The organism is Arthrobacter sp. SAFR-179, assembly GCF_059414945.1.
On sequence record NZ_JBPFDM010000014.1, the window covers coordinates 55,787 to 113,457 of the forward strand.

The 57,671-nt window shown below is 66.7% G+C and carries 48 protein-coding genes (2 of these 48 running past the window's edge); 17 read left to right on the top strand and 31 right to left on the bottom strand.

From position 1 onward, the window contains the following. From ACR65K_RS18645 to ACR65K_RS18655, 3 genes are all read right to left on the bottom strand, one after another. Nucleotides 1–77: the start of an ABC transporter permease gene (locus ACR65K_RS18645; protein ID WP_440154474.1), read on the bottom strand. 898 nt of this gene lie to the left of the window's left edge; the window shows 77 of its 975 coding nt (coding positions 1–77); the start codon lies at nt 75–77; its stop codon lies off the left edge, out of view. Continuing rightward, nucleotides 78–1,607, bottom strand: coding sequence for an extracellular solute-binding protein (locus tag ACR65K_RS18650; protein ID WP_056328712.1), 1,530 nt, complete (start codon nt 1,605–1,607; stop codon nt 78–80). It abuts the gene before it with no gap. A 147-nt stretch (nt 1,608–1,754) separates the two neighbouring features. Beyond that, the gene (locus ACR65K_RS18655) at nt 1,755–2,420 is read right to left on the bottom strand and encodes a YesL family protein (protein WP_056328709.1); all 666 of its coding nucleotides are present in this window, start codon (nt 2,418–2,420) and stop codon (nt 1,755–1,757) included. 252 nt (nt 2,421–2,672) lie between these two features. On the opposite strand from ACR65K_RS18655, the gene ACR65K_RS18660 reads away from it, so the two are divergent. Both ACR65K_RS18660 and ACR65K_RS18665 read left to right on the top strand, forming a co-directional pair. Further along, complete coding sequence (locus ACR65K_RS18660) at nt 2,673–3,884, top strand: Gfo/Idh/MocA family protein (RefSeq protein ID WP_440154475.1); 1,212 nt, start codon at nt 2,673–2,675, stop codon at nt 3,882–3,884. Beyond that, nucleotides 3,884–7,159 carry a family 78 glycoside hydrolase catalytic domain gene (locus ACR65K_RS18665; protein ID WP_440154476.1) on the top strand — a complete coding sequence of 1,092 codons (3,276 nt, stop codon included), beginning with the start codon at nt 3,884–3,886 and terminating at the stop codon, nt 7,157–7,159. Before ACR65K_RS18660 ends, ACR65K_RS18665 begins: the two co-directional genes overlap by 1 nt. Here ACR65K_RS18665 and ACR65K_RS18670 read toward each other — a convergent pair. Genes ACR65K_RS18670 through ACR65K_RS18690 form a run of 5 tightly spaced genes read right to left on the bottom strand, consistent with a single transcriptional unit; the run spans nt 7,156 to nt 12,293 of the window. After that, nucleotides 7,156–8,433: an MFS transporter gene (locus ACR65K_RS18670; RefSeq protein WP_440154477.1), complete on the bottom strand. Its 1,278-nt coding sequence runs from the start codon at nt 8,431–8,433 to the stop codon at nt 7,156–7,158. The two genes, ACR65K_RS18665 and ACR65K_RS18670, sit on opposite strands and share 4 nt — an antisense overlap. 2 nt (nt 8,434–8,435) lie before the next feature. Then, the gene (locus tag ACR65K_RS18675) at nt 8,436–9,068 is read right to left on the bottom strand and encodes a Poxvirus protein I5 (RefSeq protein ID WP_440154478.1); all 633 of its coding nucleotides are present in this window, start codon (nt 9,066–9,068) and stop codon (nt 8,436–8,438) included. 17 nt (nt 9,069–9,085) lie between these two features. Continuing rightward, nucleotides 9,086–10,003 carry a carbohydrate ABC transporter permease gene (locus tag ACR65K_RS18680; protein WP_440154479.1) on the bottom strand — a complete coding sequence of 306 codons (918 nt, stop codon included), beginning with the start codon at nt 10,001–10,003 and terminating at the stop codon, nt 9,086–9,088. Next, the gene (locus tag ACR65K_RS18685) at nt 10,000–10,953 is read right to left on the bottom strand and encodes a carbohydrate ABC transporter permease (protein ID WP_440154480.1); all 954 of its coding nucleotides are present in this window, start codon (nt 10,951–10,953) and stop codon (nt 10,000–10,002) included. The genes ACR65K_RS18680 and ACR65K_RS18685 overlap by 4 nt, the downstream gene beginning before the upstream one ends. Nucleotides 10,954–11,003: 50 nt before the next feature. Beyond that, nucleotides 11,004–12,293 (bottom strand): ABC transporter substrate-binding protein, encoded by a 1,290-nt coding sequence (locus ACR65K_RS18690; protein WP_440154481.1) that lies wholly within the window; start codon nt 12,291–12,293, stop codon nt 11,004–11,006. A gap of 175 nt (nt 12,294–12,468) precedes the next feature. On the opposite strand from ACR65K_RS18690, the gene ACR65K_RS18695 reads away from it, so the two are divergent. Next, the gene (locus ACR65K_RS18695; protein ID WP_440154482.1) at nt 12,469–14,487 is read left to right on the top strand and encodes a beta-galactosidase; all 2,019 of its coding nucleotides are present in this window, start codon (nt 12,469–12,471) and stop codon (nt 14,485–14,487) included. 271 nt (nt 14,488–14,758) lie between these two features. Here the strand turns inward: ACR65K_RS18695 and ACR65K_RS18700 are convergent, their stop codons facing one another. The 3 genes from ACR65K_RS18700 to ACR65K_RS18710 all read right to left on the bottom strand — a co-directional run bounded on the left by ACR65K_RS18700 (nt 14,759) and on the right by ACR65K_RS18710 (nt 18,256). Continuing rightward, nucleotides 14,759–16,129, bottom strand: a complete 1,371-nt coding sequence (locus ACR65K_RS18700; protein ID WP_440154483.1) for an ABC transporter substrate-binding protein — start codon at nt 16,127–16,129, stop codon at nt 14,759–14,761. Between the two features lie 248 nt (nt 16,130–16,377). Further along, nucleotides 16,378–17,322 carry a carbohydrate ABC transporter permease gene (locus tag ACR65K_RS18705; protein ID WP_056328683.1) on the bottom strand — a complete coding sequence of 315 codons (945 nt, stop codon included), beginning with the start codon at nt 17,320–17,322 and terminating at the stop codon, nt 16,378–16,380. Then, entirely contained in the window at nt 17,312–18,256 is a 945-nt protein-coding gene (locus ACR65K_RS18710) for a carbohydrate ABC transporter permease (protein WP_056328680.1), read from the bottom strand. The genes ACR65K_RS18705 and ACR65K_RS18710 overlap by 11 nt, the downstream gene beginning before the upstream one ends. A gap of 344 nt (nt 18,257–18,600) precedes the next feature. Between ACR65K_RS18710 and ACR65K_RS18715 the strand changes: the two genes are divergently transcribed. The 4 genes from ACR65K_RS18715 to ACR65K_RS18730 are packed head-to-tail and all read left to right on the top strand — an operon-like array spanning nt 18,601 to nt 24,309. After that, nucleotides 18,601–19,896, top strand: coding sequence for an ABC transporter substrate-binding protein (locus ACR65K_RS18715; protein ID WP_440154484.1), 1,296 nt, complete (start codon nt 18,601–18,603; stop codon nt 19,894–19,896). 54 nt (nt 19,897–19,950) lie between these two features. Then, entirely contained in the window at nt 19,951–21,102 is a 1,152-nt protein-coding gene (locus ACR65K_RS18720; protein ID WP_440154485.1) for an acetylxylan esterase, read from the top strand. A gap of 49 nt (nt 21,103–21,151) precedes the next feature. Then, complete coding sequence (locus ACR65K_RS18725) at nt 21,152–23,197, top strand: DUF6807 family protein (protein ID WP_440154486.1); 2,046 nt, start codon at nt 21,152–21,154, stop codon at nt 23,195–23,197. Continuing rightward, nucleotides 23,194–24,309: a M24 family metallopeptidase gene (locus ACR65K_RS18730; RefSeq protein ID WP_440154487.1), complete on the top strand. Its 1,116-nt coding sequence runs from the start codon at nt 23,194–23,196 to the stop codon at nt 24,307–24,309. Before ACR65K_RS18725 ends, ACR65K_RS18730 begins: the two co-directional genes overlap by 4 nt. A 118-nt stretch (nt 24,310–24,427) precedes the next feature. On the opposite strand, the gene ACR65K_RS18735 is transcribed toward ACR65K_RS18730, so the two are convergent. From ACR65K_RS18735 to ACR65K_RS18755, 5 genes are read right to left on the bottom strand one after another with little or no spacing between them, the layout of a single operon-like run. Next, a complete protein-coding gene (locus ACR65K_RS18735; protein ID WP_440154488.1) occupies nt 24,428–25,879 on the bottom strand; it encodes an aldehyde dehydrogenase (NADP(+)) in 1,452 nt (483 codons plus the stop codon). Nucleotides 25,880–25,907: 28 nt separating this feature from the next. Beyond that, the gene (locus ACR65K_RS18740; RefSeq protein WP_440154489.1) at nt 25,908–27,017 is read right to left on the bottom strand and encodes a mandelate racemase/muconate lactonizing enzyme family protein; all 1,110 of its coding nucleotides are present in this window, start codon (nt 27,015–27,017) and stop codon (nt 25,908–25,910) included. Further along, the gene (locus tag ACR65K_RS18745; RefSeq protein ID WP_440154490.1) at nt 27,017–27,922 is read right to left on the bottom strand and encodes a 5-dehydro-4-deoxyglucarate dehydratase; all 906 of its coding nucleotides are present in this window, start codon (nt 27,920–27,922) and stop codon (nt 27,017–27,019) included. The genes ACR65K_RS18740 and ACR65K_RS18745 overlap by 1 nt, the downstream gene beginning before the upstream one ends. Further along, a complete protein-coding gene (locus ACR65K_RS18750) occupies nt 27,919–28,881 on the bottom strand; it encodes an NAD-dependent epimerase/dehydratase family protein (RefSeq protein ID WP_440154491.1) in 963 nt (320 codons plus the stop codon). Before ACR65K_RS18750 ends, ACR65K_RS18745 begins: the two co-directional genes overlap by 4 nt. Nucleotides 28,882–28,891: 10 nt before the next feature. Beyond that, nucleotides 28,892–30,304 carry a Gfo/Idh/MocA family protein gene (locus tag ACR65K_RS18755; RefSeq protein WP_440154492.1) on the bottom strand — a complete coding sequence of 471 codons (1,413 nt, stop codon included), beginning with the start codon at nt 30,302–30,304 and terminating at the stop codon, nt 28,892–28,894. A 356-nt stretch (nt 30,305–30,660) separates the two neighbouring features. Between ACR65K_RS18755 and ACR65K_RS18760 the strand changes: the two genes are divergently transcribed. After that, a complete protein-coding gene (locus ACR65K_RS18760) occupies nt 30,661–31,695 on the top strand; it encodes a LacI family DNA-binding transcriptional regulator (RefSeq protein ID WP_440154493.1) in 1,035 nt (344 codons plus the stop codon). 6 nt (nt 31,696–31,701) lie between these two features. Here the strand turns inward: ACR65K_RS18760 and ACR65K_RS18765 are convergent, their stop codons facing one another. Then, entirely contained in the window at nt 31,702–32,292 is a 591-nt protein-coding gene (locus ACR65K_RS18765; protein ID WP_440154494.1) for a TetR/AcrR family transcriptional regulator, read from the bottom strand. Nucleotides 32,293–32,402: 110 nt separating this feature from the next. On the opposite strand from ACR65K_RS18765, the gene ACR65K_RS18770 reads away from it, so the two are divergent. Both ACR65K_RS18770 and ACR65K_RS18775 read left to right on the top strand, forming a co-directional pair. Beyond that, complete coding sequence (locus tag ACR65K_RS18770; RefSeq protein ID WP_440154495.1) at nt 32,403–33,710, top strand: MFS transporter; 1,308 nt, start codon at nt 32,403–32,405, stop codon at nt 33,708–33,710. Next, nucleotides 33,711–36,209, top strand: coding sequence for a beta-glucosidase (locus tag ACR65K_RS18775; RefSeq protein WP_440154496.1), 2,499 nt, complete (start codon nt 33,711–33,713; stop codon nt 36,207–36,209). A gap of 26 nt (nt 36,210–36,235) precedes the next feature. On the opposite strand, the gene ACR65K_RS18780 is transcribed toward ACR65K_RS18775, so the two are convergent. Beyond that, complete coding sequence (locus ACR65K_RS18780) at nt 36,236–36,949, bottom strand: FadR/GntR family transcriptional regulator (protein WP_440154497.1); 714 nt, start codon at nt 36,947–36,949, stop codon at nt 36,236–36,238. A gap of 67 nt (nt 36,950–37,016) precedes the next feature. Here ACR65K_RS18780 and ACR65K_RS18785 point away from each other — a divergent pair, with 67 nt between their 5' ends. Then, on the top strand, nt 37,017–38,354 hold the full coding sequence (locus ACR65K_RS18785) for an alpha-hydroxy acid oxidase (RefSeq protein WP_440154498.1): 1,338 nt from the start codon (nt 37,017–37,019) through the stop codon (nt 38,352–38,354). Between the two features lie 3 nt (nt 38,355–38,357). Here the strand turns inward: ACR65K_RS18785 and ACR65K_RS18790 are convergent, their stop codons facing one another. Next, entirely contained in the window at nt 38,358–38,999 is a 642-nt protein-coding gene (locus ACR65K_RS18790; RefSeq protein WP_440154499.1) for an ArsR/SmtB family transcription factor, read from the bottom strand. A gap of 60 nt (nt 39,000–39,059) precedes the next feature. Next, the gene (locus tag ACR65K_RS18795; RefSeq protein WP_056328638.1) at nt 39,060–40,271 is read right to left on the bottom strand and encodes an acetoin utilization protein AcuC; all 1,212 of its coding nucleotides are present in this window, start codon (nt 40,269–40,271) and stop codon (nt 39,060–39,062) included. 103 nt (nt 40,272–40,374) lie between these two features. On the opposite strand from ACR65K_RS18795, the gene ACR65K_RS18800 reads away from it, so the two are divergent. Both ACR65K_RS18800 and ACR65K_RS18805 read left to right on the top strand, forming a co-directional pair. Beyond that, the gene (locus ACR65K_RS18800) at nt 40,375–41,808 is read left to right on the top strand and encodes a TrkH family potassium uptake protein (protein WP_056328634.1); all 1,434 of its coding nucleotides are present in this window, start codon (nt 40,375–40,377) and stop codon (nt 41,806–41,808) included. Beyond that, nucleotides 41,801–42,487, top strand: coding sequence for a potassium channel family protein (locus tag ACR65K_RS18805; RefSeq protein ID WP_056328631.1), 687 nt, complete (start codon nt 41,801–41,803; stop codon nt 42,485–42,487). Before ACR65K_RS18800 ends, ACR65K_RS18805 begins: the two co-directional genes overlap by 8 nt. On the opposite strand, the gene proC is transcribed toward ACR65K_RS18805, so the two are convergent. From proC to ACR65K_RS18830, 5 genes are all read right to left on the bottom strand, one after another. Further along, complete coding sequence (gene proC / locus ACR65K_RS18810; protein ID WP_056328629.1) at nt 42,484–43,317, bottom strand: pyrroline-5-carboxylate reductase; 834 nt, start codon at nt 43,315–43,317, stop codon at nt 42,484–42,486. The genes ACR65K_RS18805 and proC overlap by 4 nt on opposite strands. Nucleotides 43,318–43,546: 229 nt before the next feature. Continuing rightward, complete coding sequence (locus ACR65K_RS18815) at nt 43,547–44,536, bottom strand: Ppx/GppA phosphatase family protein (protein WP_440154500.1); 990 nt, start codon at nt 44,534–44,536, stop codon at nt 43,547–43,549. A gap of 7 nt (nt 44,537–44,543) precedes the next feature. Beyond that, nucleotides 44,544–44,960: an SseB family protein gene (locus tag ACR65K_RS18820; RefSeq protein WP_440154501.1), complete on the bottom strand. Its 417-nt coding sequence runs from the start codon at nt 44,958–44,960 to the stop codon at nt 44,544–44,546. Between the two features lie 135 nt (nt 44,961–45,095). Continuing rightward, the gene (gene topA, locus ACR65K_RS18825) at nt 45,096–47,822 is read right to left on the bottom strand and encodes a type I DNA topoisomerase (protein ID WP_440154502.1); all 2,727 of its coding nucleotides are present in this window, start codon (nt 47,820–47,822) and stop codon (nt 45,096–45,098) included. 147 nt (nt 47,823–47,969) lie between these two features. Then, a complete protein-coding gene (locus ACR65K_RS18830) occupies nt 47,970–49,607 on the bottom strand; it encodes a DUF7059 domain-containing protein (protein ID WP_440154503.1) in 1,638 nt (545 codons plus the stop codon). A 43-nt stretch (nt 49,608–49,650) separates the two neighbouring features. On the opposite strand from ACR65K_RS18830, the gene ACR65K_RS18835 reads away from it, so the two are divergent. Next, a complete protein-coding gene (locus tag ACR65K_RS18835) occupies nt 49,651–50,142 on the top strand; it encodes a DUF6023 family protein (RefSeq protein ID WP_440154504.1) in 492 nt (163 codons plus the stop codon). A gap of 101 nt (nt 50,143–50,243) precedes the next feature. Then, entirely contained in the window at nt 50,244–50,759 is a 516-nt protein-coding gene (locus ACR65K_RS18840; RefSeq protein WP_440154505.1) for a DUF6023 family protein, read from the top strand. Nucleotides 50,760–50,797: 38 nt separating this feature from the next. Here ACR65K_RS18840 and trhO read toward each other — a convergent pair whose 3' ends face one another. After that, entirely contained in the window at nt 50,798–51,694 is an 897-nt protein-coding gene (trhO, locus tag ACR65K_RS18845) for an oxygen-dependent tRNA uridine(34) hydroxylase TrhO (RefSeq protein ID WP_440154506.1), read from the bottom strand. A gap of 133 nt (nt 51,695–51,827) precedes the next feature. Between trhO and ACR65K_RS18850 the strand changes: the two genes are divergently transcribed. Next, complete coding sequence (locus ACR65K_RS18850) at nt 51,828–52,520, top strand: GNAT family N-acetyltransferase (protein ID WP_440154507.1); 693 nt, start codon at nt 51,828–51,830, stop codon at nt 52,518–52,520. An 85-nt stretch (nt 52,521–52,605) separates the two neighbouring features. Further along, a complete protein-coding gene (locus ACR65K_RS18855; RefSeq protein ID WP_440154508.1) occupies nt 52,606–54,981 on the top strand; it encodes a DEAD/DEAH box helicase in 2,376 nt (791 codons plus the stop codon). A 21-nt stretch (nt 54,982–55,002) separates the two neighbouring features. On the opposite strand, the gene ACR65K_RS18860 is transcribed toward ACR65K_RS18855, so the two are convergent. The 5 genes from ACR65K_RS18860 to ACR65K_RS18880 all read right to left on the bottom strand — a co-directional run. Next, nucleotides 55,003–55,485, bottom strand: coding sequence for an Rv3654c family TadE-like protein (locus ACR65K_RS18860; RefSeq protein WP_440154509.1), 483 nt, complete (start codon nt 55,483–55,485; stop codon nt 55,003–55,005). Continuing rightward, the gene (locus tag ACR65K_RS18865; protein ID WP_440154510.1) at nt 55,482–55,865 is read right to left on the bottom strand and encodes a TadE family type IV pilus minor pilin; all 384 of its coding nucleotides are present in this window, start codon (nt 55,863–55,865) and stop codon (nt 55,482–55,484) included. The genes ACR65K_RS18860 and ACR65K_RS18865 overlap by 4 nt, the downstream gene beginning before the upstream one ends. Nucleotides 55,866–56,056: 191 nt before the next feature. Then, the gene (locus ACR65K_RS18870; protein WP_440154511.1) at nt 56,057–56,437 is read right to left on the bottom strand and encodes a DUF4244 domain-containing protein; all 381 of its coding nucleotides are present in this window, start codon (nt 56,435–56,437) and stop codon (nt 56,057–56,059) included. Nucleotides 56,438–56,601: 164 nt separating this feature from the next. Further along, a complete protein-coding gene (locus ACR65K_RS18875; protein ID WP_440154512.1) occupies nt 56,602–57,207 on the bottom strand; it encodes a type II secretion system F family protein in 606 nt (201 codons plus the stop codon). Next, nucleotides 57,204–57,671, bottom strand: partial view of a type II secretion system F family protein gene (locus tag ACR65K_RS18880; RefSeq protein WP_440154513.1) — the 3' portion only. The gene runs 327 nt beyond the window's last position; the window shows 468 of its 795 coding nt (coding positions 328–795); its start codon lies beyond the right edge, outside the window — the gene reads right to left on this strand; its stop codon occupies nt 57,204–57,206. The genes ACR65K_RS18875 and ACR65K_RS18880 overlap by 4 nt, the downstream gene beginning before the upstream one ends.

A 57,671-nucleotide genomic window follows, 5' to 3' on the forward strand; every position in this document is an offset into this window, starting at 1 on the left:
CTGCCCCCGGTCCGGGGAGCGGGCGGCTTTTTGCCTACCCGCTCCCCGGCGAGGGTGTCAATGACAGGGGCTGCCATTTACTTGTTGTCCTGCCAGAGCTTGTTGATCTCTTCCTTGACCTTGTTGCCGCCGCTGGTGTCCCAGAGCTTGATGGCGTCCTTGAGGCCCTGCTCGTCGATCTGGCCGGCCAGGTACTTGATCCGGGCGTCCGCCACGATGTTGTCCAGCTGGGCACCCTTGGCCACGTAGGTCTGGGAAACGAAGGGCGCAGCCGGGTTGTAGACGGCGCTCTTGAGGTCCGCGGCCATCACTTCGGTACGCTTGTCGAAGACCTGCTGCTCGTAGTCGGAGGGCTGCTTCACCGGGTAGAACTCGTTGCCCGCAACATTCATGCCCAGCTGCGCGTAGCTCTTGATATCGGTGGTGACGGCCTTGCCTTCCGGGGTCTCCGGCTTGATGGTGGCCGCTTTGCCGTCCTCCACCTTGAAGTTCACGCCCTCGATGCCGTTGTTCAGGAGGATGGCCACATCCTTGCCGTTCATGGTGTTCAGGAACTGCAGGACCTTGTCCAGTTCAGCGTCGGTCTTGACGCTGGCCTTGGGGATGGCCAGGAATCCGGAGTAGCCGTCGGTGGGGTGGGCGTGCAGCTTGCCGTCGGGTCCTTCCAGGTTGCCCACGAAGCCCACCTTGTTCTGGAAGTTGTTGGGGTCCGCCTGCTTGAACAGGTTGATGAGGACGCTCACCCGGGAGTCGACGTCGACGATGATGCCGCCCTTGCCGTTGAAGAACGGTTCGTTCCACTTGGTGCTGTCAAAGGTGGCGAAGTCCGGGTTGATGAGTTTTTCGTCCACCATCTTCTTGATGAACCGGTCGGCTTCGAGGAATTCGTCGGTTTCGAAGCTGGGGATCAGCTTCCCGTCCTTCTCCGTCCAGCGGTTGCCGGCGCCGTACCACTCCTCGATCAGGTCGTAGGGGCTGTTGGTGCCCAGCGCACCCCACTTGGGGATGGTGATGCCCCAGGTGTCGTTCTGGCCGTTGCCGTCCGGGTCCTGTTCGGTGAAGGCCTTGGCCACCTTGTACAGGTCTTCGGTGGTCTTGGGCGGCTGCAGCCCCAGCTTGTCCAGCCAGTCCTGCCGGAACATCACGGCCGCACGCATGGGGGCGCGGCCACGGTACACGCCATAGACCTTGCCGTTGACGCTGGCGTTCTTCTGGATGTCCGGGAAGGTTGTCTTGAGGTTGGGGTATTTGTCCAGCTTGTCGGTCAGGTCCCAGAAGGCACCGGCCTGGGCATTTTTCACGAACCCGGGCGTCTTCCCCTGGATGACCATGACCTGCGGAATGTCCGAACCCGCCAGGGTGATGTTGGTCTTGTCCTCGTAGGACGCGTTGGGGGCCCAGTTGATCTTGACCTGCTTGCCGGTGAGCTCTTCCAGCTTCTTCTGGACGGCGCCGTCCGCTGCGGGCGGCTGTGCCTCGAGGAACGGGGCCATGATGGACACGGAGGTGAGGTCCGCGGCCGGGGTGTCACCCCCGCTGCAGGCGGTGAGGGTCAGGGCCGTGGCGGTGACGACGGCGGCGGCCAGGGACAGTTTTCTGCGGATCATATTTTTCCACTCCACTTCGTTGGGGTACTTAAAGGGCTGGCTGGCCCTTGGATTGATACGTTTCATTTCTTGCCCGGCGATTCGGGCGCCTGCCCAAGGCCCGCAGTGCGTCTAGAGGGCAGGAGCAGGCGCGGGGTGCGGGAGCAGTCAGGCGGTGGAAGCTCCCTGGAGAGCGGGATGGACGCCAGGTTCCGCCGCCGCCACGGATTCGTCATTGGCGGCGAAGAAGCGGTCGCACAACCAGCCCGTGAGGTACAGCCAGGCTCCAACACTGAAGAACGGGATCACTCCCGGCAGGCTGCTGCTGGCATACACCACAGCGGCGGTGACAAAGAGCAGGATGACCGTTCCGGCCAGGTGCCGCACCGCGAAACGGGAGGACATCAGCAGGTATTGCGGTGCGGGCAGCTCATACCGCGCGTACATGGGGAACACGTAGCAGGCGGCGCCGGCCAGGAAAATTGCCGCAACAAAGATCGCGGCGGCCATCAGCTGCGGAAAGAGCCCCGGGCCCCGGGAGAAGTAGTTCCAGTTCAGGACAAGGGCCGCGGCGACGCCCATCAGCGGCAGCGAAAGTAGGTTCGCCCTGAAGAAGTTGCGGAAGTACGCGGCGGCGAAGCTTCGCAGCAGCGGAGCGCCGTCACCCGCCGCCCGTTTGCGCACCGCGATATGGGCGGCGGCAGTGGCCGGCCCTGCACCGAAGACCCCAAGACCCAGGAGGGTAAAAGCGATCCACAGCAGGTTCAGTCCCGCTATCCAGACGAGGGTGTCAAAAAACGAGTAGGCACGCGCACTGAAGGTCCCGGACAGCATGGCGGGACTCCCTTCTGTTCTCCATCGTTGCAGAGGCGAAGCGGAAAGTGTCCCGCATCACGCTGGTAATCGGTTTCTCGAAAATCTAGACCCACCGCCACGCGTTGGTCAAGCGAAATTTTGAATCGTTACATAGCTGGACTGCGGAGGGCTGCATGCCGCACACTTGTTGGTGGAAAGCGCTTGCTGAAATCTCGCTGGCGCGAAGATTGGGCACCCGAAAAGCTGGTGCCCGGGCGGAATGGAGAACCATTGGGAACGGCAACGGAAGCCCCCGGCAGTGAGGCCGGAACAGCGGCCACCCCGGCATCCGCGGCACGGGTTGCGCTGGTGGGAGTGCACGGCTTTGGCACCCACCACCTCCGGAACCTGGAGCGCCTCCAGGCCGGAGGCAGCGTTGAACTCGTTGCCGTGGCGGACCCGCAGCCGCCGGCACCCGGGGCGGTCCCGCCGCCGGCCGCTTCCTACCCGGGACTGGACCGCCTCCTGGAGGACACCCCGGACCTGGACCTGATCATTGTGGCCACGCCCATCCAGACCCATGCCCCGCTGGCCCTGGCCGCCCTCGCCACGGATGCGGAACTGTACCTGGAGAAGCCGCCCGTCGCCTCCCTGGCCGACTTCAACCGCCTCTGCGCAGCGGCTTCGGCATCCGGCCGCGGGGTACAAATCGGATTCCAGAGCCTCGGCTCGCACGCCCTGAAGGCCATCGAAGAACTGCTTGCCGCCGGCACCATCGGGACCCTGGAAGGCATCTCCGCCACCGGGCGCTGGGTCCGCGACAGGTCCTACTACAAACGCTCCCGCTGGGCCGGAAAACGGAGCATCAACGGCGTGGACGTGGTGGACGGTGTGGCCACCAACCCGCTGGCGCACGCCGTGGCGACTGCCCTGCGCATTGCCGGGGCGCGCACTACGGCGGACGTCGCTTCCGTGGAGACCGAACTGTACCGCGCCAACGACATCGAATCCGATGACACTTCCGTGATCCGGATCCGCACCGCGGCCGGCCTGCCCATTACGTGCGCCCTGACCATCTGCGCGTCGGAGTCCGTGGAGCCCTATCTGACCCTGCAGGGCTCGGCCGGCACGGCGGTGTTCCACTACACAGAGGACCGGCTCACCATCGAGACGGAGTCCGGGCGCACGGAGAAAACGTACGGCCGCGACGACCTGACGGAAAACCTGCTGGCCCACCGGGCGCACGGCGTTCCGCTCACCAGCAGCCTGGTGGACAGCGGAGCCTTCATGCTGGTGCTGGAGGCTGTCAGGACAGCGCCCCTTCCTGCCCCCATCGATCCCGCACATGTCCACTGGGAAGGCGAAGGCGACGCAGCGCACGCCGTGGTGGTGGGCATTGAGGACGCCCTGGAGCGCGCGGGCCGGCAGCATGCCACGTTCAGCGAACTGGGCCTCCCCTGGGCTGCAGCCGCCCCGGTTGCCTTCGAGCTGCCCGCCTCCTGATGGCAGCGCAGGAACCGGAAGCCGGCCAGCTCCACGCGGCCAACCTCCTGACGGACGGGCTTGCGTCCTGCCTGACCGCAGCCCCCTCCCCTGCATTCAGCTGGCAGCTGGGCATGGATGACGACGGCGATCCAGCCCTTGCGCGGCAAACGGGCTATGAGCTTGAGGTACAGGACGCCCAGGGCACGGTTTTGTGGATGTCGGGACCGGTGGCATCATCCTGCCAGCGCGGCATTCCGTTTGGCGGTTCCCGGCTGGACGACGATGCTGACTACGCCTGGCGCGTGCGCATCCGGGACGGAGCCGGAGTGACCGGTTCCTGGTCTGCCCTGCAGCCCTTCAGCACAGGCCTGACTGACAGTTCCTGGCAGGCCGGCTGGATGGGCCGGGCGCCGGGTGGACGTGCTCCGCTGGAAATACTTAACGGCGCGCTCCGGGTGGCCGGGTCCCCCTTCCTGCCAGTCCCCTGCCCCGGGCTCCGCAGCTTTCAGCTGGAGGCCCGGCTCCGCCCCGTGATGGGCCGCGCTGGCGTGCTCCTGCGCAGCAGCGGCCCCGGAACCGGCCTGCTGCTGGAGCTGGGCGCCGACGGACAGGTATCGCTCCGTCACGCTCCGGCCTGGGAGATCCCGGGCCCCGCCGCTCCGGAAACCCCGGTATTGGCCAGCGCCCAAGCCACCTGCGCCGCGTCCGGTGCCTGGCGGCACCTTGCGGTCAGCGACGACGGCAGGACCATTCGGGTGGCCGTCGACGGCTTGGAACTGCTGGCGGTTGATGAGCCGCTTGGACAGTCCGTTGACCAGTCCCTTGGCCGAGCCGCCGCGGGCAGTATCGCCCTGCATCAGGGCCCGCGAAGCCAGGCCGAGTACGCCTCACTCCGCATCGCCGGAACCGCGCAAGAGGCGCCCGGCGAACAGGCCGTCCTGCTGGACCACCGGTTTGACGCTGGCAGTGAGCTGGCCCTGGCCTCCCTGGCGCACTGGTCACGGACCACGGCACACCGCCAGCCCGATGAGTGGACCCTGTTCCGGAGCACCCTGAAGCTCACGGGGACAGTGCGGCGGGCCCGGCTCTACGCCGCAGCCCACCACCACGCCCAGCTCTCCGTCGCCGGGACACCCTGTCTTAGCACCACCTCATTTGGCTACCCCGGCGAAGGCTATTACGACGCCGCCGATCTCACGGAGGTCCTCGCCCAACACCCCGCGGACACGCCCGTGCCGGTGACAGCCCTGCTCCACTGGTACGGCCCGGGCCAGGGCCGTGCCGCCGGCATTCCGGGCCTCCTGGTCCGGCTCACCGTGGACTACGACGACGGGCGCCGCGAGGTCCTCACGTCCGGCCCGGACTGGACCGCCGGCGAAGCCCCGTACCGCCAGTCGGGCTACCGCAACGATGAGGGCGATCCGGTGGAGCACCTGGACGGGGAGGCTGCGGCGTCCCTTAACGCCGCCACGGACCTGCCGGCCGCCATCATCTCAGGCCGCCATCCGTCGTCGGACTTTCCCCGGCTGCACCCCCGCAGGACATTCCTTTCAGGCCGGTTCGTGGCGCCGCAGCAGTTCCTGACCGCCGGCGACGGCACAATGGTGGCGGACTTCGGACAGGTCATCCCCGCGAGGCCCGAAATTGATTTCCTGGACGGCGCGCCGGGACGCACCGTCATGCTCCGCGCCGGCTACGCGCTGGGCCCCGACGGCCGGGTGGACGCCGGGAAGACCGCCAGCCAGAACACCGACATGTCCTTCCCCTACACCCAGACCTCCGGGCCGCAGCACTACCGGGCGTCGGTGCACCTGGGCTTCCGGTACCTGGAGGTCCCGGGGGTGGACGCCGCGGAGGTCTCACGCGTTGGCGCCGCCACCGTCCACGCCGGCCACCCTGCCGAGGGCAGCTTCAGCAGCTCGGACCCGGTTCTGGACTCCGTCTTCGGGCTGCTCCGCGATTCTGCGCTGTACGGCGTGCAGGAACAGTTCGTCGATACCCCCACCCGCGAAAAGGGACAGTTCCTGGCCGACGCCGCCAACATTTCCTATGCCACCATGGCGCTGTTCGGCGAACACGCCTTTACGGCGCAGGCGCTGCGGGAGTTCGCCTGGTCCGCCTGCCGCTACTGGAGCGCCGGGGAGGAGAAGGGACGCTACAACGCCGTCTATCCCAACGGCGACGGCAAACGCGACATCCCCGATTTCTCCCTGATGCTGCCGGAGTGGGCGGAGGAGTACCACCTGCGCACCGGCGATCTTGCCCTGGCCCGGGAACTGCTGCCGCACCTGCGTGACACGGCGGACTACGCCCTGCGCCACATCCCCGCGAAGGGCCCGACGGCGGGACTGGTCACCAACCTGGGCGGCGGCTCCGGCCCCTACCTGCACGGCATCGTGGACTGGCCGGCTCCCGGCCGGTTCGGCTACGACATGGAATGCGCGGCCAAAACCACTGTCAATGCCCAGGCCTACTCCGCGCTGGTGTCCACGGCCCGGCTCTGCGGCGCGGCAGGTGATGAGGAAGCGGCATCCCGCTACGCCGCCGCTGCCCGCGCACTGGCAGCCGGCGTCCGCACGCGCCTGCGGGTGAACGGAGTCATGGTGGACGGGCTGCACGCTGACGGGACGCCCAGCTCCCACGCCTCCCAGCACGCCACCTCCTTCCCCCTGTCGCTGGGGATCATCGAGCCAACGTGCGCCGCTGCGGACGCCGCCCGGATTGCCGGAATGGGCATGCGGCAGGGCCCCATGACCGTGCATCGGCTGGTCCGTGCGCTGTTGGGTCAAGGGATGACGGATGCCGTGCTGAACCTGCTGACGAACAAGGATCAGCCCGGCTGGGCGCGGCTCCTGGACCGCGGCGCCACCTTCACCTGGGAGGCGTGGGACCTGGCGGACGGCAGCGACTACAGCCAGTCGCACGCCTGGTCCGCCTCGGTGCTCAAGGAAATCCTGGAGCACCTGCTCGGAGTCCGCTTCAGTATGCCGGGCGGTAGCGAGGTGCTGATCGAGCCGCCGCTGTGCCGGTTGGAGCACGCCTGCGGCAGCGTCCCGGTAGGCAACGGATATGTGCACGCCGGGTGGCAGCGCCGCGGCGGACAGGTGGAGCTGGAGTGCACCATTCCACCCGGGGTTACGGCCACCGTCCGGCTGCCCGCCGGCACTTACGGGGCCAAGGGGCCTGCTGCGAATGCCGCCGTCGTGCGTTCCGCTTCAGGTGACCATCAAGGGGCAGGGGCCACGCGCGACTTCCGGGTGCACACCGGAACGTGGACGTTCACGCCCGCCTAAGCCTCCGCTGGCGCAGAATCCCCCTGCCGTCGCCCGTGCCACCACAGCAGCAGGCCCACCACGGCCGCGGAGAGCATCCCCAGGCCGCCGGTGACCACCAGGCCGGCGCGGACGCCGAACTGTTCGGTCAGCCAGCCCGCCAGGAGTCCCCCGCAGGCATGGCCGCCAAGCAGGAGCGGAAGATACAGCGCCATGACCCGGCCGCGGATGGCGGGCCCCGCCTCGAGCTGGACGGCGGTGGCGGCGCTGGTCAGGAACAAAAGCGTCATGATGCCCACCACCACCAGCATGGCCACGAACAGCACCAGGTTGGGCATCAGGGCGGCCACCAGCTGGGACAGCCCGAAGAGGCCTGCCGCAGCCACTATGCCGCGGCGGCCCATGTTGCCCAGCCGGGCCGCAAGGAGCGCGCCTGCCAGCGCCCCAAGGGCACTGACGGTGTTGAACAGACCAAAACCTTCCACACCGTTGTGCCACACGCGTTCGGCGAAGGCGGCGAGGACCACGGGCCCGTTCATGCCGAAGGCACCCAGCAACCCTGCCAGCAGGATGAGGAGGAGCAGCCGCGGCCGTTCCCGGACGTAGCGGAAACCGGCCAGCACCTGCCCGCGCCCCCGCTCTGCCGGCGTACCCGGATGCAGTTCCTGCACACGGATGGCGGCGATCATGCCCAGCACCAGCACACCGATCAGCGCGTTTGAGGCGAAGGCTGCCGCAGGTCCCGCCTGTGCGATCAGGATCCCGCCCAGTGCCGGCCCAACCATGGCACCCAGTTGGGACAGCGCGTTGTTGAGTCCGATCGCGGGCCGCAGTCCGGCGTCGCCCACCACTTCGTTGACAAAGACCTGCCGGGTGGGCTGGTCCACCGCTGCCGTGATGCCCAGGGCAATGCAGCTGGCGTAGACCACCCACACGGTAATGGTGCCGCTCGCAGCCCATGCGGCCAGCCCCACACCGAGCAGGACAATGATTGACTGGCACACCATCATGATGCGGCGCTTGGGGAAGATGTCCACCACCAGTCCCGCGAGCGGCCCCACCACCAGCATGGGCAGGAATTGGAGGGCGACGGCGGCACCCACCGCGGCGGGGCTTCCGGTCAGCTGCAGCACCAGCCAGTCCTGGGCCAGGCGCTGCATCCAGACACCAAGGCTGCCGGCCAGCTGCATGGCCAGGAACAGCCGGTAATTGTGCTGTTTTAGGGGGTGGTACCAGCGCGGCTGGCTGGTCCCGGGACGGGCGTCCGGAGCGGAACGGGTGCGGCGGGAAGGCACAGTCAGTTGCGGTGGCGGCCGGAGCGCAGCTTCACTGCGGCCGCAGCCAGGATCAGGGTGCCGGGAACCACCACGAAAAGTGCGGCGAGCATCCAGACGAACACCACGGCGCCGAACAGCGCGGCGGCGATCAGCAGCGAACCGGTCCAGTCGCGCAGCGAGATTGCCTGGCCGGCCTGGAGTGCCTGGCGCCACGTGTCATTGCCGGTGCTTCCGGTGCCGGAGAAATCGGACCATGCGGATGCCGTGCGGAGCAGCAGGATGGCTGCGCCGGCGGCAAGCAGCAGCGTGGCGGGAAGGACCAGCCCGCGGCCCGGCAGCTGCCCCACCCATGCGAGCAGAAGGTTCAGGACAGTTACGACGGCGGCTGCCGCAGTGGTGAGCCCCAGTTTCCAGCTGCCCGGCAGGGCAGCCTTGAACAGGCTCCAGAGGCCGCGGACGGAATCGTCCCGGCCGTTCAGGTGCCGCTCAAGGTGGGCGGTGCCGGCCGCGTAGGCGGCGGGGATGGTGACCAGCGGGATGGACAGCACCAGCACCAGCACCCCCGCCAGGAGGGTTTCGGAGAACAGGGCGAACCGGTTCACCGGGATGGGCTCGTGGCTGGATGCGGGCGTGGTGCTGTCCATGACGCTCATTTTCTGTCTCGTTTCCGCTAGCCCTTGAGGCCCTGGGTGGAGACGCCTTCAACAATGTACCGCTGGAAGATCAGGAAGAAGATCAGCACGGGCAGCAGGGCCAGGACGGACATGGCGATCATGGCGCCGTAGTCCGAGGACTGGGTCTGGTCCACGAAGAGCCGCAGGGCCAGCGGCAGCGGGTACTTGTCAGGGGTGTTCAGGTACAGCAGCGGGCCCAGGAAGTCGTTCCAGCTCCAGATGAAGGAGAAGATCGAGGTGGAGATCAGGGCCGGCTTCATCAGCGGCAGCATGATGGAACCAAAAATCCGTGCGTGTCCGGCGCCATCGATCCTCGCCGCCTCATCCAGCTCCGCGGGCAGTCCGCGCATGAACTGGACCATGAGGAAGACGAAGAACGCGTCCGCCGCCAGGAACTTGCCGATCAGCAGCGGCACATAGGTGTCCACCAGGCCCAGCTGCTGGAACACGATGTACTGCGGGATGATCACCACGTGGAAGGGCAGCAGCAGGGTGGCGATCATCATGCCGAAGAAGACGCTGCGGCCGGGGAAGTTGATCCGGGCGAACGCGTATGCCGACACGCTCGCCGACAGGACGGTCCCCACCACCGCGCCGATGGCCAGGATCAATGAGTTGGTGAAGAACTGCAGGGTAGACACCCCGCCGATCCCGTCCATCGCGGTGACGAAGTTGTCGAAGCTGAAGTTGTTGGACCACAGCGACGTGTTCTGGCCGCCGATTTCTGAGTTGGGCTTGAAGGACGACGCGATCATCCACAGGGCGGGGTAGAGCACGATGGCGGTCAGGGCCAGAGCCACGATGTGGAAGATGACGCTCTTGGCCCGCTTGGTCCCGGCCGATTCGGACTTCGGGTTGTAGTGCGCCAGTTCTGCGTCCGGGAGGGACTGGGTGGGGGTTGCCGTGCTTGTCATTTTGCATCACCGCTGTAGTGGACCCAGGACTTGGACGTGCGGAAGAAGATCAGGGTGATGATGCCGACCACGATCACCAGCAGCCAGGCCATGGCCGAAGCGTAGCCCATCCGGAAATCGCTGAAGCCCCGCAGGTACAGGTAGAGGGTGTAGAAGAGGGTGGAGCCGGCCGGGCCGCCTTCACCGTTGGAAATGATGTAGGCCGACGCGAAGATCTGGAATGCGTGGATGGTTTCCATCAGCAGGTTGAAGAAGATCACCGGGGAGAGCATGGGCCAGGTGATGTTGAAGAACTTCCGCACCGGGCCGGCGCCGTCCATCGACGCTGCCTCGTACAGTTCGCCGGGGATCTGCTTGAGGCCGGCCAGGAAGATCACCATCGGGGCGCCGAACTGCCACACCGTCAGCAGGATGAACATGGGCATGGTCATGGCCGGATTGCCCACCCAGCCGCCAAGGTTGATCCCGAAGAAGGACAGGCCCTGGTCCACCGGGCCGGAATCGCCGAACATGGCCTTCCAGACAATGGCGATGGAGACGGAGGCACCGATCAGGGAGGGTGCGTAGAAGGCGGAGCGGTAGAAGCCCTGGCCGCGGCGCTTGCTGTTGAGCAGCATGGCCACCGCGAGCGCGGCTGCGAGCTTCAGTGGCGTACCGAAGACCACGTAGCCCACGGTCACGCCGACCGACTGCAGGAAGCGTTCGTCCTGGAACAGGGTGGTGTAGTTGTCCAGGCCGATCCACTTGGGCGGCTCGAACAGGTTGTAGTTGGTGAAGGACAGGTAGAGCGAGGAGATCATCGGCCCAACCGTGAGGGCAATGAATCCCAGCAGCCAGGGCAGCAGGAAGGTGTAGCCGGCACGGGCGTCCGTGCCCCGCTGCCGCGACTTGCGCGGCAGCGGGGGCGTGGACGACGCCGAACGCCTGCTCAGAGTTGGGCTTTGAGTCACGAGTTCATTCCGTCAGTCGTGGAACCTGGATGGGAGGGCATGGCGCCGGATCAGGCGTTCTGCTTGATGAGGTCTTCGGCTTCCTTGAACCAGGCGTCTGCTGCACCGTCGATGGTGAGCTTGCCGTAGTTCAGGTCCGAGGCAACGCGCTTGAAGGAGGCTTCGAGCGTGCCGAAACCGACGATGGGCGGCTCGGGGGCGTCCTTGAGGTACTTCTCAATGGACTTCTCGTAATCCACCACGAGCTTGTCGGTGCCCTCGAAGGTGGTGCCGTCGCGCTGGGTCTTGGAGGCGGGGACTCCGCGGGAGGTCTTGAAGATCTGGCCAACCTCGGGGTCGTTGACCATGAAGTCGATGAACCGTGCCGCCGCGTCCTTGTACTTGGTCTTGGCGCTGGCCACCATCAGCATGGACGGCTTCAGGAACAGGCCCAGGTTGTCCGGGTCATCCGAGGGCGGCGGCACCAGCTTGAGTTCCTTCGCGCCGCTGTCCGCGAGGTAGCCGGCCATGAAGTTGTCCCAGGTGAACTCTGTAGCCGCGGCATTGGAGCCGAACGGCGATTTGGGGGCGAGCTGCGTAACGCGCTCTTCGGGAATGATCGCCGGGGTACCTCGGAGGGCCGCCGTCGTATTCCACCACTTCTTCAGGTCATCCTTGCTGAAGCCGAGCTTGCCCTCGGAGGTGAAGGCCTGAATGTTGTTCTGGCGCAGCCAGATGTTGAACATCCACCAGATGCCGGTGTAGTCGCCGCCGCCGTAGAGCGCGCCGTTGCTCTTGGTCCCCACTTGGGTCATGAAGTCGTTGAATTCCTTGTACGTCCACTTGCCTTTGGGCTCTGCAATGCCCAGGGGCGCCAGCTTTGCGGGGTCGTAGTACACCGCGAAGGCGTTGGTGCTCGTCGGGATGCCATACTGCTTTCCCTTGATCTGCCCCGACGGCATGAGTGACTTCTCGAACGCATCCGTATTGATCTTCACGGTGCCCAGGTCAAGGAGCTGGTTGCGCTGGCCGTAGTCGCGCAGGTAGGACAGGTCCCACTGCATGACGTCCGGCAGGCCGCCGCCGGCAGCCTCGGTGGCACGCTTCTGCCAGTAGCCGGCGAAGTCGGTGAAGTTGCCGTTGACCTTGATGTCCGGGTTCTTCGATTCGAAGAGGGCGATGGCCTTGCGGGTGCGCTCGGCGCGGTCGTCGTTGCCCCACCAGGTGTAGTTGATGGTGACGGGCTTATCAGCGGATCCGGTCTGGCCGGAAGAGCTGGATCCGTTGCCGCAGGCCGACAGGGCTGCGGCAGATGCGGTGCCGATGGCCACGGTAGTGAGGAAATGCCTTCTGTTGATCACGGGAGCCTCCTTGCTCGATGGGTGCTTTGCCTTTTCTCTGCCTACAACATGAGTAGTGAGCTGGCTTACACGGCTTCTGAAACGATACAATATCCGCATTCCCAGATTTGGGCAAGCGTTTTCCAAAGGTCTGATGTCAGATCGAGTTTCTGCCCCAAACAGACAAAGGAGTCCCATGACAGAGCAGGAAACCACCACGCCAGCCAGCGTTTGGACCAAGGTCCAGGGCATCGGTTTCGGTGGCGACTACAACCCTGAGCAGTGGCCAACCAGTGTCCGCTTGGAGGACCTGGAGCTCATGCGGGAAGCGGGGGTGAACTTCCTCAGCGTGGGGATCTTCTCCTGGGCGCTGCTGGAACCCTCCGAGGGGCACTACGACTTCGGCTGGCTGGACGAGGTGATGGACAACCTGGCCGGCATAGGGGTGAAGGTGGCCCTGGCCACCGCCACCGCCGCTCCCCCCGCGTGGCTGGTCCGCAAGCATCCGGAGATCCTGCCGGTCACGGCCGACGGAACCGTGCTGGGGCAGGGCTCGCGGCGGCACTACACGCCGTCGTCGGCCGTTTACCGCCGCTACGCCGCGGGGATCACGCGCGCCCTCGCGGAACGGTACAAGGACCATCCGGCCCTGGCACTGTGGCACGTGGACAACGAACTGGGATGCCACGTCTCCGAGTTCTACGGGGACGAGGACGCCGCCGCCTTCCGCGCCTGGCTGGAGCGCCGCTACGGGAGCATTGATGCGCTCAACGCCTCCTGGGGCACGGCATTCTGGTCCCAGAACTACGGCTCCTTTGACGAAATCCTGCCGCCCTCCGTTGCGCCGTCCACCCTCAATCCGGGGCAGCAGCTGGACTTCCAGCGGTTCAACTCCTGGGCGCTGATGGACTACTACCGGGAACTTGTTGCCGTTCTGCGCGAGGTGACCCCGGACATCCCCTGCACCACCAACCTGATGGCGTCCAGTGCCACCAAGTCCATGGACTACTTCGACTGGGCCAAGGACCTGGACGTCATCGCCAACGACCACTACCTGGTGGCCGCCGATCCCGAACGGCAGATCGAACTCGCGTTCAGCGCCGACCTCACCCGGGGCATTGCGGGCGGCGACCCGTGGATCCTGATGGAACATTCGACGTCGGCCGTTAATTGGCAGCCGCGCAACCAGCCCAAGATGCCCGGCGAGATGCTGCGCAATTCACTGGCACACGTGGCCCGCGGGGCGGACGCCGTGATGTTCTTCCAGTGGCGGCAGAGTTTTGCCGGGTCCGAAAAGTTCCATTCGGCCATGGTGCCGCACGGCGGACGCGACACGCGCATCTGGCGTGAGGTGGTGGAGCTCGGGGCTGCGCTGAAAAAGCTTGAGCCCGTGCGCGGTTCGCGGGTCCAGTCCCGCGCCGCGATTGTCTTTGACTACGAGGCATGGTGGGCCGCCGAAATCGACTCCAAGCCGAGCATCGACGTGAAGTACCTGGACCTCCTGCGCGCCTTCCACCGAGCATTGTTCCTCCGCGGGATTTCCGTGGACCTGGTCCATCCATCCGCTTCACTGGAGGGGTATGACCTGGTCCTCGTGTGCACGCTGTACTCCGTGACTGATGATGCCGCAGCCAACATTGCCGCAGCCGCCTCGGCCGGCGCCTCGGTGCTGGTCAGCTACTTCAGCGGCATTGTGGACGAAAAGGACCATGTGCGGCTGGGCGGCTATCCCGGCGCCTTCCGGGATCTTTTGGGGGTGCGGGTTGAGGAGTTCCACCCCCTCCTTGCCGGTTCCCGGTTGAAGCTGAGCGACGGCACGGTGTCTTCGATCTGGAGCGAGCACGTCCACCTGGCCGGCACGGAGGCGGTGCAGTTCTTTACCGAGTACCCGCTGGAGGGCGCCCCCTCCCTCACCCGGCACGCTGTGGGCAACGGCGCCGCCTGGTATCTGGCCACCTTCCCCGATCCGGACGGGATTGAAGCTGTCTTGGACAAGTTACTGGCCGAGTCCGGCGTCTCCCCTGTTGCCGCCGCCGATCCCGGGGTGGAGCTGGTGCGCCGGTTTTCCTCAGACGGGCAGAGCTATCTGTTCGCGATCAACCACACCCGTTCGGACGCTTCAGTGTCTGCCGCCGGCACCGACCTGCTGACCGGCGGGACATTCGCCGGGACCGTTCCGGCGGGCGGTGTTGCGGTTATTGCGGAGACGAGCTAGGCACACATTTGAAACGTCCGACGGCGGCACCGCCCTTGGTGCCGCCTTCCCCATCCGTCCCGGGGCACTTTGGGCACGCCTTCTGCACAAATCACGACGGCGGGCGGCGAGTCCGTGTCAAAGTGCCCCGTTTCGGAGGGCCCCCCTTAAACAGCTCTGCCCCGGAAGGAACCAGTGGTTCCTTCCGGGGCAGAGCTGCCACCCGCCGTCGGACGTCTGTGATGAGGAGGCACCATACAGACCGCCCGGAGCCGTGTTGGCGGGGTGAAGACTATTTGCTGATGGCGGACTTCATCTCATCGGTCGCTTTCTTGCCTGCGTCCTCTGGAGACAGCCGTTCGAACAGGACTTCCGAGGTGTACCGCTTGATGATTTCCTGGATGGCTCCTGCACCCTTCGGCGGCGGCGCCGGCGCCTCGCCGAGCTCATCCTTGATCTGGTCAATGAAGGTGACCACCTTGACGTCGGCCGGGGTCAGCTTCGGCTGGATCGCGGCCCGCACCTCGGAGTTGGGGTACACACCGCGGTCGGCGAGGAGGGCCTCTCCTGCTTTGACGTTGTTGGTCAGGAAATTGATGAACTTGGCCGTTTCCTGCGGGTGCTTGGTGCGCGAGGAGGCGGACCAGAACTGTGAGGCCTTGTACCAAAGGCCTGCATCATCGGCAGAGCCGGTCTTGGTGGGGAACCGCAGGATCTTCAGGTCCCCGCTTGCCTTTTCGAGTGCCGGAGCCTGGTTGGACCACCAGAAGGCCATGCCGTTCTTGCCGGTGGCCAAGCCGCTCTGGTCAAGCGGTGCAGCCTCGGCTTCCACTACCTCGGACGCGGACGGAACCGCCTTCTTCTGGCTCAGCTGCTTCAGGAAGGCCCACCACTCGGCGATATCGCCCGGCTCGAAGCCCAGCTTGCCATCGGAGGTGTACAGCGATTTGCCGTTCTGCCGGAGCCAAACCCCCAGGGAAGCCTCATCGGTTCCGTAGGCTGCCGCGCCATAGGTTCCCTTGGGCGACTTGGCGGTGATCTCTGCGGCGATCCGGCCAAAGTCGTCCCATGTCCACTTGGAGTCGTCCGGGAGCGGCACTCCGGCAGCCTGGAAAACGGCGGGGTTGGCCAGGATGGTGGCGGCGTTGATGCCTGCGGCGATCCCGGTCAGCCCCTTCTCGCCCTTGCCGGCGTTCAGCGCCGCTTCGTCCAGCTTGGAGGTGTCGATCTCGTACTTGGACAGGTCCAGAAGGGCACCGCGGCTGGAGTACTCCGTGATGTACTTCTCGTCCATCTGGATGATGTCCGGGGCATCATTGGCCGCCACCTGGGTGGCCAGCTTGTCCCAGTAACCGCTCCAGTCGCCGAACTCGGGCTTGACCTTGATCTTGGGGTTTTCGGCTTCGAACTGCTTGATGGCCTCCTGGGTCAGCTGGGCGCGCTTGTCGCCGCCCCACCAGGAGAAACGAAGCTCCACAGTCCCGTCGGCGTTCTGCGGGGCTGCTCCCCCGCCACAGGCGCTAAGCGCCATGACGGCGGCGACTGCGGCGGCAACAGCGCCGGCTTTACGGGTTCGGCCAATGCGGGGCGGGCGGCTGGTGCCTGATGCGGGTGCCCCTGCAGACTGCTTGGCAGCAGACGCAGGACGGGGAAAAAGCGGCACTGTGTACTCCGATCTTCGTTGATCCAGGTGCGGGTTGTTGTGGGGAGGGCGGCTGACGCCAGCAGAAGTCTGGCCGAAAGCTGTGAAAGCGCTTTCTGATACTAAGACTACAAGTGACTTACTTGTATTACAAGATGGTGCTGCCATGAAAATTGAGCGGTTGTTTGGGGCCACCACGACGAACGGCCCGCCACGGGGACGGGCCGTTCATCATTGGGGGTTTGCGCCCGGTTAGGGCATGCCGCCGCTTATTTGATGCCGGTGGTGGCGATGCCCTTGATGAGGAACCGCTGGCCGAAGAGGAACACCAGGAACACCGGCAGCAGGGACACGATGGACATGGCGAACAGCGAACCCCAGCTGGTAGCCGACTGTGAGTCCACGAAGGCCCGCAGTGCCACCGGAACGGTGAACATGTCCGGATCCGTGAGGTAGATCAGGGCGCCGAAGAAGTCGTTCCAGGTCCAGATGAACGTGAAGATGGTGGTGGTGGCCAGGGCCGGCACCATCAGCGGCAGGATGACCCGCAGGAAGATCCGCGGATGGCCGGCGCCGTCGATGCGCGCCGCTTCATCAAGTTCGCGCGGAATGCCGCGGATGAACTGCACCATGAGGAACACGAAGAACGCGTCCGTGGCCAGCAGTTTGGGCACCAGCAGCGGCCAGAAGGTATTCACCCAGCCGATCTGCGAGAACAGGATGTACTGCGGAACGATGACCACATGGAACGGCAGCATGATGGTCAGCAGCATGATGCCGAAGAACAGCTTCTTGCCGGTGAACTGCAGCCGGGCGAAGGCGTAGGCCGCCATGGAGCAGGAAACCAGGTTCCCCAGGATGGAACCGATCACCACGATGGCCGAGTTCAGCATGTAGTGGCCAAAGGGGTGCGTCAGCGCTGACCAGCCGGAGGTGTAATTGCTCATTTCCAGGCTGTTGAGCCAGAGGCCCGGCTCACGGAAGATCAGCTCGTTGGGACGCAGGGAGGACACCACCATCCACAGGAGCGGGTAGATCATCAACCCGCCGGCCAGGATCAGGATGCCATGCTTCATGAGCGATTTACCGCGCTGGGCCCGGCTGAAGGCCAGCGTTCCACGGGACTCGCGGACCCTGCGCTTGCGGTCGGTAGGCTTGCCGGCGCCCTCGGACTTCTTCTCCGGGGTGGGCAGCGTCTCAAGCTTAGTCGTCATAGAAAACCCAATACTTAGAAGCGATGAAGTTGATGGCGGTGAACACGCCGATGATGAGCAGCAGCACCCACGCCATGGCTGATGCGTAGCCCATGTCGAACTGGCCGAAGCCCTTTTGGTAGAGGTACAGCGTGAAGAACATCGTGGAGTCTGAAGGCCCGCCGTTGCCGCCCGAGACGATGAACGCCTGGGTGAACGACTGGAAGGAACCGATGATCTGCAGCACCAGGTTGAAGAAGATGATCGGGCTCAGCATCGGCATGGTGATCCGCCAGAACTGCTGAAGGGTGGTGGCGCCGTCCACTTTTGCAGCCTCGTAGTACATGGTGGGGATTTGCCGCAGGCCTGCCAGGAAGATGATCATCGGGGCGCCGAAGGTCCAGACGTGCAGCAGGATGATCGATCCCAATGCGGTGCCGGGGTCTGAGATCCACCCCGGCCCCTGGATGCCGAACATGGCCAGGACCTGATTCACCAGGCCGGTGGTGCCGAAGATCTGCTTCCAGAGGATGGCAACGGCAACCGAGCCGCCCAGGAGGGACGGCAGGTAGAACACCGAGCGGTAGAACGGCAGGCCGCGAAGGCCCTTGTCCAGGACGAGCGCAATGAGCAGCGCCACGGCGAGCTGCAGCGGCACACCGACAAAGACATAGGTGAACGTGACCCGCAGCGAGTTGTGCAGCCGGGCGTCACTGAGCATCCGGGTGAAGTTGTCCAGCCCGGTCCATTCCGGGGGCTGGAGCAGGTTGTAGTCCGTGAAGGAAAGGTAAAGGGACATCAGCATTGGTCCGATGGTGATGGCCACCAGGCCCACCAGCCACGGCAGCAGGAAGATGTAGGCAGCCTTGTTGTCCCGCCTGTTCGCTTTCTTCTCCTCCGGGGTGGCCTTGCCCTTCTTCCGGGTAATGGAGCTGAGTTCGCTGATGGCGCTCACAGGAGCTGCTCCGTCCGGGGGGCCAGGGGCACTGCGGCCGGCGCCGGGGCCGGACGCAGCGTCCTGGAGAGGTGTTTTGCGGCCATGTGGTCTCCTTTGGTCATCGTGGCCTCCACGTTGCGGTCATCGCCAGGCGATGGGGGATCGGGCGCTTCCCGCACAAGTTCTGCTGCCGCCTTGCGGGGGTGCAGGATCCGGGGCCGGAAGTGCCGTTTGAAATTGCGGCTCCGTACCAAAGTAAACGCTTTCTTGACTCCTGTATAGCCCTTTGTTAGTTTTTGAGAAAACGCTTTCTGTTACCGGCATCACGCCACCCCCAACCAACAAGCCGAGGGGCACAACCAATGAAGTTTGGTCTCAAGAAATCCGTCATGGGCGTTACCGGCGTTGTTGCCGCACTCACCTTGGCACTGACCGGTTGCGGCAGCAGCCAGCAGGCCGCAAAGGTGGGAACGGCTGAAGACCCTGTCACCATCCGCTTCGCCTGGTGGGGCAATGATTCAAGGGCGAAAACCACCATGGAGGTTATCAAAGCCTTCGAAGCCGCCAACCCCACCATCAGGGTCCAGGGCGAAAACACCGAATACAGCTCCTACTGGGACAAGATGGCCACCCAGATTGCCGGCGGAACCACGCCGGACGTCATAGCCATGAGCGGCGCCTACCCCAGCGAGTACGCCAGCCGCGGAGTACTGCTGGACCTGGACAAGGTCAAAGACCAGATCGACACCTCGAAGTTCGCGGAGGGAACCGTGGACCTGGGCAAGATCAACGGCAAGCAGTACACCATCACGGCAGGCGTCAACTCCATGTCCATGGTCCTGGACCCCAAGGTGTTCCAGGCTGCGGGTGTGGCGATGCCGGATGACGAGACCTGGACCTGGGACGACTACGCCAGGATCGCGGCCGAGATCACCCAAAAATCCCCGGCCGGAACCTTCGGCACCACGCCCATGTCCAACGACTCCTTCCTTGCCGTATGGGCACGCCAGAACGGCGAGGCCCTCTACACGGATGACGGAAAGAAGATGGGCATCAGCGAGGACACACTGGCACGGTGGTTCGAGCTGAACAAGAAGCTGATGGATACCGGCGGCGCCCCTTCCGCATCACAGACCGTGGAGGACGGCTCCGCGCAGCCGGAAATGACCCTGATGGGACAGGGAAAGCAGGGCATGAAGATCTCCTGGAGCAACCAGATGACGTCCTACTCCGGCGCACCCCTGGTCATGGCCAAGCTGCCCGGCGAAAGCAAGCAGGCCGGCGCCTGGCTGCGCTCCTCCATGGAGTACGCCATCTCGTCCAAGTCCTCCCAGCCCAAGGAAGCGGCCCTGTTCATCAATTACCTGGTCAACAACATGGACGCGGCCGCCAAGATCAAGAGTGACCGGGGCATGCCCGCCAACACCGAACTGAAGGCGGGGATCACTCCCCTGCTGAAGGAAACCCAGCAGAAGGAAGCGGCATACCTGGACCGCATCGCTGCCCTGAAGGTCCAGGCCCCCAAGCCGTTCCCGGCAGGATCTTCGGCCACCATGGAAGTATTGAACCGTTACAACACGGATGTACTCTTCGGAAAGATTTCCCCGCAGGACGCAGCCAAGGGCCTGATCTCCGAGGTCAACCAAAACCTCGGCTGACCAGACCATCCGCACTGTTTGCTCCAGCATCACCAACGGAAGGAGGCAGGCACAGTGACCCCCGCAGCAAGGACCAGAGCAGCAAATGTCCTGGCGGTTCGGCCCAGCGCCATCGCCGGCTATGAGGACTGGCCTGCCTACGTCCGTGAGCATCCACGCCACGAGGCGTCCACGCAGCCGGCGCAGGAGTTCTCGGACGCCTTGGGTGTCCCGGGCGCAGGGGCACTCCCCGCAGTGACGGTGCATTGGGAGGAGACGTACGACGGCGCCACCACCTCCCAGCTCAGCTGGCAGTTGGGGTTCGGGCCGCGGACAACGGGCTGGCTGGTCCGCCCGGCCGGAAGACCAGGGCCCCTCCCTGGGATCCTGGCCCTGCACTGCCATGGCGGAAACAAATTCGGCGGGGCCGACCGGCTGGTGGAATTACCGGACACCCACCCGTCGGCATCGGCCGCCCGCGCCGGCCACTACGATGGCCGCGCCCTGGCCACCGACATCGCACGGCGCGGCTTCGCGGTCCTGGCCCATGACACGTTCGGCTGGGGAAGCCGCAAATTCGACCTTTCAACTCCCCCATGGCGGACAGCCTCGGCGACAGCGGCGAGGCAGGCGCAGTGGCGGGAGGACGGCGTCGTACCCTCCGATGCCGACCAGTACAACGCCGCAGCGGGCTTCCACGAGGACACTGTTGCCAAAGCCGCCGGCCTCCTGGGCACCAGCCTTGCCGGCATGGTGGCGTATGACGACCTTGCAGCGCTCGATGTCCTGGCCGCAATGCCGGACGTGGACCAGGACAGGCTGGGCTGCATCGGCTTCTCCGGCGGCGGCGGCCGCTCACTCGCCCTCTCGGTCCTCAGTCCGCGTATCCGGGCAGCGGTGGTGACCTGCATGATGACCACGTTCGATTCCCTTTTCCCTGCCTACCTGGACGCCCATTCGTGGCTGCTGCAGACCCCCGGGCTGTGGAAACTGGGCGACTGGCCGGAACTCACAGCCCGCTCAGCAGACGCCCGGTTCCTGGTGCAGTACGCCCTGGCCGACGAACTCTTTCCGGAGGACGGGATGCGCCAGGCGCACCGGATCCTGGAATCCCTGCAAGGCGGCAGCGGCCGGTACACGGGCAGCTTCCGGCCCGGCGGGCACGTCTTCACGGCGGCCATGCAGGACGAAGCCCTTGATTTCCTGGCCAAGACGCTGGCATTCTGACCCGTTCTACCCCTGCTCCCAAGTCTTACAACTGCTCCCAAGGACCCACGTGACCACACAGCATTCGGCGGAATCCACGCACCAGCAGACAGCACCGACGGCCGTCCCGCGGGTGGCCCTGGTGGGCGTGCACGGCTTCGGCGAGCGGCATCTTGCCAACCTGGCCCGGCTTGAACAGGCGGGCGCCCTGGAACTGGTGGCCGTCGCCGATCCCAACCCGCCGCAGCCCGGCAGCCTGGTCGCCTCGGTGGCCGTCTTCCCCGACCTGGACGGACTGCTGGCCGCACAGCCGGGCGTCGACGTCGTCATCATTGCCACCCCTATCCAGACGCATGCCCCGCTGGCCATCGCCGCCCTGTCCGCCGGGATGGACGTCTACGTGGAAAAGCCGCCCGTGGCGTCCCTGGCCCAGTTCGAGCAGGTGCTCGCCGCGGCCCGGGACAAAGGCCGCCTGGTCCAGGTGGGCTTCCAGAGCCTTGGGTCCCATGCCCTGCCCGCCATCAGGGACACGGTGGCCGCCGGGGAGATCGGCACCGTCCTGGGCATCAGCGCCACCGGCCAGTGGCTCAGGACCCAGGCATACTTCAAGCGCTCACGCTGGGCAGGAAAGCGCAGCCTGGACGGCGTGGATGTGGTGGATGGCGTTGCCACCAACGCCCTGGCCCACGCCGTTGCCACGGGCCTCTCCCTGGCCGGCGCACGGACCCTCGCCGACGTCGCCTCCGTGGAAACGGACCTGTACCGGGCCAACCAGACCGAAAGCGATGACACCTCGGTGCTCCGGGTCCGCACCGCCCAGGGAACCACGCTGCTGTGCGCCCTCACGCTCTGCGCCCCCGAACAGCTGGACCCCACCGTCACCGTGCACGGGACCCTGGGCGACCTCACGCTCTCCTACACGCGGGACGAGGTGGTGATCACCACCCCGTCCGGCGAGCGCCGGGAGACCTACGCGCGCACGGACCTGCTGGAGAACCTGCTCGAGGCCCGGGTCACCGGGGCTCCCCTGCTCTGCGCACTCGAGGACACCGGCGCGTTCACCGCCGTGCTGGAAGCGATCCGGACCTCCCCCGCGCCGGCCCCGATCGACGGACAATACATCTCGTGGGAGGGCGGAGGCGACGACGCGCATCCCGTGGTCCAGGGAATCACCGACCTGATGGCCCGCGCCGTCAAGGCGCAGGCAACCTTCGCCGAGCTCGGAGCCCCCTGGGCCCGCACCCTGCCGCCAACCCACACGCTGACCCTGGACGGCCACCCGGTGGCTAATTACCGGGACGGCAGCCAGATCCGCGCGGTCTCCTCCCCCCGCCCTTACCTGCACCCGGTCCGGACCCTGGCTGGAACCGTGGTGACGGACCACCAGCCGTTGGACCACGTGTGGCACTTGGGCGTCGGGGTGGCGCTGCAGGACGTGGATGGAGTGAATTTCTGGGGCGGGCGCACGTATACCCGCGAGGCCGGTCAGTACGTCTGGCGCCCGGACCACGGCAGCATCGACAGCACCGGCACCACGGCCGAACAGAATGACGCCGTGGACGGCCGGGAGGGCCGGCTCCAGGAGACCCTCAGCTGGAACGGGCCGGACGGCGCCCCCATCCTTGTGGAGGAACGCACCTGGGCGTGGACCGGCGCCGCGCCCTCCATCTGGCGGCTGTCCCTCGAGTTCGCGCTGTCCCCTTCGGGTGACAGGCCCGTCAGCCTGGGCAGCCCGGGATCGAACGGCCGCTTCGAGGGCGGCTACGGCGGCTTCTTCTGGCGCCTGCCGCAGTGCGCGGACGCGGCAGTCTGGACGCCCGCCGGCACCGGCGAGTCACAGATCCATGGCAGCACCACGCGCTGGCTCGCCTGGTCAGGACAGTTCGACGGCGGGCCCGCCACCTTGGTGTTCGTTGCCCCGGAAGACTCTGCTGACCCCTGGTTTGTCCGCGTGGACGGCTACCCTGGCGTGGGCCAGTCGCTGGCGTGGGACAGCCCCGTCATTGCGGGGCCGGGCAGCCCGGTGCGGCGGCGCATCACCGTTTTTGTGGCCGACGGAATCCTGTCCACACCCGACATCGAAGATCTGATCAACCAGCAGGGGGACCCGTCATGACCCAAACAACAACCTCAGCCGTTTCCCGTCGGGAAGCGCGCCTGGCGCCGGGATCAAGGACGGACCGGGCCATCAAGCGCCGGCGTGTCCTGGACATCCTGGACGGGGCCGGGCAGGACTCCCTGCTGCTCACCACGAACACCGCCCTGACCTGGTACCTGGACGGCAGCCGGGTCCACATCAGCCTGGCGGGCGATCCCATCGCCGCCCTGCTGGTGGACCGCGACGGCGACCACCTGGTCACGTTCAACAATGAGGCCGGCAGGATCGCCGCCGAGGAACTGCCGGCCGGAGTCAACCTGCACACCGTGCCCTGGTACGGGAACCTGCATCAGGCCGCTGCCGCCGTCGGCAACGGCACCCGGCCGCCGCTGGCGGAAGCGGACGTCACGGCGCAGCTGCGCGCCGCCCGCCAGCAGCTCCTCCCGGCCGAAAGTGCCCGCTATTCCATGCTTAGCGCGGAACTGGCCGGGATCATGACCGGTGTCCTGTCAGCCGCCCGCCCGGACACCACGGAGTTCGAGCTGGTTTCGGCGCTGGCCGCCCGGGTGGTGGCCGCCGGTGCCGAACCGCTGGTGCTCCTGTGCAACGGCAGTTCCCGCAGCACTTTCCGGCACCCCCTGGCCACGCATTCCCCGCTCGGCCGCCGCGCCATGGCCGTCGTGTGTGCCCGCCGGGACGGCCTGGTTGCCAACATCACCCGGTGGGTACGGTTCGACGCCGGCACCCCCGAAGAGCGCGACGCCGAGGCCCGCATCGCAGCAGTGGAGGCAGACATCTTTGATGCAACAGTTCCCGGTGCCCGGCTGGACCGGATCTTCGCCGAGATCCAGGCAGCCTATGCGCGGCACGGTTTCGGGGCTGACCAGTGGGAACAGCACCACCAAGGCGGTCCCGCCGGTTACGCGGGCCGGGATCCCCGGGTGACGTCCGAGGTGACCGACACGGTGGTGCTGGACCAGGCGTTCACCTGGAACCCCTCGGGCCCCGGCGTGAAGATCGAAGACACCGTGCAGCTTACGGACTCCGGACTTCGCGTCCTCACCGTGGACCCGCGCTGGCCGGTGGTTACCGTGAACGGGCTGGACCGGCCGGTGACCCTGCAGCTCTAAAGAGACGCCCGCTCAGATACTGCAGCAAAACGCGAAACGCCCGCTCAGTTATGGCCGCATTAGCAGCCACAACTGAGCGGGCGTTTCGATTAAATGCACATCATCTGAGCGGGCGTTGCTACGGAAGCTGCAGTTCACCGTCCACGCGGCGCGGGATGCCCAGGGGGTTGTCCTCGCGCAGGGCCAGGTGCAGCACTGCCTCGGGGGCGTCCTGGTAGGCCACGGGGCGCTGGAACCGGCGGACCGCCGTCGCGCCCACCGAAGTGAAGAGCGAGGTGGTGGCCGGGTACGGGCCGCCGTGCTGCTGGGCCCAGTTGACGGCGACGCCCGTGGGCCAGCCTTCAAAGAGGACGCGTCCTGCGAGTCCGGACAGCTGCTCCGCCAGGCCTGCGATGTCCTCCCCGGGCTGCGCGTGCAGGGTGGCAGTCAGGCTGCCCGGGACCTTGGCCAGGACAGCGGACAGTTCGTCCTGGTCCGTGTATTCGATCAGGATGGTGGTGGGGCCAAAGCATTCCTCCAGCAGCTGCTCCGGGCGTTCCAGCACCTTGGCGGCGGTGGTGGAGAACACCACCGGCGCCGCGCCATCCGCCGCCGCGTCCTGGTCCACGGTGCCGCTGACCACGTCCACACCGTCCACCGACGCAAAGGCGCGCAGGCCGTCCGGGTAGGCTTCCGCGATCCGGGTGGTCAGCATGCCCAGGGCCGGCTTGTCCTTGCTCGCCTCTGCCACTTCCGCCGCAAACTGAGTTCCGGCAGGGATGAACACCAGGCCCGGCTTGGTGCAGAACTGGCCCGCACCAAGGGTGAAGGAGCCAGCCAGTCCGGCGGCGAGTTCAGTGGAACGCGCCTGCAGCGCCGCAGCGGTGATGACCACAGGATTCAGGCTGCCCAGTTCCCCGTAGAAGGGGATGGGGTCGGGGCGGGAGGTGGCGAGGTCGAACAGGGCCCGGCCGCCGGGGATGGACCCGGTGAAGCCCACGGCCTTGACGGCGGGGTCCTGGACCAAGGCCGTTCCCACTTCGCGGCCGTGGACCAGGGCGAACAGCCCTTCCGGTGCACCGGCGCCGCGGAGCGCCTCCGCCACGATCTCCGCCGTCCGCTCCGAAAGCCGAAGGTGGCCCGAGTGTGCCTTGACGATCACTGAACAGCCGACGGCGAGGGCCGAGGCCGTGTCACCGCCTGCCACCGAGAAGGCGAACGGGAAGTTGGACGCGGAGAAGACGGCAACGGGGCCGATGGGCTTGAGGATCCTGCGGAGGTCCGGCCTGGGCGGGGTGGCAGCTGGATCGGCGTGGTCAATGATGGCCTCAAGGTAGGAGCCCTCGGTGATCACGCGGGCGAACAGGCGCAGCTGGCCGGTGGTGCGGGCAACTTCACCGGTAAGGCGCGCGGCGCCCAGGCTGGTCTCGGCATCGGCGATCTCCACCAGTTCGGCAGCGTTGGCGTCCAGGGCGTCCGCCACGGCGTTCAGCCAGCCGGCGCGTTCAGCATCGGAAGCTGCGGCCGAGATCCTGGCCGCTGCTGTGGCCGCAGCGGTGAGCTCGGTCAGGGAAAGCGTTGCAGTTGTCACGTCAGGTACCCGTTCGTCGTATGGAAATTCATGGTTGCAGCGTGTCCCGGAAACGGAAGCCCAGTCCGGGCTGGTCCCCCAGGGTCACCCTGCTGTTGGTGAACCGCACCGGTGACGGCCCGGCCAAAATTCCCAGCTGCTCGAAGGACGCCTCTTCGACGTCCTCCACCATGGTGGGTTCGGCCAGGGTCAGGGCCAGTTGCCCGGACAGTTCCGGCAGCAGGTGCGGCATGACTTTGATGCTGTTGGTCCTCGCCAGTTCAACAATCCGCCGGAACGGGGTAATCCCGCCCACCCGGATGATGTTGGGCTGGATGATGTCCACCGCCTCCGCCTCAATGAAATCGCGGAATCGGTAGATGGTGTGCAGGTTTTCGCCAAGGGCGATGGGCACGGGCGAATGCTTCCGGAGCCGGCGGTAGGCCCAGAGATCGTCCGCGCGGATGGGTTCCTCCAGCCATTCCAGCCCGAATTCGGCCAGGACGTCCAGGGCCCGGAAGGTGGTGGGCAGGTCCCACCGCTGGTTGGCGTCGATCATGAGCCCGCGGTCCGGGCCCAGGACGGAGCGGACGGCGGCTACGCGTTCGCGGTCCTCGCGGATGTCCGGCTTTCCCACCTTGATCTTCACCGCCTGGTGGCCGGCGGCAACCCACCGTTCGGCCTGCGCCACCAGCTCGTCCAGGGTGTAGTGCAGGTTGACCCCGGAGCCGTACACCTCTGCCGATTCCTGCCGCTGGCCCAGCAGGCCGGTGACCGACGTGCCGGCGCGGCGGGCCTGCAGGTCCCAGAGTGCCAGGTCCACCCCTGCCATGGCGATGGTGGTGAGGCCTCCGCCGCCGGCCTCGTGCAGCCGTTTCCAGAGCACATCCCACACGGCCTCGGGGGTGGCGGCAAGCCCCGTGACGAAAGGTGCGACGTCGTGGTCAAGCAGCGCCTTGACGGCCTGGGGACCAATGGTGGGCGTCCAGGAGAAACCGAAGCCCGTCCCGCCGTCGTCCGTGTGGACCTCCGTGGCAATCACGTGGTTCTCCGGCGCCTCCACTCCCCAGCTGCGGCGCAGCGGAACGGTGAGGAGCCGCGTTGACAGGCCGGTGATGCGCGGAACAGTGCGGACGGCTTCGGCCGCGGGTGCGCTCATCAGTGACCGGCCAGCTCGTAGCCCCTGGCCAGGATGGCTTTGAGCTCCACGAGCTGTTCCTCCGTGGGATCGACCAGTGGCGGCCGGACCGAGCCCACCGGCAGTCCGCCCAGCCTCAGGCCGGCCTTGATCAGGGAAACGCCGAAGCCGGGGGTCTGGTCGCGCAGGCGTACCAGGGGTGCGTAGAAGCCCTCGAGGAGGGCGTTGCGGCGGTCCTCGTCCCCTGCAGCGTAGGCGTCGTAGTAGGCCTTGGCGATCTCGGGGGCCATGGCGAACGCAGCCGAGGAGTAGAGCGGGATGCCCAGGCCGCGGTAGGCGCCCTGCGTCAGTTCGGCGGTGAGCAGCCCGTTGAAGAAGGCAAAGTCCTTCCGCCCGGTGGCCTTGACGGCGGACACGATTTCCTGGGCGAGGCCCACGTCGCCCAGACCGTCCTTGAACCCGATGACCTTGGGGTTGGCCGCGAGCTTGGCCATTGAGGCGGCAGTGAACCTGGCATTGCCGCGGTGATACACGATGACCGGCAGGCTGCTGGCGTTGGCCACGGCCTCGATGTAGGCCACCAGCCCGTCCGTGGGGCCGGTGACCAGGTATGGCGGCAGCACCAGGAGCGCGTCAGCGCCGGCTTCTTCAGCAGCCCGGGCGGCGGCAAGGGCGTGGCCCAGGGGGCCGCCCGCGCCGGCCACCACGGGGACCTGGCCGGCAACAACGTCGACGGCGGCACGCACCACGGTGCGGACCTCCTCAATGCTGAGGGCGTGGAATTCACCGGTGCCGCATGCGGGGAAGACGCCGCCGGGCCCAAAGGGCAGCCGGGAGCTGATGTGTTCCTTGAGCAGTTCCACGTCAACAGCGCCTTCGGCTGTAAACGGGGTGACGGGGAAGAAGAGTACGCCGTCGAATTTCATGATGTCTCCTTGCCTCCGCCGGCGGTAACCAGCGCGGAGGCCTCGTCGTTGAGGGTTGGATATGACTTGAGCTCGGTCCGCCACGTGCGCTTGGGCTGCCACCCCAGCAGTTCCCGGGCTTTGGCAATCGAGAACGCGGGACTGGTTCCGGTCAGGCCGGCGCTGAGCGCTTCGCTTCCGGGCAGGAATTTCGGCATCAACTCCGCCAGCGGGGCGGTGGCCAGTGCATCAGGCGCGCCCACGAAGAAGGTTTCCCCGTTGGGAATGTCTTCCATTTTCTGCAGCAGCAGGTCCAGGAAGTCCGCCACGTCCCGGGCGTCCACATAGTTGAAGAGCGCCGGTGCTGAGAGGGCGGGATCGGCCAGGCGTTCGGCAAGGGTGTGTCCCTGCTGGGTGGGAGCGCCTTCCCATTCCTCCGGCGAGATGACGAAGCAGGGACGGAACGCCGCGTACCGGATCTTCTCTCCCTGCGCCGCGGCGAACATCTGCACGGTCTGTTCGGCAATGAGCTTGGACAGCGCGTAGGCGTTCCAGGGCTTGGGCGGGGTGCGCTCATCGAGCGGGAACGACGGCGGCAGCCACCCGGCCGGGCAGCCGTAGCCCAGGACCGTGGGGCTGCTGGCGGTGACGATTTTTCCGATCCCCAGCTCCGTTGCGGCGCTGATCACGGCGAAGGCGAGCCGGGTGTTCGTGCTGACAATGACGTCCTCCGGCGCGCTGAACGGTACCGCGATCGCCGCAAGGTGGATGACGGCGTCGGGCTGTGCGTGCCGAAGGAGGCGCAGCGCCTCACCCGGCGCCAGGAGGTCCGCGGTTTCCTGGACGACGCCGTCCGGCAGGAGTTCGGCGGGAACGGCGTCGCGGTCAACCGAGACTACGTCGTGGCCCGCTTGCGCGAGCCCCGCCACCACGCTGCGGCCGAGGCGGCCGGAGCCGCCGGTAACGAATATCCTGCTCATGGTTTTTCCTCTACTTGGCGCGGCGAAGGTCGACGCCGAGGTCCAGGTCCTCGACCCGGACGGGCAGGGACGTTTCCAGGGAGCGGTTGCCGGCGATGCCCACGGACACCGAACGCAGCCCGTCCAGGTAGCCGGAGGGGCGGCCCAGGGGGTCCTCGCCCGGTCCGTTGAAGAGGTCCGACAGCAGCAGCTCGTCACCGCCGCCGTGGCCGCCCTCGCCGTTAATAATGGGCACCTCGTAGGCTGCCTCCCAGTGGCGCTGGACCACCAGGCGCTCGCCGTTGCGGCGCACGGCGTCCTCTTCCTCAACCGGGGTTGCGGACGGGTCCACCACGGTCTTCTTGTCCGTGCTGTGCAGGACGGCGGCGCGTTCCACCACCTCAAGCTCGGCGCGGCCTTCGGTGCCGTTGACCGCCACACGGTAGCCTTCCCACGGGCTGTGGGCATTCAGCGAGTAGCTCAGGCGCGGGCCGCCCTGGTACTCCACCACCAGGGCCAGGTTGTCCTCTATGGTGATGCCGGCGGTGAACACATCCTGGTCGCGGCGGTAGCCGTCGTAGTGTTCGTTGTCCAGGAACAGGGCCTTGAGCCGCTCGTCCTCCCTGAGGTCAAGCGCGAAGGGGTCCTTGGCGCCGGCGGGGGCATCGGCGTCGGGCGTTCCACGCTCAGGGCGTGGGCCAAGGCCGCGCTCGGCAGCGTTCTTGTCGCCGTAGAACTTGAGGCCACCGGACGCGAAGATCCGCTCCGGGACATCGTCGATCCACCAGTTGACCAGGTCGAAGTGGTGCGACGCCTTGTGGATGAGCAGGCCCCCGGAGTTCTTCTTCTCACGGTGCCAGCGGCGGAAGTAGTCCGCGCCGTGGACGGTGTCCAGGACCCAGCTGAAGTCGACCGACGTGACCTTGCCGATCACGCCGCTCTGGATGATTTCCTTGAGCGCGCTGTTGCGCGGCGAGTAGCGGTAGTTGAACGTGACCACCACGTTCCGGCCGGTCTCCTGGACGGCCCGGGTGATGCGGCGGCAGCCTTCGGCATCGATGGTGAGGGGCTTTTCGACGACGACATCCGCGCCGGCGCGAAGGCCCTCCACGATGTAGTCCGCGTGGGTGTAGTCCGGGGTGGTGACGATGATCCGGTCGATGTTGTTGGCCTGGATGAACGCGGTGAGGTCCGCGGGATCAAAAGCTGCCACCGGTCCCGGCGCACCGAGTTCCTGGATGAGCTTCTGGTAAAACTCAACGCGTCCAGGGTTCACGTCTGAGAACGCCACGAGCTCGGCGGTGTCCGCGTGTTTGCCGAAGATGGCCCGGATGTACATCTCGGAGCGGCCGCCGGTGCCGATCAGGGCGATCCGTGCCTTCCCGCCATTCGTGCTGGCCTGGGAAGCTGCTGTGGCCGACGTCGTCTCGGCTGTGTTGACCATGGGGTCCCTTTCAAAAACTCAAAACCGGCGGTGGGAACGGCGGCTGTGTGATCGGCGGCGGCACTTTGCTGTACCGGATGGAAAAGAACGAGAAAGCGTTTTCTCGTGTGTCTATAGAAGTTGTATCAACCCTTCAGTCCATCCGTCAACCATTTTCCAGCTTGAGGGAAAGCGTTTTCTGAGGCTGCTGCCCGGACCTTTGCCGACCGGCTGGGAAAACGGCCGGGAAAAGCATAGAAATCGCTTTCCTGCTGCCGTATATGCTGTCTTTCAAAGCACCTGCCGTCCTGGCCGGGCCGCCGGAACACCAAGGATCCCCGGCGGCGCCGGCGGACGGCGCAAAAGAAGGGTTCCCTATGGCCAGGAAATCGGCAAGCGGCCGGATCGGCATCGCGGATGTCGCCGTGAAGGCGGGAGTTTCCCATGCCACCGTTTCGCGTGTCATGAACGGAAACTTCACCGTGGACCCGGACATTGCCGCCAGGGTCCGCGCAGCCGCAGCGGAGCTGAAGTACCAGCCCAACCCCGTGGGCCGCAGCCTGGCCCTCGGCAAGACGGACACGATTGGCATTGTGGTGCCGGACCTGGCCAACCCCACCTTCCAGGCGATCCTCCGCGGCTTGAGCAGGGCTGCCGCCCAGGACGGTTACCGCGTGCTCATCGCGGATTCATTCGAAGTGTCCAGCGAGGAGTCCATCCTTGCGGGCGAGGCGCGCCGGCGGTGCGACGGGCTGGTCCTGTGCGCCCCCCGCATGTCGGACGCGGAACTGGAGGAGATTGCACCCTCCCTGCACCCGCTGGTGCTGATCAACCGCACCACCAACGCGCCGAACGTGCCCGGCCTGGTGGTGGACTACGGCCAGGGCGTCCAGGACATCGCGGGGCACCTGGTGGAACTGGGCCACACCCGCCTTGCCTTCCTTGCGGGGCCGCCCCGCAGCGCCTCCAATGAGATGCGGCTCAAGGGCCTGGAGACGTTCAGGGCCGCCCACCCCGAGGTGGAGGTGACCATGCTGGAAGGCGGCTCAGACTTCGACACCGGGCACGAAGCGGTGGATGCCGTCCTGCAGAGCGGTGCCACGGGGATTCTGGCCTTCAACGACCTGGTGGCCATGGGCCTCATGAGCGGCCTGCATGAGCGCGGCCTGGATATACCCGGGGACATTTCCGTGACCGGCTTCGACGACATCCCCTTTGCCAGGTATACGACGCCGGCCCTCACCACGGCCGCGGTCCCCATCACGGAACTGGGCGAGCAGGCCTGGCACCAGCTCCGGGCATTGATCCGCAAAGAAGAGAACGAAACCCCCGGCAGCCGCTACCAGCCGCGGCTGGAAGTCCGGGCCAGCACAGGGCCGGCCAAGGCGCCGCGCAGCACAGTGCACGGCTGACACTGCCTAGGCCGGCGGGGGCGTCAGGAGCACATCGATGAACTCCCGCAGTCCGTCTGCCACATCCACGTCCTTGTCGTAGAGCCACTGCAGCTGCAGGCCGTCAGAAACCGCCACCAGCAGCCGCGCCAAGTCGGCCGCCGGCAGGTCTGAGCGCGCCTCCCCCACTGACTGGCGGCGCCCGATATCTGCTGCCAGCACCTCAACCACCTCGGCATAGCGGTCCTTGAAGTACCCGTGGGAGTCATGTTCTGGGTCGTTGGCAGTGGCCGACGCCACGGCGTACAGGGTGGTGAGCCCGGGTTCCCGGCGATTCCGCTCTGCGGAGCGCACCATCAGAGCCAACGCCGCCTGGTCCGCCCCCATCGCCGCGAGACTGCGCCGGTCCCTTTCGGCCAGCACTGCCGTCAGCAGTTCCTGCTTGCCTCGAAAGTAATGGAAAAGGGTGGCTTCCTTCACGCCCACCAGCTCAGCCACCCGTTTGAGGGCCGTCCCCTCGAAGCCTTCCGTTGCGAAAACGTCAGTTGCTGTCTGGATGATCTGTTCGCGGCGTTCCGCTCCTTTTGCGTACTGGCCGCGCGGCTTTGATGAAGGCACCAAGACAGTGTATTTCACGCCCCGAAAGAAAAACCTAGTCACACTTGGTTTTTACGGGTACCATCATTTGCAGGACCCAATGGAGGGTCGTTTTTCTGTCAGGAGGCAACGTGGCCGTCACTACCAATACCGAGGATTCCGCAGGGCTGACAGCGCCCGGGACCTCTTCCAGCATCACCGTTTCATCTGTTCCCGCTTCCGGGACCCCCACCAAAGCACCCCGCGCGTATGTCATCGGCATGCCCATCGCCAGCGCAGGCCTCTGGATGGCCGTCCTGGCGCCCGCCTTGGTGGTGCTGGCCATCAAGGTCTCGGAAATTACCACCCCGGAGACCCGGGCCGGGGCACTCAGCCTGGTGGCCGGCGTCGGCGCGCTGATCGCGCTGCTGGCCAACCCCTTCTTCGGGCGGCTGAGTGACCGCACCACCTTCCGCTTTGGCATGCGCAAGCCCTGGATTGTGGGCGGCTCCCTCGTGGGGATGGGTTCGCTGGTCCTGCTCGGGACAGCCACCGACGTACCAGGTGTGATGGTGGCCTGGATCCTCGCGCAACTGAGCTTCAACGCCGCGCTGGCCGCACTGGTGGCCACCCTTCCGGACCAGGCATCTCCTGCGGAACGCGGACGCCTGTCCGGACTGATCGGGATGACCCTCCCCATTGGTCTTGTCGCCGCCGCCTACTTCGCCCAGCTCTTTGACAACGCCTTCCAGATGGCGGTGGTCCCGGGGGCCGTGGGCACTGCACTTGCCATCGCCTTCGCCTTCACCTTCAAGGACCGGGTGCTCACCGAGAAGCCGGCGCCGCTGAACCTCAAGGAAATCGCGGGCTCCTTCTACTTCAACCCCCGCACGTACCCCGGGCTGGCCTGGGCCTGGTTCACGAAATTCCTGGTTTACATCGGCTACTGCGCCGGCCTGCTGTACCTGCCCTACTTCTTCGCCGACCATCTTCGCGTTGCGGAAACCGACGTAGCCTCACTGGTCTTCCAGGCCACGCTGGTCAGCTCCCTTGGGACCGTGGTCACCAGCCTCGCCGGCGGCTGGATCAGCGATCGGATCGGCAAGCGCAAAGGCATGGTCATCGCGTCCGCCATCATCATGATGGCCGGCCTGGTGGTCATCGCCAACAGCAGCACCACGGACCAGGTCCTGGTGGGACAGGCAATTGCCGGCCTGGGCCTCGGCTGCTTCGGGGCCGTGGACGTCGCCCTCATCGCCGACCTCCTGCCCGGCAGCCAGAGCGAAAACGCCAAGACCTTCGGCGTCTTCAACATCGCCCAGGCCCTGCCGCAGTCACTTGTCCCCGCACTGGCGTTCCCTGTCATCACCCTCGGCGGATATCCCGCCCTCTTCATCGGCGGGGCGGTCGTCGGCATCATCGGCGCCGTCCTCGTTACCCGCATCAAAGGAGTCAAATAAATGAACCCCACCCTTTCCCCGGCCGTGACGGCACCTGCCGCCGGTTCGCCCGATGCAGAGGCCCGTATCCGGGAACTTGCCGAAAGCCTCACCCTCGAAGAGCAGGTCCAGCTCCTGACGGGTGCAGACGTGTGGGCCACGCACGCGCTGCCCTCCATCGGCCTCTCACGCGTCGTCCTCTCGGACGGCCCCTCGGGCGTCCGCGGCGAAGACTTCGACGAGCGGCACGACTCCGTCTCGCTGCCGTCGTCGTCCGCGCTCTCCGCGACCTGGAGCGTTGAAACCGCACGCCGCTACGGCCAGGTCCTCGGACAGGAAGCGCGCCGCAAGGGCGTCCACGCCGTCCTCGGCCCCACCATCAACCTGCACCGCTCCCCGCTGGGCGGACGGCACTTCGAGTGCATGAGCGAAGACCCGCGCCTCACCGCCACCCTGGCGGCGGGCTACGTGGCCGGCGTCCAGTCAATGGGCGTGGGTGCAACCCCCAAGCACTACCTCGCCAACGAGGCAGAGACGGACCGTTTCACCGCTGATTCCGTGGTGGACGAGCGCCCGCTCCGCGAGCTGTACCTGACCGCCTTCGAGGACGCCATCACCGAGGCACGCGCCTGGCTGGTGATGAGCTCCTACAACTCCATCAACGGCACCACGGCCACCGAAAACGAACTGCTCAAGACGCCGCTGGCCACCGAATGGGGCTTCGACGGTGTGGTCGTTTCGGACTGGACTGCCGTCCGCTCGGTGGAGGCAGCCAACGCCCACCAGGACCTGGAGATGCCCGGCCCGGCAGGCCACTGGGGCCCCAAGCTTCTGGCAGCTGTCAATGACGGCCGGGTCAGCAGGACCGCCATCCTCGAGAAAGTCATCCGGATCCTCCGCCTCGCGGCACGCGTGGGCTCACTCGAAGGCGTCGCCCCGGCCGTCACGGAACTTCCGGCACCCCTCAACGCCGCCGCCGTCGCGCGTGAAGTGGCAGTCCGCGGTGCCGTACTGGTCCGCAACAGGGACGGCCTGCTGCCCCTTGATCCGTCGGCCCTGGCGGGCATTGCGGTCAGCGGACACAACGCCGAGGAGGCCCGGACGCAGGGCGGCGGCAGTGCCACCGTCATGCCCAAATACACCGTTTCGCCCCTGGAAGGGCTGCGCGATGCGCTGCCGGCGGGCGTCAGCCTGAGCTACGCCCGCGCCGCCAAGGTGGCCGAAGGACTGCAGGCCTTCCCACGCACCTCGCTGCACAACCCGGTCTCCAACGTTCCCGGCATGCGGGTGACCTTCCTGGCGGAGGACGGCTCGGACATCTCGGGTGAGGACCGCCTGGCATCGCACCTGATCTGGTTCGGCGTCGGAATCCCGGAAGGTGCCGCCGCCATCCGCATGGAAACCGACTGGACGGCACCGACGGCCGGCATCCACCACCTGGGCGTGGGCACAGTGGGAAAGATCCGCCTGTCACTCAAGGGTGGCGAAGTGTTCAACGGCGATATAGAGGACGACACCGACATACTCGGTGCCGCCCTCTTCGACCCGCCCAAGACGGTCCACCCCGTGGAAACCACTGCGGGGGAGCGGGTCAGGATTGAGGCCGTCTACGAACTGCCCAAGCAGCAGGCCATTCCCTTCACGGCCATCCTGCTCGGCGAAGAAACCGTGGTGGAGGACCCGCAGGCCGAGATCCAGGCAGCGGTGGAAAATGCCAAGGCCGCCGACGTGGCCGTTGTGGTGGTGGGAACCAGCGCGGCCATCGAATCCGAGGGCTTCGACCGCAAGGACCTTGATCTGCCCGGCTGGCAGAACCAGCTGGTGGAGGCTGTGGCCGCAGTGAACACGCGGACCATCGTCGTGGTCAACTCCGGGTCGCCGGTCTTGATGCCCTGGCTGGACAAGGTGGGCGCGGTCCTGCTGGGCTGGTTCGGCGGCCAGGAATTCGGCCGGGCCATCGCCGACATCCTGCTGGGTGCCGAGGAGCCGGGCGGGCGCCTGCCCACCACCTGGCCGGCAGCGCTGGCGGACGTACCCGTGCTGGACACCACCCCCGTGGACGGCAAGCTGGTGTATGCGGAAGGCATCCATGTGGGCTACCGCGCCTGGCTCAAGCAGCAGGCCGAAGGCGGCGCCGCGCCTGCCTTGCCCTTCGGATTCGGCCTGGGCTACACCTCGTTCGAACTGGGCACCGCCCACGCTCCCCAGTCGGTCCCGGCGGGCAATGACGTTGTGGTGCACGTTCCGGTGAGGAATACCGGGACCCGGTCCGGCCGCGAGGTGGTGCAGGTGTACCTGGAGCGGCGCGATTCCGCAGTGGACCGGCCGGTTCGCTGGCTGGCAGGTTACTCCGGCACCCATCTGGCACCGGGCGGTGCGGACAACGTGGCGGTACGCATCCCCGCCAGGTCATTCGGCCATTACGACGACGGGTGGCAGCTGGAGCGCGGGACTTTCCGGATCCTGGTGGGCCGCCATTCAGCAGACGACTTCCAGTCGCTGGAGATCGAGTTGCGCTGACGGCACGCGTCCGACGCACCGCCGCACTACGGCCGGGCGGGCTCCGCAGCATCGGAGCCCAGCCCGGCCTCTTCGTAGAACCCCTCGATGTGGGCCGCCACCAGTTCTGCGGCCCGGCCGCCCTCGCCACTCCTGACGGCGGCGAGGATGGCATGGTGCTCAGCGCGCAAGCGCGAGGCCGTGGTTTCCCAGTCCGGCAGATTGGCAGTCAGTTCGGCCGCGTAGCCCTGGATGGCTTCCCGGAGCGACCCCATCATGGCGCTGACCACCGTGTTGCCTGCGGCGTTGGCCAGGGCCAGGTGGAACCGGACGTCAAGGGCCAGGAAATCCCTGGCTGGCAGGCCTTCCGGGGCATCCATGGCTTCCAGGAGGACAGCCGCATCATCGAGTTCGGGCGCGTCCTGCGGTGCCTTCGCCGCAGCCCATGATTCCAGCAGGACCCGCGTTTCGACGATGTCCGCCACGGGCAGGTGCTGGGTGGCCACGTGCAGCCGAAGGGCAGAGCCCAGTGCGGAGGTGGGGTCCGAAATCACTACCGTCCCGGCGTCGGGCCCGGACCCGACGCCCGCGCGGAGCACCCCCATTGCCTCAAGGATCCGGATGGCCTCGCGGACCGACGTGCGGGAAACCTTGAGCTGCTCGGCCAAGGTGCGCTCCGCCGGCAGCCTGCCGCCCACGGCCAACCGGCCTGCGGAGAGTTGGTCCTCGATCCAGGACAGGACCAGCTGATGGGTGCGCATAGGTCCCATGCTACTTGATGTGGTTGGACCACATCACCTAGAGTGTGGTTGGACCATAGGAGGAACCATGACCCACACCATCCAGCCCAACAACCCGGAGACCACCCCGGCGCCGGACACCACTGACATCCCCGCAGCGCCGGCACCCGCCCGGGCTCCGTCGTCGTCCGCCCTGCCCGCCGCACTGAAGCGCCGCGTTCCCAAATACTCTGACCTTGCGCCGCTGATGCAGTTCAAGAAGCCGGAGTTCAGCAGGGAGGCCCGGCTGAAGCGGGCCAGCACCATCTGGGAGCTGCGCGACATCGCCAAGCGGCGCACTCCGCAGGCACCGTTCGACTACACCGATGGCGCTGCAGAAGAGGAAATCACCCTCCGCCGCGCCCGCCAGGCCTTCCTGGACATCGAGTTCCGGCCGGGCATCCTGCGCAACGTCTCCGCGATCGATCTCAGCACGGAGATCCTGGGCAAGCCGGCACGGCTTCCCGTTGGTATTGCCCCGACGGGGTTCACCCGGATGATGCAGTCCGAGGGCGAGTACGCGGGGTCGCAGGCGGCCGAGGCGGCCGGCATCCCCTACACGCTGTCCACCATGGGCACCGCGTCCATCGAGGATGTTGCCGCAGCGGCACCGAACGGCCGCAACTGGTTCCAGCTCTATCTGTGGACGGACCGGGACCGCTCGCTGGAACTGATCGAGCGCGCTGCCAAGGCCGGCAACGACACCCTCATGGTCACTGTCGACACAGCTGTGGCCGGCGCCCGCCTCCGGGACGTCCGCAACGGTATGACCATCCCGCCGGCCCTGACCCTCAAGACCGTCCTGGACGCCTCCTACCGGCCGGCCTGGTGGTTCAACTTCCTCACCCACGAGCCGCTCACCTTCGCCTCGCTCTCCCGCTACACCGGCACGGTGGCGGACCTCATCAACTCCATGTTCGATCCCACCCTCACCTTCGAGGACCTGGACTGGCTGCGCGAAACGTGGAAAGGCAAGCTGGTGGTCAAGGGCATCCAGACCGTGGAGGATGCACGCCGGGTGGTTGACCATGGCGCCGACGGCGTGGTCCTGTCCAACCACGGCGGCCGCCAGCTGGACCGGGCGCCCATCCCCTTCCACCTGCTCCCCGAGGTCAAGCAGGCCTTCACCGCAGACAACAGCAATGCCGCCATCATGCTGGACACCGGGATCATGAGCGGCGCGGACATCGTGGCGGCGCTGGCCCTCGGCGCCGATTTCACATTGATCGGCCGCGTCTACCTGTACGGGCTGATGGCCGGCGGCCGCGCCGGGGTGGACCGCACCCTCCAGATCCTCGAGAAGGACATGGCACGGACCATGGCACTGCTGGGCGTCAGCAAGGTCTCCGACCTGGCCCCGGACCACGTGCGGCTGCTGGCGAAGTAAGCGCTACTTCTTCCGGCCGAACTTTGGGAGGTTGGGGAGGTTGGCCAGCAGGTCGGCCGCCTTCGTGGCGGCGCGGCCCACCGTGCGGCCGATCTGCTGCGGGACGCTGTCGTCAGTCAGTGGGGCGGCCGTGCCGCCGGGAATCACGACGGCGGGACTCAGCTCGGCGCCCTCCCGCACCAGGACGGGCGCCGGGACTTCCTCCCGGGCCGGCCGCGGCGCCGCGGGCCTTTCCGCGGCGGACGGGCCGGCCGGGTGCGGCAACGAGGGGGCCGCGGCTGCGACTGCTTCCCTAAGGTGGGCGGCGACTGCCGGGGCGGGGACCGCCTGCTCCGGGACCGTCACATCATGGCCGGCCGGTGACACGGCGGCTTTGGCGCCAGGGCCGACGTCGAACGTCTCCAGCCAGCTGGCGATCCCCTCCAGCGGCCCCCGGTTCAAGGCGTAGTACCGCTTCTGGCCCTGCGCGCGCATGCTGACCAGCTGTGCCTCACGGAGGACTTTAAGGTGCTTGGAAATAGTGGGCTGACTGGCAGCCAGTTCCTCCACCAACTCCCCCACGGCCTTGTCTCCTGCCCTAAGGGCCACCAGGATGTCCCGCCGGGTGGATTCCGCTATGACGGCAAATACGTCGTCTGTCACCATGCCTCCCACCCTAGCGACATATGCCTCGAAAGGCATCAACTATTTCGGCCGCCCGGAAACCTAGTCGAACCAGGGGTCCAGCCCGTGCAGCGGGAACACCGCCTTGCGGGTTGCCATGACACTGCGGTCCACGGCGTCGTTGGGGTCGAAGCCCACTTCCCAGGACCGCCACCACAGCTCTACATCGTCCCCCATCAGGGCCGGAGCATCCCTGCCGAACTTCTCCGCGACGTACTGCCGCCAGTCCCCGGGCACGGGCGTTCGCAGCGGCACGGGCCGTCCGGCCGCAATGGCCACCAGGTGGGTCCAGGCCCGCGGCACCACGTCCAGCACGTTGTAGCCCCCGCCGCCGGTGGCGATCCACCGTCCGCCGCAGTAGCGTTCGGCCAGATGCCCGACGGCGTTCGCGGCCTCGCGCTGTCCGTCCACGCTGAGATTGAGGTGCGTCAAAGGATCACTCCGGTGCGAGTCGCAGCCATGCTGGCTCACGATGACCTCGGGCTCGAAGGCACCCACCAGTTGCGGCACCACGGCGTAGAAGGCGCGCAGCCAGCCGGCGTCCCCGGTACCTGCGGGCAGGGCCACGTTCACCGCAGTGCCTTCGGCTGCGGGGCCGCCGATCTCGTTGGCGAACCCGGTCCCCGGAAAGAGGGTCAGCCCGGTTTCGTGCAGCGACAGCGTGAGGACGCGGGGATCGTCCCAGAAGATGTTCTGGGTGCCGTCCCCGTGATGGGCATCGACGTCGATGTAGGCCACCTTGCGCAGGCCGCCGTCGAGCAGCTTCTGCACCGCGACGGCGGCGTCGTTGTAGATGCAGAATCCGCTGGCGCGGCCCCTGGCCGCGTGGTGCATCCCGCCGCCGAAGTTGACGGCATGGACGGCCGATCCCTCCAGCACCCGGGTTGCCGCCAGCAGGGATCCCCCGGCCAGGCGCGCCGCGGCCTCATGCATGCCGGCAAACGCGGGATCATCCTCAGTACCCAGCCCCCGGGACTCGTCCGGTTGGGAGGGGTCAGCACTGACCCGGCGGACCGCCGCGACGTAATCCGGCGAGTGGACGGACTGCAGCTCAGCGTCAGAGGCCACGTCCGGAGCTGCAACATCAACATGGTCCAGGTCGAAGAGCCCCAGGCTGCGGGCCAGGCGGGCCGTGAGGTCCATCCGTTCCGGCGCCATGGGATGGCCCGGACCAAAGTTGTAGGCTGTCATGTCAGGACTCCACGCCACCATCGTTGGCGGCGCGGGCTGGCTGAGGCCGGGCAGGTATGTCATCAATCACAGGCTACCCGAGCCCGCGCTGCCGCCCACCGGCCATGACGCGGGCTTTAGTGGTTTACTACTGGGGGAAGCCGTTTCAACCGAGGAAAAGCCACACATGACGCAGAGCCAGTCGAGGCCCCGGACACCGGCCGCCTGGCACCCCCCGGCCCAGGAACGGGAGGGCCTCTGGGTCCTCACGCGGCTGCGGGACTTCATTGACGATATCGCCAACACCACCCCCGCCCGGCTGGCGCTGACGGCGTTCGCCGCCGTCTGCACGGTATTCACGTTCCTGCTGTCCCTGCCGGTCTCCTCAGCTGACGGAACCCCCACGCCCATCCACCAGGCGCTCTTCACGGCGGTCTCAGCGGTGTGCGTTACGGGACTCACGGTGGTGTCGACGGCGGTCCACTGGTCCTTCTTTGGCCAACTGGTGATCCTGGTGGGCATCTTCATCGGCGGCCTGGGCACCCTGACCCTGGCGTCGTTGCTGGCATTGATGGTGAGCAAGCGGCTGGGTGTCCGGGGCAAGATCATCGCAGCGGAGTCCATGAACAACGCCGGCCGCCTGGGCGAGGTCGGCACCCTGCTGCGGATCGTCATCACCACGTCCGTGGTCATCGAGGGTGTCCTGGCGCTGGCATTGATTCCCCGGTTCCTGACCCTCGGTGAGCCGTTCTGGCAGTCGGTCTGGCACGGCGTCTTCTACGGCATCTCGTCCTTCAACAATGCCGGTTTCACGCCCCACTCGGACGGCATTGTCCCCTACGAGACGGACCTCTGGATCCTCATCCCCCTCATGGTGGGCGTCTTCATGGGCAGCCTGGGGTTCCCCGTGGTGATGGTCCTGCAGCAGAACGGCCTGAACTGGAAGAAGTGGAACCTCCACACCAAGCTCACCATCCAGGTTTCCCTGATCCTCCTGGCTGCGGGCGCCTTCCTCTGGGCGCTGATGGAGTGGGACAACCCAAGGACCATCGGCTCCATGAGCATGGGCGACAAGATTACGCACGCGCTTTTCGCGTCGGTGATGACGCGTTCCGGCGGGTTCAACCTGGTGGACCAGAACCTGATGGATTCCACCACCATGCTGCTGACCGACGCCCTGATGTTTGCCGGCGGGGGCTCCGCATCCACGGCCGGCGGCATCAAGGTAACCACCATCGCCGTAATGTTCCTGGCCATCGTCGCCGAAGCCCGTGGCGACGCCGACGTTAAGGTCTACGGCAGGACCATCCCCCAGGGCAGCATGCGGGTGGCCATCTCCGTGATCGTGGCCGGCGCCACCCTGGTGTCCGTGTCGGCCTTCCTGCTGCTGCATATCAGCGGCCAGTCGCTTGACCGCGTACTGTTCGAAACCATCTCCGCGTTCGCCACGGTGGGACTCAGCACCAACCTGAGCGCCGAGGTGCCGCCAGCCGGCGTTTACGTCCTCACCGCGCTGATGTTCGCCGGCCGCGTGGGTACCGTTACCCTCGCCGCTGCCCTGGCCCTGCGCCAGCGCAGCCAGTTGTACCACTACCCCGAAGAGAGGCCGATCATTGGCTAGTTCCACAGACGCCGCCCGGCGCCCCGCCCACAACGCCCCGGTACTGGTCATCGGGCTGGGCCGCTTCGGATCATCCACGGCAGAGCAGCTGGTGAAGCAGGGCCGGGAAGTCCTGGCCATTGAGCGGGACCGGAACCTGGTGCAGAAATGGGCGCCCCTCCTGACCCACGTGGTGGAGGCTGACGCCACCAACATCGATGCGCTGCGCCAACTCGGTGCCCAGGAGTTCAGCTCCGCCGTGGTAGGCGTCGGCACCTCCATCGAGTCCTCGGTGCTGATCACCGTCAACCTGGTGGACCTCGGCATCGAGCACCTTTGGGTCAAGGCCATCACCCCGTCCCACGGCAAGATCCTGACCCGGATCGGCGCCAACCACGTGATCTACCCGGAAGCCGACGCCGGTGTCCGCGCCGCGCACCTGGTGTCCGGGCGCATGCTGGACTTCATCGAGTTCGACGACGACTTCGCCATCGTGAAGATGTACCCGCCGCGCGAAACGGTGGGGTTCACCCTGGACGAGTCAAAGGTCCGGTCCAAATACGGCGTGACCATTGTGGGTGTGAAGTCCCCGGGCGAGGACTTCACCTACGCCCGCCCGGAGACCAAGGTGTCCTCCCGGGACATGCTGATCGTCTCCGGCCACGTGGACCTGCTGGAACGGTTCGCCGCGCGCCCTTAGCCGAGCTGTTTGGTGATCTCTGCTGCCCGGTTGGCTGCGGCGCGGGCCCCGGCGGCAATGATGGCGGGGATGCCCTGTTCGTCGAAGGTGGCGATGGCGCGTTCGGTGGTTCCGTTGGGGCTGGTCACGGCCCGGCGCAGCGCAGTGGGGTCTGCCCCCGGCTCGGCGAGCATGAGACCGGCACCGGCCACCGTTTCACGGGCCAGCAACAGGGACAGCTCGCGGTCCAGGCCCAGCTCCTCCCCTGCCGACGCCATGGCCTCGGCCAGGTAGAACGCATAGGCCGGGCCGGACCCGCTGATCGCGGAGAGCGCGTCCACCTGCTCCTCAGGGACCTCCACAACAGTCCCGGCCCCCTTCAGGATCTCCTTGACCTTCTGCAGCTGCCCAGGGGTGCAGTGGGTTCCGGGCGAGACGGACACGACGCCGCGGCCGAGTTTTGCCGGCGTGTTGGGCATGGTCCTGATCACCGGCTGCCCGGGCGGCAGGGCTGCCTCCAGCTGGGCGATGGAGACGGCGGCGGCCACGCTGACCACCACAGTGTCGGGCGTAAGGGCGGGGCTGATTTCCCGGGCCAGGTCCGTGATGCCCACAGGTTTCACGCCGAGGATTACGACGGCGGCTCCCTTGGTGGCCTGCCTGTTGTTGTCAGGCTCTTCCTCACCGGCAATCGCCGTGATCCCGTGGTACCGCGCGGCCAGTTCCGAGGCCCGGCCGGCCCGGCGGACCGTTGCCACCACATCCGCCGGATCTGTTCCGGCCTCCAGCAGGCCGCCAAGAATGGCCTCGTTCATGGATCCACAGCCAAGGAATGCGATTCGGTTGCTCATGCCTCCATCATTGCAGTTCGCACGCATTCACAGGCAACTCCCATGCTGGGCGCAGGCAGCACACAACTTGGGGTCCTAACGTAGTTATTACCTCATTGAGGGTGCGAGTGATGCGGCAGGCATGGGGATGCCTGCCAGGGCACCGGCGGCGAGGCAACAGGTTTTCCCCCATTTTCCTGTTGCCCGCCCCGGTGCTTCCGCTTTTAACGAATCACACGCTGCTGGTCGGCTAAACGGGTGCTTCCACCGACCGGGAAGCCGCCACGTGCGGTGCGGGCTCCAGCGGACCGGAAAATACCAGCTGGTCCAGGCGGCGGAGGATCAGTCCCTCACGCAGCGCCCACGGGCAGATGCGGAGCTTCTTGAACTTGAACATCTCAAGGGCGGCCTCGGCTACCAGCGCGCCGGCCAGGAGCTGGTGGGCCCGCGCCTCCGAGACGCCGGGAAGGTGCAGCCGGTCCTCCGAGCTCATGGCCGAGATCCGCTGGGTCCAGATGCCCAGGTCCGAGGCGTGCAGTTCCCGTTTGACGTACGGGCCCTCCGCGCTGGGGGCGGCACCGGCGATCCGGGCCAGGGACCGGAAAGTCTTGGAGGTTCCGGCCACCACGTTGGCCCGGCCCAGGCCGTCAAATTCGCGGACGGCGGGCTTGAGCGTGGCCCTGATGTAGCGCCGGAGTTCCTTCACGCTCTTGGCCGACGGCGGATCCTCCGCGAGCCAGTCCCGGGTGAGGCGGCTGGCGCCAAGCGGCACGGAGGTGGCCACCTCGGGAAGCTCGTCCTGGCCGAAAGCCATTTCAAAGGAACCGCCGCCGATGTCCAGGTTCAGAATGGGCCCGGCGCCCCAGCCGTGCCAGCGCCGCACCGCGAAGAACGTCATGGAGGCTTCTTCGCTGCCGGTCAGTTCCTGGAGGGTGACCGTGGTTTCGTGCTTGACCCGGGCCAGCACTGCGGGGCCATTGGTGGCCTCGCGGATGGCTGACGTACAGAAAGCCAGCAGGTCCTCGGCCTTGTGCCGGGCAGCGAATTCCCACGCTTCCAGCACGAACTCGGTCAGCTCGTGCTGGCCCTCGTCACTGATGCTGCCATCCGGCTCAAGGTACTGCACCAGGGACAGCGGCCGCTTATGGGACGCGAAAGGGACCGGCTGCGCGCCGGGATGGGCATCCACCAGGAGCAGATGGACAGTGTTGGAACCAATATCGAGGACGCCTAGACGCATGGGGACATTATTGCTCGTCAGCGCGCTTGAAGTCGCGCCGGATGTTGGCCACGCCTTCCGGATTGATTTCGAAACCGTAGGCAGCACCGGGGTTGATCACCATGCCGAGTTCATCGCCAAGGTTGGCGATGATGGCTGCACCCTGCGTGCCCAGCACATTGGGTGCAGCTTCGAGGTACTGCTGGTCCACCCTGCTCGGGTGAGAGAAGACGGCGAGGACGGGGTCGCCGTCGGCGTTGGCAAGAACCAGGGGCTCCACCTGGGAGTCCATGCCCACCGTGTCCGAGCTGATGATGTAGACCTCGCTGTTCAGGAACGACAGGATGACGTCCACGGGGTTCGCGTCAGGCTGTCCGCCGGTTGCGAGCTTCTCTTCGAGGTCGTTGAGCGGCTGGAGGTCCGTGTGCGCAGGCTGTTCAGTCATACGACTACCCGATCACGATCCGGTGGCCGGCGCAAACAGAGCCGCAGCCTTAACGCGAAATCGCCGGAGCAATGCGGACTCGCCGGTACTTTCCAGCGAGCATGCACCGTTCCGGCGAACTCGGCGATCACCGTATTACTTCTTGGCCGTTGCCTTCTTCTTGGCCGGCGCCTTGCGGGTAGCGGTCCGCTTGACGGGGCCCTTGGCGCGTTTCTCGGCCAGCAACTCCACGGCCTGCTCCCGTGTGAGTTCCTCCAGGGAGGTGGCGCGGGGAACCGTGATGTTGGTGATGCCGTCGGTGATGTAGGGCCCGAACCGGCCTTCCTTGACCACGATGTTCTTCTCGGAGACGGGGTCCGGGCCAAACTCGGCCAGCGGCGGCACAGCAGCACGGGCGCCGCGCTGCTTGGGCTGGGAGTAGATCTCCAGGGCCTGTTCCAGGGTGATGGTGAAGATTTCCTCTTCCGATCCGATGGAGCGGGAGTCCGTGCCCTTCTTCAGGTACGGGCCGAACCGGCCGTTCTGGACCGTGATGAGGTTGCCTTCGGCGTCCTCCCCCAGCGCACGCGGCAGGCTCATAAGCTGCAGTGCCTCATCCAGGGTGACCGACTCGACGGTCATGGACTTGAAGAGCGATCCGGTGCGCGGCTTGGCCTTGACCGGCTTCTTGGGCGGCTTGGGCTTGCCGTTCTTGTAGTACTCCACCGGCTGCCTGGCCAATTCTTCCTCGGTCATCTCGGGGATGATCTCGGTGACGTAGGCGCCGTAGCGGCCGTTCTTCGCCACGACGGTGTGCCCCGTGTGCGGGTCGGTGCCGAGCACGCGTTCTTCCGGCGCCGCCGTCTCCATCAGTTCGATGGCCTTGGCTGCCGTCAGTTCGTCCGGGGCCAGGTCCTCGGGCACGTTGGCGCGGGCCGATTCGACGATCTCGCCGGTCTCCGGATCCACCACTGCGGCCGAGCTTTCCAGGTAGGGCCCGAACTTGCCTACCCGGAGGGTGATGTCGTCGGTGATGGGGATCGAGTTGATCTCCCGGGCGTCGATCTCGCCGAGGTTGTTGACGATGCTCAGCAGGCCGGGGTCGGAGTCCTCGCCGAAGTAGAAGTGCCGCAGCCAGGAGGCCCCGGCTTCCTGGCCGTTGGCGATCTTGTCCAGGTCGCCTTCCATGTCGGCGGTGAATTCGTAGTCCACGTAGTCGGAGAAGTGCTGCTCCAGGAGCCGGATGACCGAGAACGCGATCCAGCTGGGCACCAGCGCTGAACCCTGCTTCCGGACGTAGCCGCGGTCCTGGATGGTGGAGATGGTGGAGGCGTACGTGGAGGGGCGGCCGATGCCCTTCTTTTCCAGCTCCGCAGTCAGGGAGGCTTCCGTGTAGCGCGGCGGCGGCGAGGTTTCGTGGCCCACGGCCTGGATGTCCGCGGCAGTGAGGGAGTCGCCCCTGGCCACGTTGGGCAGGCGGCGCGCTTCGTCGGAGTCGTCGTCGCCGCGCGTCTCGTCCTTGCCCTCCTCATAGGCGGCGAGGAAGCCGGGGAACGTGATCACGGTACCGGAAGCGGAGAATTCGGCGTCCCGCCCGTCCGAAGCCGCGGCACCCAGGCGGATGGTCGCCGTCGAACCCTTGGCATCGCCCATCTGGGAGGCGACGGTGCGCTTCCAGATCAGCTCGTAGAGGCGGAACTCGTCGCCGGAAAGCTGCTTGGCCACCTGGGCTGGCGTGCGGAAGGAGTCGCCGGCGGGGCGGATCGCTTCGTGCGCTTCCTGGGCGTTGGCGGCCTTGTTCGAGTACACGCGCGGCGACTGCGGAACGTATTCGGGGCCGTAGAGCTCAGAAGCCTGCCGGCGGGCGGCGGTGATGGCTTCGTCACTCAGCGCGGAGGAGTCCGTACGCATATAGGTGATGTAGCCGTTTTCATACAGGCGCTGGGCGATCTGCATGGTGCTCTTGGAGGAGAAGCGCAGCTTGCGGCCCGCCTCCTGCTGCAGGGTGGAGGTGGTGAACGGCGCGGCAGGACGCCGGGTGTACGGCTTGGTGTCCACGGACCGGACCGTGAACGACGCATCCTGCAGCCCGGCGGCCAGGGACGTTGCCAGTTCCTCATTGAGGTGGGCCACATTCCGCGACGTGAGTTCGCCGTTGTCATTGAAGTCGCGGCCGGTGGCCACCTTGGCGGCGTCGACGGCGGCCAGCTTTGCCTTGAACGAGCCGGAATCGGCACCGAACTGGCCGGTCAGGTCCCAGTAGGAGGCTGCCTTGAAGGCCATGCGCTCGCGTTCACGGTCCACCACCATCCGGGTGACCACAGACTGCACGCGGCCGGCGGACAGGCCCCGGGCCACCTTGCGCCACAGCACCGGGGAGATTTCGTAGCCGTAGAGACGGTCCAGGACGCGGCGGGTTTCCTGGGCGTCCACCAGGTCCTGGTCCACGTCGCGCAGGTTGCCCATGGCGCGCTGGATGGCTTCCTTTGTGATTTCGCCGAACGTCATCCGGTATACCGGGACCTTGGGCTTGAGTACTTCCAGCAGGTGCCACGCGATGGCTTCGCCCTCGCGGTCCCCATCGGTTGCGAGATAAAGTTCATCGGCGTCCTTGAGCGCAGCCTTGAGCTCAGTCACCTTTTTCTTCTTGTCCGGGGACACCACGTAGTACGGCTTGAAGTCGTGCTCAATGTCGACGGCGAACTTGCCAACGGAGGTCTTCTTCAGCTCGGCAGGGAGTTCGGACGGCTGCGGCAGGTCCCGGATGTGACCAATGGAGGCCTCAACGATGAAGCCCTCGCCGAGGTACTTGGCGATGGTCTTGCTCTTGGCCGGAGACTCCACAATCACGAGTTTCTTGCCGGTTTTGGCCTTGCTTGGCACGGTGCTCCTACAGAAAAAGGTTGCTGGGGCAGATGAGCCCATGTCCGCCTAGTTCACCATATTTTGGGGAATCGTGCGCATTCCTCTGGAAAAGACGGGGCTCCGTTGGGGGCACCAAGGGGCTTGGCGCTCCGCCGGATCGGCCCCTTAAACCTCAGCCGGAACAGCTGCCGGAATGAGGAAGCCGTCGCGGACCAGGTTGGCCACGTCGGCGAGCAGCGAACCCTGGAAGGACCCGGCGTCTCCTCCCAGGAGGGCCTCCAAAGCAGCGGCGATCTGCCCGGCGGTGAGGTCGCCGTCGCACGCGGACACAAAGCCGGCCAGTTCCGTGCTCATCAGGTTGGTGCGGCGCAGCCCGGCGCCCTGCCGGAGCAGGATCACCCCGGGGTGTTCGGCGCCGGGGCGCTGGTGGCGCTCCTCGGTGACGTCGTCCGCCACGAGCAGGTGCGTGCCGGCAAGGTCGTGCCCGGCCAGCCAGTCGCTGCGTTCGACGGCGGCGCCCAGGTGGGGTCCGATGGGCTGCTCGATGGGGTAGCTGATTTCCTCGAAACGGTTGATGGCGGCCTGTGCGCCGGCGGCGGGGCGCCGCAGCCACACCATGCCGAATCCGATTCCCGCCACGTCCCGGGAGGCGAAGTCTTCAAGGTAGGCGGCGTAGGCGTCGCGGTAGTGCTGGCGGTCCCGGGACTCCGACGCATCCTGCAGCCAGGTTTCCGCGTATTGTTCCGGGCTGACCTGCTCGCGCTGGATGAACCACGCATCAGTCCCCGGCCGTACCCACGACTTTGGCCGCTCGTCCCAGCCAGCACCGGCGGGAACTTCCCAGTTCCCCAGCATCTGGGCCGACCCGCCGGGCGCCAGGATGCCGGGCAGGTCCGCCACGAGGGCTGAAACGATGCCGTCGCCCGGCAGGCCGCCGTCGCGGTAGGTGAACTGGTCCGCGGCATCCTCACCGGCACTGCGCGGGGTGATGACGAATGGCGGGTTGGAGACCACCAGCCCGAATTCCTCGCCCGCCACGGGCTCCAGGAGGGAACCCAGGCGCAGGCTCACCCGGTCTTCGAGGCGGCCGGGGTCGACGGACAGCGACTCTGCGTTTAGCAGGATGTTGAACCGGGCGTAGGCCAGGGCGCGCGCGGAAATATCGGTGGCGGTCACATGCTGGCAGTGGTGCAGCAAGTGGAAGGCCTGGATGCCGCAGCCGGTTCCCAGGTCCAGGGCGCGCTCGGTGTGTCGTCGGATAGTGGTTTGGACCAGGGTGGTGGATGCCTGCCCGATGCCCAGGACGTGGTCGTGCCGCAGCACTCCCGCTTGCTGGTGGGCCGCAAGGTCGCTGGCCACCCAGAGCTCAGCGCCGCCGGTGCCGTCGTCATTCCTGTCCCAGCCGTAGGGCCGCAGATCGGCCTTGGCGGTGAGCAGGCCCGAGCCGGGAACGGGCTGAACCAGCCCAAGCTCAAGGAGGCCTTCCACTCCTGTGTCCGGCAGTGCGGCGTCGAGCGTTTCCCGTTCCTGCGGCTCGGCGAGGAGCCAGAGGCGGACGACGGCGGCAAGCGGGGCCACGCCGTTGTCGTCCTTCACTGCCCGCTCGGCAGCGAGCAGCGCGGGGATGATCTGGTCCCGGTTCAGTGCCGCGGAGGCCGTGGGACCCAGCAGTCCGGCTACGCCGTCCAGCGTGTACTCCAGGCGGCGCAGGTCTGCGGCGAGCGCCGCCAGCAGGCCGGGAAGGTCGCTGCGGGGAGCATCGCGGGTGTTGCCGGCGGTGAACTCGTAAGGGGATCTAGGCACCGCTCAAGTTTAGTCCGGAGTGCCTGCGGGGTACGGTGGAGCCATGCCTTCCCGCCTTGCCTTCCTTCCGCGCGCCCGTACGGCAGCTGCTGCAGTCCGCCGTCCGCTGCCTGGGACAACGCTGCCGGGGACGGTGCTTGCCGCGTTGCTCTGCCTGGCCGTGGCCGGGTGCTCGCCCGTGTCTTCCGTGGAAAACGCGGATGTGCCGAAGTGGCGTGCAACTGCCCTGCCGTCGTCGCCGGCGGCTGTTGTGCTTCAGGACTCGGGCAAGATCCTCAACCGGGACCGGATTGTGCAGGAGGCCGCAAACGTTCCTGCCGGCAGCTACACGCTCACGGCTGTCTGTGACGGGGCGGGGAAGGCCTTCTTCGCGGTGTCGCTGGACGGCAAGCCCGTGGCGGAAGCCGGGGCCGCGTGCAACGGCCGGCAGGAGACCATCAAGATCAACCTTCCCGCCGCCGGACGGGTGGAAATCAGCAGCTCCAGCGTGGACGCTCCGCTGCTCTACGCCTACCGGCTGGTTCGGGCGCAATAACGCCCGTTCCGGCTATGGCCCGCCGCCCGCTGCGGGCATAAAGTCTGACTATGCCCAGTGTGCGGAGAGTCTCCGCGCCCCTTTCCCAAGGGACAGCACGGGTGCCGCCGGCACCGAAGCCCCCGGCCGCCGTCGCCCTTGGGCTGGTGCTTGCGGCAGGTGCGCTGGCCGGCTGCGAATATACGTACGACGACGCCCGGGCCGGCACTGTGCAGGGCACCGCCACCATTGCCCCGGCGCCGGCCTTCACCCGGGACCCTTTGCAGCAGGACCCGGTCAGCGAAGCGGAACTGGGCGACTGGGTGTCGCGGGCTCTTCCGGACAGCACCGGGCCCGTGGTCCAGGCCGATGCCGGGCTGCTTGCCGCGGCGGAGGTGCGGACCATCTCGTCACCGGTCCTGAAGACCGGAACGTACATCCTGGCCATCGCCTGCAGGAGCCAGCGCCGGGTGACCTTCACGGTGCGCACCGAGACCCTCACCCTGGTGGACCTGGGCCTGCGGTGCGGCATCAACCGCGAAAACGTCATCTACGTGTCCACGGACAGCGTCCTGACGGTCAGGGTGGAAGCCAGGACCGCGGCGAACTACGCGTTCCGTGTGTACCGGCTTGGATGATGCCCGGGGTGGCCCGGCAGGCTTATGGCGTACCGGGCTCAGGCTGCGGTGCAGCCTTCCGGGCAGCGCAGCGTCTCGGGGCTGGCCGCGCATTCTTCGCAGTACAGGGTGAGGGTGCGGCAGCTGGGATTGGAGCAGTTCTCGAATTTGCTGGTGGGCGCGGAGCAGCGTGCGCACTGGCCGATGGTCTTGGCGTCCTCGCTGAACTCCAGGTGCATGCGCTTGTCGAAGACATAGAGCGAGCCTTCCCAAAGGCCCTGGTCCTTGAAGGCTTCCCCGTACCGGACGATGCCCCCGTCCAGCTGGTACACCTCTTTAAAGCCGCGGTTCACCATCAGGCTGGAGAGCACCTCGCAGCGGATGCCCCCGGTGCAGTAGGTCACCACCGGCTTGTCTTTCAGGGAGTCGTATTTTCCCGAGTCCAGTTCCTTGATGAAATCGTGGGTGGTGGCGACGTCCGGAACCACCGCGTCCTTGAAACGGCCTATCTGCGCTTCAAACGCGTTGCGGCCGTCGAAGAAGACCACATCCTCGCCGTCCTTCTTCCTGGCGTCCACGAGCTCGTGCAGTTCTTCGGGTTTGAGATGCTTCCCTCCGCCAACCACGCCGCCGGCGTCAACCTTGAGTTCTCCCGGTGCGCCGAAGGAGACGATCTCGTCCCTCACCTTGACGCTGAGCCGGGGGAAGTCCTCCGCTCCGCCGTCGGACCATTTGACGTCGATTCCGCGGAACCCGGGGTATTCGCGGGTGGTCTTGACGTACTGCTTAACGGCGCCGATTTCCCCGCCGACGGTGGCGTTGATGCCATCCTTGGAGATGATGATGCGGCCGGTGAGGCCCAGCTTCTCGCAGAGGGCGCGCTGCCAGAGCCGGACGGCGTCCGGATCAGCGATGGGGGTGAAGCCGTAAAAGAGCACAATTTTGTTCAAAGCCACGCTTTTAAGGGTACCGGCTGCGGTGGCAGCAGGATCCTGCTTCACAGGGGCCCGGGGATGGGCCTCATCACGATTGCATAAGCACTTCCCTACCCCCTGTTGCTGGCGATCGGGCTGGAATAGTCTTCTTGCCATGAGTCCGGAAACCCTGGTTGAAGACATCACTGGCCTGCTTGAGGTGTGGGTTGCGGGTTGGGCCGGGTGTCGCGGCTACCAGACCACCACCGAGGGCCGCTTCCCTGCCGCGCTCCGGTCTGACACCAGCGGTGAATGGGAAGTCTTCGCGTCGGAACCTGCCGATGACGAGTTCGCCGCACTGGCTGCCAGGACTGCAGCATCCCCCGCCAGGGTACTGACCATCCTCACCAACGATCCCGCCCGGTATGCTGCGCTGGCCGCCCGGCAGGGGCTCAACGTGACCTCCGACTCCCAGACAATGATGATCGTGGACATGGAGACCCAGGACACCGAGGACCCCTGGCTTTCCGACGATGATCTGAAGCTGTCCACGTCGGAACAGAATGGCGTCCACTACGCCGAAGTCCGCTCCGGAGACGCCGTGGCGGCCAGTGGCCGGGTGTTCGTGGTGGGCGACACCGCAGTGTTCGACAAGATCATTACCGAGCCGGCGTTCCAGCGCAGGGGCCTGGGCAGCCTCATCATGCGCGCCTTGGCAGCCCAGGCTTCCGGACAGGATGTCCGCAGCGGCCTCCTCCTGGCGTCCAGGGACGGGCAGAAGCTCTATTCACACCTTGGCTGGTCAACAGTTGCGCGGGTCCTGATGCTCTCGGCGTCGCACGACGGATCGGATCTCTCGCTGAGCTGAGCCTGCCTGGCGGAGATGCGCGCTACTGTTTTCCCGTTGGCGAACCGTGGGCCCGGCCCGCGGCACCGGATGAAAGAATGGTGGGGTGAACCCCCATGACTCCCTGATTCCTTTGCTGGGCCGCGGCCCGGAACCGGAACAGCTCCGTCATGTCCGGACCATACCGGCGCGGGAGGCAATCCACGCGCCGTGGCCCCAGTGGGTGCACCCGGATATTGCGGAGGCGTACGGGTCGCTGGGCATCCGCGAGCCGTACCGGCACCAGGTGGACGCTGCCAATGCGGCACACTCCGGAGATCATGTGGTGGTGGCTACCGGTACCGCGTCCGGAAAGTCGCTGGCGTACCAGTTGCCGGCGCTTGATGCGATCCACCGCTCCGAACTGCGGGTGCTCGCAGACCCGGGAAAAATCCACGACGACGTTGCTGTCACCCTGTACCTGTCCCCTACCAAGGCGCTGGCCGCCGACCAGCTGAACGCCATCCGTGCCCTGAAGCTGCCCACGGTACGGGCGGAAACCTATGACGGTGATACCGATCCGGCCGCCCGCCGCTGGATCCGGGACCACGCCAACTTCATCCTGGCCAACCCGGACATGCTGCACTTCGGCATCCTGCCCAACCACGCCTGGTGGGCCGGGTTCTTCCGCCGGCTGCGCTACGTCATCGTGGACGAGGCGCACAGCTACCGGGGCGTGTTCGGATCGCATGTTGCCAACCTGATGCGGCGGCTCCGGCGGATCTGCGCGTACTACGGGGCAGGAACCTCCTTCCCGGAACCAGTATTCATTGCGGCATCAGCCACGGCCTCCGAGCCTGATGTCTCCTTCGCACGCCTCATTGGTGCCCCGGTAAAGGCCGTATCCCAGGACTGCTCACCCCATGGGGCCACCACCGTGGCGCTTTGGGAACCGGCGCTGACCGAGGTCCGGGGTGAAAATGGAGCCAAGGAGCGCCGGACGGCCGTGGCCGAGACCTCGGACCTGCTGGCCAACCTGGTGTCCGCCCGGATCCGTACCATCGCCTTCATCAAGTCCCGCCGGGGTGCCGAAACCATTTCAGCCATCACCAAGCGGCTCCTTGACGAGGTGGATCCCAGCCTGCCGCAGCGGGTGGCCGCCTACCGCTCGGGATACCTGCCTGAGGAACGCCGGGCAGTGGAGAAATCCCTGCGTTCCGGCCAGCTGCTGGGCGTCTCCAGCACATCCGCCTTGGAGCTGGGAATCGACATTTCCGGTCTTGATGCAGTCCTGGTGGCAGGCTGGCCCGGCACCCGGGCCTCCCTGTTCCAGCAGATTGGCCGCGCCGGCAGGGCAGGCCAGGATGCCATCGCCGCGTTTGTGGCCAGTGATGATCCGCTGGACACCTTCTTGGTGAACCACCCTGAGGCGATCTTCGACGTCTCGGTGGAGGCCACTGTCTTTGACCCGTCCAACCCCTACGTGCTCGGACCACACCTCTGCGCCGCGGCGGCGGAACTCCCCTTGGGACCGGCAGAGCTGGACCTTTTCGGCGGGACCGCCGAGATGGTCCTCGACCGGCTGGTGGCCCAGGGTTACCTGCGGCGTCGGCCTGCCGGCTGGTTCTGGACACACTCGCAGAGCGCTGCGGGCATGGTCAATCTCCGGGCCGACGGCGGAGGCCCGGTCAGCATCGTCGACGCCGAGACCGGCTCCCTGCTGGGCACGATGGACTCGCCCCAGACCCATTACCAGGCACATACGGGCGCGGTGTACGTCCACCAGGGCGATACGTATGTAGTGGAGGACCTGAACGAGGACGACCATTGCGTCATGGTGCGACGGGCAAACCCCGACTACTACACCACGGCAAGGGACGTGACCCAGATCGAGGTCCTGGATACCGTGCGGACCATGTTGTGGGGCGATGTGACCGTCCACTTCGGTGACGTGAAGGTCACCACTCAGGTTGTCTCCTTCCAGCGCAAGGCCTTGATTTCCAATGAGGTTTTGGGTGAGGAACCGCTTGAGCTGGGTGCCCGCGAACTCTTCACCAAGGCAGTGTGGTTCGTGGTGGACAACCGTTCCCTCACGGAAGCTGGTCTCATCGAAGCCCAGTTCCCCGGTGCACTCCATGCCGCGGAGCACGCGGCGATCGGGCTGCTCCCCCTCGTCGCCTCCAGCGACCGCTGGGACATCGGCGGGGTTTCCACGGCGCTGCACGCGGACACCGGGGTGCCCACCATCTTTGTGTATGACGGGCACCCCGGCGGTGCCGGGTTTGCCGAACGGGGTTTCGACAAGGCCAAGGTGTGGCTAGCAGCCACCAGGGACGCCATCAAAGCCTGTGAGTGCGACTCCGGCTGCCCGTCCTGCGTACAGTCCCCCAAATGCGGAAACAAGAACAATCCGCTGGACAAGGCCGCCGCGGTGACCCTGTTGGACGTCCTGCTCAAGGACGCCTCCGGGACCACCCGGTTGGATGTGGAGGCCAGGAGCTGACTCCCGCGCCTGCTGTCACCGCTACGGCGGAGGCCCTGCCCGGGCATGTCCGGTTGCCGCCCCCAGCAGCGAGCGGTCCACCAGCTCGGTCCGCACCTCAACGGTCTGCCCCGCGCCCTCTGAACAGCTAAGGACCGTGGCGCCGTGGCGGGCGGCCACGTCCGCGGCGACACTGCACGGCCCACCCGTGGTGATGCCGCGCAGGGCATCCGCTGCGGCGAGAGCCGCCAGATCCGCAGCCGAGGCCGCCCTGCTAGCCAGCACGGCCGACTGCGCCAGCAGCAGCATGACGGCCATGGCCGTCATGACCACCAGTGCCAGTCCTGCGGCCAGGACCGTCCCGGAACCGCGTTCGTGGCCATCAGGCGTTCCCGGCCCGCAGCTGACCGCGGTGCGATTCCTGCGCCCGACTGTGGAATGGTGCCGCCCGGCGGCATGCTTCAGGACCCCGGCTGGGTGGCCCTGCCCCATGACGTGATGCCGGCGTTCAGCGACTCCCATCATCTGGCTGCCCGGCCGTGCGCGGGGCCCCCGACGGCACCAGTGCCACTGCCGGCACCCGTCCACGCTGTTTCGCTCCGCGCTGCCGCACGTGCAGTCAGTGTCCAGGGGATGGATGCTCCCAACGGTCCCGGCACCCGGTCCGTGACGGTCACGTTGAACCATTCGCCGTCGGCAGCAACCGACGCAGCGGCCGAACCGCCCGCCAGCGTCCTCACCGTCCTTTCCACAGCCGCGGGGTCCTCGCCCCGGGCCAGCGCCCTGGCACCGGCCCGGGCTCCGTCTTCAATGCGCAGTTGCGTCATCCCCGCGGCGGCTCCGGCCAGCAGCATGGCCATCAGTGCGAGTACAGCAGGCAGCGCCACAGCGAACTCTGCAGTCACGGCACCCTGTGCGTTTGCACTGGAGCCCGCTGGTCCCTTGCCCCCTCTGCCGCCGGCCATGCTGCCGGTCCCGTCTTCCAGGGAACTGGCTTTCAGGTTCCCGTCTTCCAAGGAACTTGTTTCGACGGCTGTGGCTTCGACCGACCTGTAACCGAGGGCTCCTTGGAGAAGGCGTCCGGCCGGTGAAGCCGTCACGGCAGCGCCAGCGCCGTGCGGATGAGGTTGAGGAGGAAGCCACGTACTTCGTCGCTGCGGAGGATGAACACGAGCAGCCCGGCGAACCCGACTGCGGCGAGGGTGGCGATGGCGTATTCCGCGGTGGCCATGCCCGCCTGTGAACCCAGCAGCCCGCAGCGCCGGATGCTGGGCCGGGTACTGCCCGCGCCGGGGTAGAGCTGCACGACGTTGCTGGTTACGGGGACAGAACCTTTGGGGGCAAGGGAAGCGGCGGAAGCGTACGGTGCCCTGCTGGTGGCGGGCCGGCTGCTGTCCTGTTGTGCGGGCTTCTGGCCGGGCGCGGCGAGCGCGGACGTTCCGGCGGTGTAGTGGCGGCGGTGGTGGTTGATGTACATGTGGTTTCCTTTCCGTTGGTACCGGTGGTTTTCCCGGCTGTCTTGACTCTTCCCGTCCCCGCGGGAGCGGGTAAGGGAGGGGATGCGCTAAGTGGAAAAGGTGGGCTGCCCGGCCTCTGTGGAGGAAGGGACCGGCGTTCAGCTGCGGGCAGAGCAACCTGTGTTCAGCCGGAGGGCACCAGGGCCAGCAGGACCGGGACGACGCCAAGGCAAATGAAGGCGGGAAGGGAACACAGTCCCAGCGGAACCACCAGCTTCACGCCGAGCGAGGCGGCCCGCTTTTCCGCGGCCCTGAACCGTTCCCGGCGAAGCCTGGCGGCCTGGGCGTAGAGGATTGCGGACGACGGCGCCCCCGTGAGTGCGGCGAAGCCGAGTGCATCCCGGAGCTCCAGGATTTCCGGGAGCCGTACGGCGGAGCTGCGCCACGCTGTTTCCCAGTCGGCGCCAATGGCGAGCGCCGAGACCACGGGCCGCAGGGAGTTTCTGTATTGGGGCACGGCGGAGGCAGCCACCAGTTCCAGCGAACGGCCAATACCAGCGCCGGCGTCGAGCATCGCCGCGACGAGTTCGAGCATCATGGCCGTATCCTTCAAGCCACTGCTGCGCTCACCCTCCGGTTCCTCAGCGGCGGCCGTCCGACGTGCTCCTGGTCCGGTATGAAACAGGCGGCGGAGACGGTGACGCGACCGGTCGGGTCCTGAACACCCAAGCCAGACACCTGCGCCGAGCAGCAGGAACAGCGCCAGGCCCGGGGCCCAACCCGGAGTCATGGCACTCCTGCCCCTGCAGCCGCCGCAACAAGCCGGGCGGACCAGGCCCTCCCGGCTGCAGTAAGCACCACGCCGCCAAAAAGCGCGGCCAGCCCCAGAGGTGTTCCCAAGAGGGTGGCCAGCGGATCCACACCCAGCGCGACGCCCAGTCCAAGACCCATCGCCGGAAGCCAAGTCAGGAGGCGGACTGTGGCTTTGGGACCGGCGAGAGCGGTTTGCCGGGCCGCGTCCGCATCCTCCTCCGCTTCCAACTGGGCAGCGAACCGGGTCAGCACGTCGGCAAGGGGGCAACCGCTGGCTTCGGCGATGTCGAAGCAGGCAGCAAGCTCAGACCATGTCCTGGCTTCCCTGCCCCGGCGCGGGAACGCCACGGAAACCGCACGCCGGAGGGCCTCTGAAACAGGAGCCCCGGTTGCCGCGGCCGCGCGAGCGGAGGCCAGGACTGCAAGGGAACCCGTTGACAG

Excerpts from the sequence above, each read along its gene's own strand:
- ACR65K_RS18650 (WP_056328712.1), bottom strand. The coding sequence starts at position 1,607 with ATGATCCGCAGAAAACTGTCCCTGGCCGCCGCCGTCGTCACCGCCACG.
- ACR65K_RS18655 (WP_056328709.1), bottom strand. The coding sequence starts at position 2,420 with ATGCTGTCCGGGACCTTCAGTGCGCGTGCCTACTCGTTTTTTGACACC.
- ACR65K_RS18665 (WP_440154476.1), top strand. The coding sequence starts at position 3,884 with ATGGCAGCGCAGGAACCGGAAGCCGGCCAGCTCCACGCGGCCAACCTC.
- ACR65K_RS18675 (WP_440154478.1), bottom strand. The coding sequence starts at position 9,068 with ATGAGCGTCATGGACAGCACCACGCCCGCATCCAGCCACGAGCCCATC.
- ACR65K_RS18680 (WP_440154479.1), bottom strand. The coding sequence starts at position 10,003 with ATGACAAGCACGGCAACCCCCACCCAGTCCCTCCCGGACGCAGAACTG.
- ACR65K_RS18695 (WP_440154482.1), top strand. The coding sequence starts at position 12,469 with ATGACAGAGCAGGAAACCACCACGCCAGCCAGCGTTTGGACCAAGGTC.
- ACR65K_RS18705 (WP_056328683.1), bottom strand. The coding sequence starts at position 17,322 with ATGACGACTAAGCTTGAGACGCTGCCCACCCCGGAGAAGAAGTCCGAG.
- ACR65K_RS18715 (WP_440154484.1), top strand. The coding sequence starts at position 18,601 with ATGAAGTTTGGTCTCAAGAAATCCGTCATGGGCGTTACCGGCGTTGTT.
- ACR65K_RS18730 (WP_440154487.1), top strand. The coding sequence starts at position 23,194 with ATGACCCAAACAACAACCTCAGCCGTTTCCCGTCGGGAAGCGCGCCTG.
- ACR65K_RS18740 (WP_440154489.1), bottom strand. The coding sequence starts at position 27,017 with ATGAGCGCACCCGCGGCCGAAGCCGTCCGCACTGTTCCGCGCATCACC.
- ACR65K_RS18745 (WP_440154490.1), bottom strand. The coding sequence starts at position 27,922 with ATGAAATTCGACGGCGTACTCTTCTTCCCCGTCACCCCGTTTACAGCC.
- ACR65K_RS18750 (WP_440154491.1), bottom strand. The coding sequence starts at position 28,881 with ATGAGCAGGATATTCGTTACCGGCGGCTCCGGCCGCCTCGGCCGCAGC.
- ACR65K_RS18755 (WP_440154492.1), bottom strand. The coding sequence starts at position 30,304 with ATGGTCAACACAGCCGAGACGACGTCGGCCACAGCAGCTTCCCAGGCC.
- ACR65K_RS18760 (WP_440154493.1), top strand. The coding sequence starts at position 30,661 with ATGGCCAGGAAATCGGCAAGCGGCCGGATCGGCATCGCGGATGTCGCC.
- ACR65K_RS18775 (WP_440154496.1), top strand. The coding sequence starts at position 33,711 with ATGAACCCCACCCTTTCCCCGGCCGTGACGGCACCTGCCGCCGGTTCG.
- ACR65K_RS18780 (WP_440154497.1), bottom strand. The coding sequence starts at position 36,949 with ATGCGCACCCATCAGCTGGTCCTGTCCTGGATCGAGGACCAACTCTCC.
- ACR65K_RS18785 (WP_440154498.1), top strand. The coding sequence starts at position 37,017 with ATGACCCACACCATCCAGCCCAACAACCCGGAGACCACCCCGGCGCCG.
- ACR65K_RS18790 (WP_440154499.1), bottom strand. The coding sequence starts at position 38,999 with ATGGTGACAGACGACGTATTTGCCGTCATAGCGGAATCCACCCGGCGG.
- ACR65K_RS18795 (WP_056328638.1), bottom strand. The coding sequence starts at position 40,271 with ATGACATACCTGCCCGGCCTCAGCCAGCCCGCGCCGCCAACGATGGTG.
- ACR65K_RS18800 (WP_056328634.1), top strand. The coding sequence starts at position 40,375 with ATGACGCAGAGCCAGTCGAGGCCCCGGACACCGGCCGCCTGGCACCCC.
- proC (WP_056328629.1), bottom strand. The coding sequence starts at position 43,317 with ATGAGCAACCGAATCGCATTCCTTGGCTGTGGATCCATGAACGAGGCC.
- ACR65K_RS18815 (WP_440154500.1), bottom strand. The coding sequence starts at position 44,536 with ATGCGTCTAGGCGTCCTCGATATTGGTTCCAACACTGTCCATCTGCTC.
- ACR65K_RS18820 (WP_440154501.1), bottom strand. The coding sequence starts at position 44,960 with ATGACTGAACAGCCTGCGCACACGGACCTCCAGCCGCTCAACGACCTC.
- ACR65K_RS18835 (WP_440154504.1), top strand. The coding sequence starts at position 49,651 with ATGCCTTCCCGCCTTGCCTTCCTTCCGCGCGCCCGTACGGCAGCTGCT.
- ACR65K_RS18850 (WP_440154507.1), top strand. The coding sequence starts at position 51,828 with ATGAGTCCGGAAACCCTGGTTGAAGACATCACTGGCCTGCTTGAGGTG.
- ACR65K_RS18860 (WP_440154509.1), bottom strand. The coding sequence starts at position 55,485 with ATGATGGGAGTCGCTGAACGCCGGCATCACGTCATGGGGCAGGGCCAC.
- ACR65K_RS18870 (WP_440154511.1), bottom strand. The coding sequence starts at position 56,437 with ATGTACATCAACCACCACCGCCGCCACTACACCGCCGGAACGTCCGCG.
- ACR65K_RS18875 (WP_440154512.1), bottom strand. The coding sequence starts at position 57,207 with ATGACTCCGGGTTGGGCCCCGGGCCTGGCGCTGTTCCTGCTGCTCGGC.